52 protein-coding genes and 2 tRNA genes (1 of these 54 running past the window's edge) are annotated in these 54358 nt (G+C 60.8%); 25 read left to right on the plus strand and 29 right to left on the minus strand.

Going from position 1 to position 54358, the window contains the following annotated elements:
* The 3 genes from IOD17_RS08330 to IOD17_RS08340 all read left to right on the plus strand — a co-directional run.
* Positions 1-770 carry the 3' portion of an alpha/beta hydrolase family protein gene (locus IOD17_RS08330; RefSeq protein WP_233684639.1) on the plus strand. Its footprint begins 1099 nt before the window's first position, so the window shows 770 of its 1869 coding nt (coding positions 1100-1869); the start codon falls outside the window, past its left edge; its stop codon occupies positions 768-770.
* 90 nt (positions 771-860) lie between these two features.
* Positions 861-2024, plus strand: coding sequence for an alcohol dehydrogenase-like regulatory protein ErcA (ercA, locus tag IOD17_RS08335; RefSeq protein WP_090252847.1), 1164 nt, complete (start codon positions 861-863; stop codon positions 2022-2024).
* Entirely contained in the window at positions 2008-3756 is a 1749-nt protein-coding gene (locus tag IOD17_RS08340; protein WP_233684640.1) for a NahK/ErcS family hybrid sensor histidine kinase/response regulator, read from the plus strand. The genes ercA and IOD17_RS08340 overlap by 17 nt, the downstream gene beginning before the upstream one ends.
* Before the next feature lie 18 nt (positions 3757-3774).
* Here the strand turns inward: IOD17_RS08340 and IOD17_RS08345 are convergent, their stop codons facing one another.
* Both IOD17_RS08345 and IOD17_RS08350 read right to left on the minus strand, forming a co-directional pair.
* A complete protein-coding gene (locus IOD17_RS08345) occupies positions 3775-5628 on the minus strand; it encodes a diguanylate cyclase (protein ID WP_233684641.1) in 1854 nt (617 codons plus the stop codon).
* Positions 5629-5765: 137 nt separating this feature from the next.
* A complete protein-coding gene (locus tag IOD17_RS08350; RefSeq protein ID WP_233685208.1) occupies positions 5766-6302 on the minus strand; it encodes a DUF3087 domain-containing protein in 537 nt (178 codons plus the stop codon).
* A gap of 106 nt (positions 6303-6408) precedes the next feature.
* Here IOD17_RS08350 and IOD17_RS08355 point away from each other — a divergent pair, with 106 nt between their 5' ends.
* On the plus strand, positions 6409-6978 hold the full coding sequence (locus IOD17_RS08355) for a hypothetical protein (RefSeq protein WP_233684642.1): 570 nt from the start codon (positions 6409-6411) through the stop codon (positions 6976-6978).
* A gap of 61 nt (positions 6979-7039) precedes the next feature.
* Here the strand turns inward: IOD17_RS08355 and IOD17_RS08360 are convergent, their stop codons facing one another.
* From IOD17_RS08360 to IOD17_RS08410, 11 genes are all read right to left on the minus strand, one after another.
* Complete coding sequence (locus IOD17_RS08360; protein ID WP_056842174.1) at positions 7040-7255, minus strand: TOBE domain-containing protein; 216 nt, start codon at positions 7253-7255, stop codon at positions 7040-7042.
* A gap of 94 nt (positions 7256-7349) precedes the next feature.
* Positions 7350-8150, minus strand: a complete 801-nt coding sequence (gene ssuB, locus IOD17_RS08365) for an aliphatic sulfonates ABC transporter ATP-binding protein (RefSeq protein ID WP_233684643.1) — start codon at positions 8148-8150, stop codon at positions 7350-7352.
* A complete protein-coding gene (gene ssuC, locus IOD17_RS08370) occupies positions 8147-8941 on the minus strand; it encodes an aliphatic sulfonate ABC transporter permease SsuC (protein WP_233684644.1) in 795 nt (264 codons plus the stop codon). The genes ssuB and ssuC overlap by 4 nt, the downstream gene beginning before the upstream one ends.
* 88 nt (positions 8942-9029) lie before the next feature.
* Positions 9030-10178: an FMNH2-dependent alkanesulfonate monooxygenase gene (gene ssuD, locus IOD17_RS08375; RefSeq protein WP_233684645.1), complete on the minus strand. Its 1149-nt coding sequence runs from the start codon at positions 10176-10178 to the stop codon at positions 9030-9032.
* 71 nt (positions 10179-10249) lie between these two features.
* The gene (locus IOD17_RS08380) at positions 10250-11215 is read right to left on the minus strand and encodes a sulfonate ABC transporter substrate-binding protein (protein ID WP_233684646.1); all 966 of its coding nucleotides are present in this window, start codon (positions 11213-11215) and stop codon (positions 10250-10252) included.
* Between the two features lie 90 nt (positions 11216-11305).
* Complete coding sequence (gene ssuE, locus IOD17_RS08385) at positions 11306-11899, minus strand: NADPH-dependent FMN reductase (protein ID WP_233684647.1); 594 nt, start codon at positions 11897-11899, stop codon at positions 11306-11308.
* Positions 11900-12063: 164 nt separating this feature from the next.
* Positions 12064-12702 (minus strand): peroxiredoxin, encoded by a 639-nt coding sequence (locus tag IOD17_RS08390; RefSeq protein WP_233684648.1) that lies wholly within the window; start codon positions 12700-12702, stop codon positions 12064-12066.
* Positions 12703-13079: 377 nt separating this feature from the next.
* Complete coding sequence (locus IOD17_RS08395) at positions 13080-13811, minus strand: ABC transporter ATP-binding protein (protein WP_233684649.1); 732 nt, start codon at positions 13809-13811, stop codon at positions 13080-13082.
* 2 nt (positions 13812-13813) lie between these two features.
* Complete coding sequence (locus IOD17_RS08400) at positions 13814-14638, minus strand: ABC transporter permease (RefSeq protein ID WP_233684650.1); 825 nt, start codon at positions 14636-14638, stop codon at positions 13814-13816.
* A gap of 3 nt (positions 14639-14641) precedes the next feature.
* Positions 14642-15634, minus strand: coding sequence for an aliphatic sulfonate ABC transporter substrate-binding protein (locus IOD17_RS08405; protein WP_233684651.1), 993 nt, complete (start codon positions 15632-15634; stop codon positions 14642-14644).
* Positions 15635-15757: 123 nt separating this feature from the next.
* Positions 15758-17089 (minus strand): OprD family porin, encoded by a 1332-nt coding sequence (locus IOD17_RS08410; RefSeq protein ID WP_233684652.1) that lies wholly within the window; start codon positions 17087-17089, stop codon positions 15758-15760.
* Between the two features lie 383 nt (positions 17090-17472).
* Here IOD17_RS08410 and IOD17_RS08415 point away from each other — a divergent pair, with 383 nt between their 5' ends.
* The 4 genes from IOD17_RS08415 to IOD17_RS08430 all read left to right on the plus strand — a co-directional run bounded on the left by IOD17_RS08415 (position 17473) and on the right by IOD17_RS08430 (position 21493).
* Complete coding sequence (locus IOD17_RS08415) at positions 17473-17787, plus strand: hypothetical protein (protein WP_233684653.1); 315 nt, start codon at positions 17473-17475, stop codon at positions 17785-17787.
* 3 nt (positions 17788-17790) lie between these two features.
* Positions 17791-19026 carry an acyl-CoA dehydrogenase family protein gene (locus IOD17_RS08420; RefSeq protein ID WP_233684654.1) on the plus strand — a complete coding sequence of 412 codons (1236 nt, stop codon included), beginning with the start codon at positions 17791-17793 and terminating at the stop codon, positions 19024-19026.
* Positions 19027-19130: 104 nt separating this feature from the next.
* Entirely contained in the window at positions 19131-20057 is a 927-nt protein-coding gene (locus tag IOD17_RS08425) for a sulfurtransferase (protein ID WP_233684655.1), read from the plus strand.
* Positions 20058-20308: 251 nt separating this feature from the next.
* Positions 20309-21493 carry a YeeE/YedE family protein gene (locus IOD17_RS08430; RefSeq protein WP_233684656.1) on the plus strand — a complete coding sequence of 395 codons (1185 nt, stop codon included), beginning with the start codon at positions 20309-20311 and terminating at the stop codon, positions 21491-21493.
* Positions 21494-21579: 86 nt separating this feature from the next.
* Here IOD17_RS08430 and cysW (IOD17_RS08435) read toward each other — a convergent pair whose 3' ends face one another.
* From cysW (IOD17_RS08435) to betC, 6 genes are all read right to left on the minus strand, one after another.
* Entirely contained in the window at positions 21580-22407 is an 828-nt protein-coding gene (gene cysW, locus IOD17_RS08435) for a sulfate ABC transporter permease subunit CysW (protein ID WP_233684657.1), read from the minus strand.
* Positions 22404-23252 carry a sulfate ABC transporter permease subunit CysT gene (cysT, locus tag IOD17_RS08440; protein WP_233684658.1) on the minus strand — a complete coding sequence of 283 codons (849 nt, stop codon included), beginning with the start codon at positions 23250-23252 and terminating at the stop codon, positions 22404-22406. Before cysT (IOD17_RS08440) ends, cysW (IOD17_RS08435) begins: the two co-directional genes overlap by 4 nt.
* Positions 23253-23579: 327 nt before the next feature.
* Entirely contained in the window at positions 23580-24593 is a 1014-nt protein-coding gene (cysP, locus tag IOD17_RS08445; RefSeq protein ID WP_233684659.1) for a thiosulfate ABC transporter substrate-binding protein CysP, read from the minus strand.
* A gap of 161 nt (positions 24594-24754) precedes the next feature.
* Positions 24755-26320, minus strand: coding sequence for a SulP family inorganic anion transporter (locus IOD17_RS08450; protein WP_233684660.1), 1566 nt, complete (start codon positions 26318-26320; stop codon positions 24755-24757).
* A gap of 85 nt (positions 26321-26405) precedes the next feature.
* Positions 26406-27329 carry a choline ABC transporter substrate-binding protein gene (gene choX, locus IOD17_RS08455; RefSeq protein WP_233684661.1) on the minus strand — a complete coding sequence of 308 codons (924 nt, stop codon included), beginning with the start codon at positions 27327-27329 and terminating at the stop codon, positions 26406-26408.
* Positions 27330-27380: 51 nt separating this feature from the next.
* Complete coding sequence (betC, locus tag IOD17_RS08460; protein WP_233684662.1) at positions 27381-28889, minus strand: choline-sulfatase; 1509 nt, start codon at positions 28887-28889, stop codon at positions 27381-27383.
* A gap of 112 nt (positions 28890-29001) precedes the next feature.
* On the opposite strand from betC, the gene IOD17_RS08465 reads away from it, so the two are divergent.
* The gene (locus IOD17_RS08465; RefSeq protein WP_233684663.1) at positions 29002-29919 is read left to right on the plus strand and encodes a choline sulfate utilization transcriptional regulator; all 918 of its coding nucleotides are present in this window, start codon (positions 29002-29004) and stop codon (positions 29917-29919) included.
* Here the strand turns inward: IOD17_RS08465 and IOD17_RS08470 are convergent.
* Together IOD17_RS08470 and IOD17_RS08475 are read right to left on the minus strand one after the other, a co-directional pair.
* Complete coding sequence (locus tag IOD17_RS08470; protein WP_233684664.1) at positions 29916-30866, minus strand: sigma 54-interacting transcriptional regulator; 951 nt, start codon at positions 30864-30866, stop codon at positions 29916-29918. The genes IOD17_RS08465 and IOD17_RS08470 overlap by 4 nt on opposite strands.
* 96 nt (positions 30867-30962) lie before the next feature.
* Positions 30963-31544 carry an alpha/beta hydrolase gene (locus IOD17_RS08475; protein ID WP_233684665.1) on the minus strand — a complete coding sequence of 194 codons (582 nt, stop codon included), beginning with the start codon at positions 31542-31544 and terminating at the stop codon, positions 30963-30965.
* A gap of 261 nt (positions 31545-31805) precedes the next feature.
* On the opposite strand from IOD17_RS08475, the gene oscA reads away from it, so the two are divergent.
* From oscA to IOD17_RS08500, 5 genes are all read left to right on the plus strand, one after another.
* Positions 31806-31988: a sulfur starvation response protein OscA gene (gene oscA, locus IOD17_RS08480; RefSeq protein WP_233684666.1), complete on the plus strand. Its 183-nt coding sequence runs from the start codon at positions 31806-31808 to the stop codon at positions 31986-31988.
* Positions 31989-32165: 177 nt separating this feature from the next.
* A complete protein-coding gene (locus IOD17_RS08485) occupies positions 32166-33164 on the plus strand; it encodes a sulfate ABC transporter substrate-binding protein (RefSeq protein ID WP_233684667.1) in 999 nt (332 codons plus the stop codon).
* A gap of 147 nt (positions 33165-33311) precedes the next feature.
* Entirely contained in the window at positions 33312-34130 is an 819-nt protein-coding gene (cysT, locus tag IOD17_RS08490; RefSeq protein ID WP_233684668.1) for a sulfate ABC transporter permease subunit CysT, read from the plus strand.
* A 10-nt stretch (positions 34131-34140) separates the two neighbouring features.
* Positions 34141-35013, plus strand: a complete 873-nt coding sequence (gene cysW, locus IOD17_RS08495) for a sulfate ABC transporter permease subunit CysW (protein ID WP_233684669.1) — start codon at positions 34141-34143, stop codon at positions 35011-35013.
* Positions 35014-35015: 2 nt separating this feature from the next.
* A complete protein-coding gene (locus IOD17_RS08500; protein ID WP_233684670.1) occupies positions 35016-36008 on the plus strand; it encodes a sulfate/molybdate ABC transporter ATP-binding protein in 993 nt (330 codons plus the stop codon).
* A 246-nt stretch (positions 36009-36254) separates the two neighbouring features.
* Here the strand turns inward: IOD17_RS08500 and IOD17_RS08505 are convergent, their stop codons facing one another.
* The 3 genes from IOD17_RS08505 to IOD17_RS08515 are packed head-to-tail and all read right to left on the minus strand — an operon-like array spanning position 36255 to position 39415.
* Entirely contained in the window at positions 36255-36599 is a 345-nt protein-coding gene (locus IOD17_RS08505; protein WP_233684671.1) for a YdbL family protein, read from the minus strand.
* A gap of 11 nt (positions 36600-36610) precedes the next feature.
* Positions 36611-36802 carry a YnbE family lipoprotein gene (locus IOD17_RS08510; RefSeq protein ID WP_233684672.1) on the minus strand — a complete coding sequence of 64 codons (192 nt, stop codon included), beginning with the start codon at positions 36800-36802 and terminating at the stop codon, positions 36611-36613.
* A gap of 15 nt (positions 36803-36817) precedes the next feature.
* Positions 36818-39415, minus strand: a complete 2598-nt coding sequence (locus IOD17_RS08515) for an intermembrane phospholipid transport protein YdbH family protein (RefSeq protein ID WP_233684673.1) — start codon at positions 39413-39415, stop codon at positions 36818-36820.
* 150 nt (positions 39416-39565) lie between these two features.
* Between IOD17_RS08515 and IOD17_RS08520 the strand changes: the two genes are divergently transcribed.
* The 4 genes from IOD17_RS08520 to rmuC all read left to right on the plus strand — a co-directional run bounded on the left by IOD17_RS08520 (position 39566) and on the right by rmuC (position 43058).
* Positions 39566-39934, plus strand: a complete 369-nt coding sequence (locus IOD17_RS08520) for an antitoxin Xre/MbcA/ParS toxin-binding domain-containing protein (RefSeq protein WP_233684674.1) — start codon at positions 39566-39568, stop codon at positions 39932-39934.
* 45 nt (positions 39935-39979) lie between these two features.
* Entirely contained in the window at positions 39980-40732 is a 753-nt protein-coding gene (locus tag IOD17_RS08525; RefSeq protein WP_233684675.1) for an RES family NAD+ phosphorylase, read from the plus strand.
* Between the two features lie 370 nt (positions 40733-41102).
* The gene (locus IOD17_RS08530) at positions 41103-41507 is read left to right on the plus strand and encodes a tetratricopeptide repeat protein (RefSeq protein ID WP_233684676.1); all 405 of its coding nucleotides are present in this window, start codon (positions 41103-41105) and stop codon (positions 41505-41507) included.
* Positions 41508-41696: 189 nt separating this feature from the next.
* The gene (rmuC, locus tag IOD17_RS08535) at positions 41697-43058 is read left to right on the plus strand and encodes a DNA recombination protein RmuC (RefSeq protein WP_233685209.1); all 1362 of its coding nucleotides are present in this window, start codon (positions 41697-41699) and stop codon (positions 43056-43058) included.
* Positions 43059-43142: 84 nt separating this feature from the next.
* Here the strand turns inward: rmuC and IOD17_RS08540 are convergent, their stop codons facing one another.
* Both IOD17_RS08540 and IOD17_RS08545 read right to left on the minus strand, forming a co-directional pair.
* Positions 43143-44033: a metal-dependent hydrolase gene (locus IOD17_RS08540; RefSeq protein WP_233684677.1), complete on the minus strand. Its 891-nt coding sequence runs from the start codon at positions 44031-44033 to the stop codon at positions 43143-43145.
* Positions 44034-44047: 14 nt separating this feature from the next.
* A complete protein-coding gene (locus tag IOD17_RS08545; RefSeq protein WP_233684678.1) occupies positions 44048-45826 on the minus strand; it encodes an SDR family oxidoreductase in 1779 nt (592 codons plus the stop codon).
* Between the two features lie 319 nt (positions 45827-46145).
* Here IOD17_RS08545 and IOD17_RS08550 point away from each other — a divergent pair, with 319 nt between their 5' ends.
* Positions 46146-46973: a MerR family transcriptional regulator gene (locus IOD17_RS08550; protein WP_233684679.1), complete on the plus strand. Its 828-nt coding sequence runs from the start codon at positions 46146-46148 to the stop codon at positions 46971-46973.
* Here IOD17_RS08550 and IOD17_RS08555 read toward each other — a convergent pair.
* On the minus strand, positions 46959-48215 hold the full coding sequence (locus tag IOD17_RS08555; protein WP_233684680.1) for an MgtC/SapB family protein: 1257 nt from the start codon (positions 48213-48215) through the stop codon (positions 46959-46961). The genes IOD17_RS08550 and IOD17_RS08555 overlap by 15 nt on opposite strands.
* 148 nt (positions 48216-48363) lie before the next feature.
* Here IOD17_RS08555 and IOD17_RS08560 point away from each other — a divergent pair, with 148 nt between their 5' ends.
* The 3 genes from IOD17_RS08560 (at position 48364) to IOD17_RS08570 (ending at position 51411) form a co-directional block, all read left to right on the plus strand.
* Complete coding sequence (locus IOD17_RS08560) at positions 48364-49077, plus strand: AzlC family ABC transporter permease (RefSeq protein ID WP_233684681.1); 714 nt, start codon at positions 48364-48366, stop codon at positions 49075-49077.
* Positions 49077-49406 (plus strand): AzlD domain-containing protein, encoded by a 330-nt coding sequence (locus IOD17_RS08565; RefSeq protein ID WP_233685210.1) that lies wholly within the window; start codon positions 49077-49079, stop codon positions 49404-49406. Before IOD17_RS08560 ends, IOD17_RS08565 begins: the two co-directional genes overlap by 1 nt.
* A gap of 130 nt (positions 49407-49536) precedes the next feature.
* Positions 49537-51411, plus strand: coding sequence for an MFS transporter (locus IOD17_RS08570; protein WP_233684682.1), 1875 nt, complete (start codon positions 49537-49539; stop codon positions 51409-51411).
* A gap of 57 nt (positions 51412-51468) precedes the next feature.
* On the opposite strand, the gene sugE is transcribed toward IOD17_RS08570, so the two are convergent.
* Positions 51469-51783, minus strand: coding sequence for a quaternary ammonium compound efflux SMR transporter SugE (gene sugE, locus IOD17_RS08575; RefSeq protein WP_233684683.1), 315 nt, complete (start codon positions 51781-51783; stop codon positions 51469-51471).
* Between the two features lie 156 nt (positions 51784-51939).
* Positions 51940-52860: a recombination-associated protein RdgC gene (rdgC, locus tag IOD17_RS08580; protein ID WP_233684684.1), complete on the minus strand. Its 921-nt coding sequence runs from the start codon at positions 52858-52860 to the stop codon at positions 51940-51942.
* Positions 52861-53126: 266 nt separating this feature from the next.
* Between rdgC and IOD17_RS08585 the strand changes: the two genes are divergently transcribed.
* From IOD17_RS08585 to IOD17_RS08595, 3 genes are all read left to right on the plus strand, one after another.
* A tRNA-Val gene (locus IOD17_RS08585) sits at positions 53127-53202 on the plus strand.
* A gap of 21 nt (positions 53203-53223) precedes the next feature.
* Positions 53224-53300: transfer RNA gene (locus IOD17_RS08590), tRNA-Asp, on the plus strand.
* 188 nt (positions 53301-53488) lie between these two features.
* A complete protein-coding gene (locus tag IOD17_RS08595; RefSeq protein ID WP_233684685.1) occupies positions 53489-54196 on the plus strand; it encodes an FKBP-type peptidyl-prolyl cis-trans isomerase in 708 nt (235 codons plus the stop codon).
* The last annotated feature ends 162 nt before the right edge of the window (positions 54197-54358 follow it).

Raw genomic sequence — 54358 nt, forward strand, 5'->3', positions numbered from 1 at the left:
AACAACTGTCCCGCCCCCAACCATTTAACTGCGAGGTGGGTGAAGGCGAACGCAGCCACGGTTTTTTCTACTCGCCGGTATCAACCGGGGAGCGCCCGCCGCTGGTGATCTTTCTGCATGGCGGCCCCACCTCGGCTTGCTACCCGGTGTTCGACCCGCGTATCGCCTTCTGGACCCTGCGCGGCTACGCCGTGCTCGACCTCAATTACCGTGGCAGCAGCGGCTATGGTCGCGCCTATCGTCTGCGTCTGGCTGCGCAGTGGGGCGAGCTGGAGGTCGAGGACATTCGCGGCTCTATCGATGCGCTGGCCGCTGCTGGTCGTATTGATCCGCAACGCGTGTTCGTACGCGGCGCCAGCGCGGGGGGCTTCAGCGCGCTGCGGGCTTTGGTCGAGCTGCCGCCGCTTCGTGGGGGTGCCAGCCTCTATGGCGTCAGTGACCCGCTGGCGCTGCGCAGGCAGACCCACAAGTTCGAGGCGGATTACCTCGACTGGCTGATTGGCCACCCGGAGCAGGATGCCGAACGCTACCGGGAGCGCACCCCCCTGGTGCAGGCCGAGCGGATCATGGCACCGGTTATTTTCTTCCAGGGCGCGCTGGATGCCGTGGTGGTACCGAGCCAGACCGAGGCCATGGTCGAAGCATTACGCCAGCGTGGGTTGCCGGTGGAATATCAGCTGTTCGCCGACGAACGCCACGGTTTCCGTCAGGCCGCCAATCTGGCCGCTGCGTTGCGTGCCGAATATGGGTTTTATCAGCAGTTGAGCTGAGCGCAGGTCGCATTGCATAAACCGAGCAATGCAGTAGGCTGGCGCATACCTCGCTTAACCTATTCCATAACAACAAGAACAGGCCGTTGTATGAGCCACACCCTCAGCCAGTTACGTAAATTCGTTTCACCGGAAATCATTTTTGGTGCCGGTTGCCGGCACAACGTTGCCAACTACGCCAGTACCTTTGGTGCGCGTAAGGTGCTGGTGGTGTCCGACCCCGGCGTGGTTGCCGCCGGCTGGGTCGCGGATGTTGAAGCCAGCCTGCAGGCGCAGAATATCGACTACTGCCTGTACACCGATGTATCGCCCAACCCACGGGTTGAAGAGGTGATGCTCGGCGCGGAAATCTACCGGGCCAACGCCTGCAACGTGATCGTTGCCATTGGTGGCGGCAGCCCGATGGACTGCGCCAAAGGCATCGGTATTGCCGTCGCTCACGGCCGCAGCATTCTCGAATTCGAAGGCGTGGACACCATCCGTGTGCCCAGCCCGCCGCTGATCCTGATTCCCACCACCGCCGGCACCTCGGCCGACGTGTCGCAGTTCGTGATCATCTCCAACCAGCAGGAACGGATGAAGTTCTCCATCGTCAGCAAGGCGGTAGTGCCGGATGTATCGCTGATCGACCCGGAAACCACCCTGAGCATGGATCCGTTCCTCAGCGCCTGTACCGGCATCGATGCACTGGTGCATGCCATCGAAGCCTTCGTTTCCACCGGCAGTGGCCCGCTCACCGATACCCATGCGCTGGAGGCCATGCGCCTGATCAATGGCAACCTGGTGCAGATGATTGCCACGCCGAACGACATCGCCCTGCGCGAGAAGATCATGCTCGGCAGTATGCAGGCCGGGTTGGCGTTCTCCAATGCGATTCTCGGCGCGGTGCATGCCATGAGCCACAGCCTCGGCGGCTTTCTCGATCTGCCCCATGGCATGTGCAATGCGGCGCTGGTCGAGCATGTGGTGGCGTTCAACTACAGCGCCGCACCCGAGCGTTTCAGCATGGTTGCGCAAACCCTTGGTATTGATGTGCGCGGGCTCAACCACAACCAGATCCGCCAGCGGCTGGTAGAGCATCTGGTGACCTTCAAGAAGTCCGTAGGCTTTCATGAAACCCTCAAGCTGCACGGGGTTTCCAGCTCCGATATTCCTTTCCTCTCGCGGCATGCCATGGAAGACCCGTGCATCCTGACCAACCCGCGTGAGTCCAGTCAGCGTGATGTCGAGGTCGTGTATGGCGAAGCCCTCTGATTTGCCGCAGTCGCAGAGCGAGGCCCTTGCCGGCCTGCTGGGGCTGGGCAGTCATTCGGCACGCAAAAGCCATTACCCCGAGCTATTGGCGCGCCTGGAGGAGCTGGAAACCGAGCGCAACCGCTACAAATGGTTGTTCGAGCATGCTGTGCACGGGATTTTCCAGGCCAGCCTGCAGGACGGCCTGCTCGCCGCCAATCCAGCCCTGGCGCGCATGCTGGGGTACGACGATCCGCAGCAGGTGCTCTGGTCGCTGACGGGCTTGGCCAACTATCTGTTTGTTGGCGGTGTCGCCGAGCTGGAGCATATACGCAGCGTGCTGGCCCATGAGCCTGGGCTGTTTGGCTATGAAACCCAGCTGCGCCGCCGTGACGGCAGCGTGATCGACGTGCTGATGAACCTGCTGCTCAAACCCGATGAGAACGGCCTGTTCGAAGGTTTTGTCGCTGATATCACCGAGCGCAAACAGGCCCAGCAACGCCTGCAACAACTCAATGACGAACTGGAACAACGGGTCGGTGCGCGCACCGGTGAGTTGCAGGAGGCCAACCGCAACCTGTTGCAGCAGATTGTCGAGCGCAAGCGGATCGAGAAGGCCCTGCGCGAGGCGCGTGATGCGGCCGAAGAGGCCAACCGCAGCAAGGACAAGTACCTGGCCGCCGCCAGCCATGACTTGCTACAGCCGTTGAATGCCGCGCGCCTGCTGATCTCGACCCTGCGCGAACGCCGCCTGCCGGCCAGTGAGCAGAACCTGGTGGAGCGCACTCACCAGGCATTGGAAGGCGCCGAAGACCTGCTTACCGATCTGCTGGACATTGCCCGCCTGGATCAGGCGGCGATCAAACCTGATCTGGACGTCTACAGCCTCGACGAGCTGCTCGCACCGCTGGCCTCGGAGTTTCAGCCGGTGGCAGCTGCAGCAGGGCTGCAACTGCGCGTACGCCATGGCGAGCACCTGCTCAATACTGACCTGCGCCTGCTCACGCGCATCCTGCGTAATTTTCTCAGCAACGCCTGCCGTTATACCGAGCAGGGTCGTGTGCTGCTTGGCGCGCGCAAGCGTGGCGCGTATGTCGAATTGCAGGTGTGGGACAGCGGCAGCGGGATTGCCGAAGACCAGTTGCAAAGCATCTTCCTTGAATTCAATCAGCTGAATGTTGGCCGCGCCGCCGAGCGCAAGGGCGTGGGCCTGGGCCTGGCGATTGTCGAGCGGATTGCACGCATCCTCGGTTACCCGATCAAGGTGCGTTCGCAACCAGGACGTGGCTCGGTGTTCAGCATTCAGGTGCCACTGGCCAGCGGCAGCCAGTCGCGCACATTGGCAGCGCCGATGCCGCCACAACAGCGTCTGGGGGATCCGCTGCCAGGGCGGCGATTGCTGGTGCTGGATAACGAGCTGAGCATTCTGCACAGCATGAAAGCACTGCTGGAGCAGTGGGGCTGCGAAGTACTGACCGCCACCGATCAGACCACTGCGTTGCAGGTGCTTGGCCGGCAGGCACCGGAGCTGATCCTGGCCGACTTCCACCTCGACCATGGGGTGGTCGGCAGCCAGGTGGTGGAGCACTTGCGTGAGCACTTCGGGGTGACGATTCCTGCGGTGATGATTACCGCTGATCGCAGCGATCAGTGCCGTCGTGAACTGCACGGCATGGGTGTGCCTCTGCTCAACAAACCAGTCAAACCCGGCAAGCTGCGCGCGGTGCTGAGCCAGATCCTGCAGGGTGTTTAAGCGCCGGCACGTGTTCGTTTACCCGTTGGCCAGCACTGCGCGGTTACGGCCCTGGGTCTTGGCTTGGTAGAGCGCGGCATCTGCCTGTTGCAGGAGCATGCTGGCGGTGTGCTCGGCACTGGGGATCACGGCCGCTACGCCCATGCTGACGCTCACGTAGCCGCTGGGGGCCTGGCTGTGTGGCAAGGCCAGCGCGGCAATTGCCTGGATTACTCGATTGGCAATCTCCAGTGCACCCTGGGCATCGGTCATCGGTGCGATAAATACAAATTCCTCGCCGCCGTAGCGCGCCACCCGATCACTGGCGCGGCTCACCGTGGCGGCCAGGGTTTGCGCAATCTGCCGCAGGCAGGCGTCACCTGCCGGGTGGCCGTAGTGGTCGTTGTAGCGTTTGAACCAGTCCACATCGAGTATGGCCAGGGCCAAGGGGTGGCCCTGGCGCACGGCGCGCTGCCATTCCTGTTGCAGGATGCTGTCGAAATGACGGCGGTTGGCGATACCGGTCAGGCTGTCGGTAAGGCTCAGGGTTTCCAGCTTGCTGTTGAGCAGCTGCAATTCATCGGTGCGCTGCGCCACCCGTTGTTCCAGCTCGCGCTCGGAGCTTTTCAAGGTGTCCACCAATTGCTGCTGTGCGTGCAGCAGCTGTTCCTGCACCCTGGCCTTGTCACGGCGCATGACGTTGAAGCGGTCGGCCAGGGCGAAGGCCAGCAGGAGCATTTCCATCGCCGAACCGAGTTGGATGCCATCCACGGTAAAGGCATTGGTAGGCACAATGCCCATGGCCCGCAGGGTGGTCATCGCGCCCCCGAGCATCAGCAGGGCAAAGGCTGCGAGAAAGAAATAGGCGCTGCGCTGACGCTTGATGGCGCAGGCCACCACCACCGCAAGAATCACCAGCACATTGCTCAGGTACAGCAGGATTGCCGCACGCGCCAGCATTGGCAGAGCCAGGGCATAGGCCAGTGGGGTGAGGGCAAAGAATACAATCAGACCGAGTAGCAGGCGGTCCACCCTGGGTAGCAACTGATCCGTGCGCAGCATGCGCCGCATAAACAGCATCAGTGCACTGACCGTCAGGGAGGCACCGGAGTAGTAGGCCGCGTTGGAGTCGAGGAACGTGCCACCTGGCAGAAACTCGCCCACCAGCCCGTTCTTGATGGCCAGTGTGCAGACCATGCAGGCGACAAAGGCCACATACAGCAGGTAGGTGCGATCGCGCAGGGCGACAAACAGCATCAGGTTGAACAGGATCATCGCGCTGGCAATACCGAAGTACCAGGCCTGAACCAGGTAGTCGTCACGCTCGTGCAGGTGGAACGCTGCTTCGGACCACAGCCGTAACGGTACCAGCAGGCCGACGCTGGAATGCACGCGCAGGTACACCACCTGCTCACTGTCAGGCGGCAGGCTCAGCGGGAATACGAAGTTGCGGCTGGGGTACAGGCGTGGGGTGGCAGTATCACAGCCCGTGGTGTAGCTCTGATAGTGGCCTTGGGCATCCGGCAGATAGGCCTGGACATGCGAGATACGCGGGTTTTCCACCACCAGCATATGCGCTAGCGACTGTCTGCTGCTGTTACGCAGAGTCAGCCGCAGCCAGTAGGCCGAACGGGTAAACCCCAGGGCCAGGGAGCTGCTGGCTGGCAGATCTCCACGAAAGCGCGCGGCCTGCTCGGGCGCCTGTACATCGGCCAGGCTTAGGCTGTGCTCAGGGTCTTCCAGCAGGGCGACATATTGGGTGAGTGACAGCGGCTCGCTCGGCATCACGCTGACGTCCACCACCTGCGCGCGAGCCCAAGCAGGAGCTGCCAGATAGATCAGACAGGTCAGCAACCAGGTGCTCAGCCACTGACGAACGCGTGGGGTGTGCATGTGAGCTACCGCTGAGTGGATAAAGGCAAACGCGGCGCTGGTAGAACCGGCCCATGGTTTTGCGCGGCGAGTTTACAAGAGTGGCCAGGCGTCGACCAAACGCCATTGATCCTGCGCATACCCACCGATAGCTAGGGTCAGCTGGGCAGGACCGGGATTTTTCTCACGGCAGCCAACCAGTCCGCCTGCAGCCGTGGCTGGTCGGTGTTCATGCCCAGGCTTTGCATGCGTTCCAGGTGTCGGTTGATCTCTGCAACAGCCTCGCTGAGGGCGCTGGAGTTGCCATCCAGTTGGTGCATCTGGGTCAGGCCCAGGTGATAAAACCGCAGCAGGTGCATGGCGTCGGGGTCATGGGCGCTAACCCCGGCTTTGACGTGGTGCATGACGTTGGTGACGCGCATCAGGCTGCGTTTGAGCCGCCAGCCGTAGACCGCCGCGGCCATCCACGGCTGCGACCACATAAAACTGCGCACCAGGGCGACGGTCAGCAGCAGGGCGATGAGCACTCCGCCCAGGTTCCAGCGAAAGTTGTCGCCGCCGGCCTGGCCGAACAGTGCAACGGCAGCAGTGGACAGCAGCAGGGCCAGAACGATGAAGGTCACGGCAATTATCAGGCTGCTGCGACGTGTCTGCTGGCGGTAATCTTCGGGGTTGAGCGGCTGGATTTCGAACATCGTGGCCACGGGGCTCTCTCTGCGGTGAATTAGCGTGTGCGCGATCAGCGGGTCAAGGGTATCTTGCCGATCCATCAGTGTTGTGGGTTAAGGAAATAACGGATTTATGAGGCGTAGTGTCTATCAGGCTGTAATTCTCTGTGCAGCGTTGCTGGGCTCCAGCCAGGTGCTGGCTAAGGTTGAAGTGCAGGCCGGGCAGCATAAGACCCTGGGACGGATTCTGGTGGCCAAGGTTTCCGAGGAAATTGTGCCGGGCGATTATGAAGCCTTGCTCAAGGGCATCAAGGCCAATCCAGGCAAGTTCTCCCGGAAAATCGTCATGCTCGACAGCATTGGCGGCAGTGTAAACGAGGCCATGCGCATTGGCCGGCTATTGCGTGAAACCGCGTTCGACAGCCTGGTGCCGTCCACCGGGGTGTGTCAGGGCAGCTGCGTGTACCTGCTGGCGGCGGGGCGCAACAAGACCGTGCGCGGCCATGTTGGCATTCACCGGCCCTATTACTCTGGCAGTGATTCAGTGCACTCGACGTCCAACAGCGTCAGTCGTGCCAGCCAGATCAGCTATTTCAAAGACATGCAGGTCGCCCCCGAGTTGCTTGAGGCAATCAACAGCACCGCGCCGCAGCGCATGCGGGTGCTCAGTGCCAGCGAACTGAAGCGTTATCGCTTGCAGTGAAGGATGGCAGCAGGAATAGATGAGCAGATCGGAGTATGCCGATCTGCTCGGGTGCTGCCGTTCACAGCTTGGCGATCGATACCTCGGTGGATTTTACGAAGGCGATCACTTCGCTGCCCACGCCCAGCTCCAGTTCTTTCACCGAACGGGTGGTGATCACTGAGGTAACGATGCCGGAGGCAGTCTGTACGTCGATTTCCGAGAGTACGTCGCCCAGCACGATCTCCTTGATGGTGCCTTTGAACTGGTTGCGTACGTTGATGGCTTTAATGGTCATGGTGATGCTCCTTTCAGGTCTTCAAGTAACCCGGCGGTGATCCGGGGGATAGTTGGCACCGCTCCCGGATGGCATCCGGGCTACGGGCAGGTTTTCAAAGTGTCCAGTGCAGTTGCGTGGGCAAGGGTGAAACGGGTTCGGGTTGTGCAGGCAGCTCGGGCAGCGACAGCACGCGGTTAAGCACCTGCTCCTCATAGGCCGCCAGCTTCGCCGAGGCACGCTGGCGGGGGCGGGGCAGGTCGACGTTGATGTCCAGGCCGACCTGGCCGTCTTCGATCAGGATCACCCGGTCGGCAATCGCCACCGCTTCGCTGACGTCGTGGGTCACCAGCAGCACGGTGAAACCATGCTGCTGCCACAGGCGTTCAATCAGTTGCTGCATCTCGATGCGGGTCAGGGCATCCAGGGCGCCCAGCGGCTCGTCGAGCAGCAACAGGCGTGGCTGGTGAATCAGGGCGCGAGCCAGGGCTACGCGCTGTTTCTGCCCGCCGGACAGGGACGCAGGCCATTCGTTGGCGCGATCCGCCAGGCCGACGGCTTCCAGCGCCTGTTGTGCTTGCGGACGCCAGTTGCCGGAAAGACCCAGACCAACGTTGTCGATCACCCGCTTCCAGGGCAGCAGGCGTGAGTCCTGAAACATCAGGCGAATGTCGTCGCGTGATGCCGCCAGCGGCGCATTGCCGGCCTGCAGCTCACCCTGGGTCGGTACGTCGAGGCCCGCCAGCAGGCGCAGCAGGGTGCTCTTGCCGCAACCACTGCGGCCGACCACGGCGACGAACTGTCCGGCAGGGATATTCAGCTGAATATCCTTGAGCACTTCGCGCTCGCCGAAGGCCTTGTGAATCGCGTTGATCGCCAGCGGCAGGCCGCGTTTCAATGTATGCAGCGCTGTCATTGTCCACCTGCCTTGACCTGATAGGCCGGGTGCCAGCGCAGCCAGATGCGTTCAAGCATGCGTGCTGCCACATCCGCCAGCTTGCCGAGTACGGCGTACAGCAGGATGGCTAGTACCACCACGTCGGTTTGCAGGAATTCGCGGGCGTTCATTGCCAGGTAGCCAATGCCGGAGCTAGCCGAAATGGTTTCCGCGACGATCAGGGTGAGCCACATAAAGCCCAGGGCGAAACGCACGCCGACCAGGATCGAGGGCAGGGCACCGGGCAGGATGACCTGGCGGAACAGGCTGAAGCCCGACAGGCCATAGCTACGCGCCATTTCCACCAGCGCCGGGTCAACGCTGCGGATGCCGTGGTAGGTGTTCAGGTAGATCGGGAACAGCGTGCCGAGGGCGACCAGAAAGATCTTCGCGCTCTCATCAATGCCGAACCAGAGGATGACCAGCGGGATCAGCGCAAGATGCGGCACGTTGCGGATCATCTGTACGGAGCTGTCGAGGAAGCGCTCGCCCCATTTCGATAGGCCGGTGATAAAGCCCAGCAGCAGACCCAGGCCGCCACCGATGGCAAAGCCGATCCCGGCGCGCCAGCCGCTGATGGCCAGGTGGGTCCAGATTTCACCGCTGCGCAGCAATTCCCAGCCGGCGCTGATCACCGCGCTTGGGGCCGGCAGAATGCGCGTGGACAGCAGGCCGCCAACCACCGCCAGTTGCCAGGCTGTCAGCAACGCCACCGGCAAGGCCCAGGGGGCCAGGCGCAGGGCTAGTTTGTTCAAGGTTGTGTTGCTCATTGCAAACCCCATCAGGTCTCTGTAGGAGCGGGCCATGCCCGCGAGGTCGTTACGGTTCGCGGGCATGGCCCGCTCCTACGGTATTGCATCAACTGGCCGAGGCCGCCTTGGGCAGAATGTCGCTGGAGATCATCTCGCCGAACGGGCTGACATAGCTGGCCCCGCTGGGTACCTCTGGACGGTTGACGTCCAGGTGCGGGAACAGCAGCTCGGCAACCCGGTACGACTCTTCCAGGTGCGGATAGCCGGAGAAGATGAAGGTGTCGATACCCAGGCCGGCGTATTCCTTGACCCGTGCGGCCACGGTCGGGCCATCGCCAACCAGTGCCGTGCCGGCACCGCCACGCACCAGGCCGACTCCGGCCCAGAGGTTGGGGCTGACTTCCAGGTTGTCCTTGCTGCCGCCGTGCAGGGCGGCCATGCGCTGTTGGCCGACCGAGTCGAAGCGCGCCAGGGAGGCCTGGGCGCGGGCGATGGTGTCGTCGTCGACATGGCTGATCAGCTTGTCAGCGGCGGCCCAGGCTTCGGCATTGGTTTCGCGCACGATCACATGCAGGCGTATACCGAAGCGCACTTCACGGCCTTGAGCGGCGGCTTTCTCACGCACCTGGGCAATCTTCTCGGCCACGGCAGCCGGTGGCTCGCCCCAGGTCAGGTACAGCTCGACCTGCTCAGCTGCCAGGTCCTGCGCGGCTTCTGACGAGCCGCCGAAATACAGCGGCGGACGCGGTTGTTGAATAGGGGGGTAGAGCAGTTTGGCGCCTTTGACTTGAATATGTTTGCCGTCGTAGTCGACCACTTCACCTTCCAGCACGCGGCGCCAGATGCGGGTGAATTCCACCGAGGCTTCGTAGCGTTCGGCGTGGGACAGGTTGAGGCCATCGCCGGCCAGCTCATCCGGGTCGCCACCGGTCACCAGGTTGAACAGCGCGCGGCCATTGGACAGGCGATCAAGGGTTGCTGCCTGACGCGCCGCCACCGTCGGGGAAATGATCCCGGGGCGCAGGGCGACAAGGAATTTCAGACGCTGTGTCACCGGAATCAAGGAGGCGGCTACCAGCCAGGAGTCCTCGCAGGAACGTCCAGTCGGGATCAGTACACCGCCAAAGCCAAGGCGGTCAGCTGCTTGGGCAATCTGCTGCAGGTAAGCGTGATCGACGGCGCGTGCACCCTCGGCGGTGCCCAGGTATTTGCCGTCGCCATGGGTGGGCAGGAACCAGAAAATATTCAGGCTCATGGAGTGGTCTCCTTTTACGAAATCGTTGGCGAAGCCCGGAATGCATCCGGGCTACGTTGGTGTGGCGAGCGTTACTGGGCAGCGGCGACTTTGGCTGGTGGCGTCCAGATCACGTCCTTGATTACCAGGCGCTTGGGGATCAGTTTCAGATCGGTAAAGGTGTCAGCGATCTTCTGCTGCGCCTCGACCACCTGCGGCGTGATGAACTGGGCACCGTAGCCCTGACGCTCGACAGCCTGACGGGTTATTTCCGGGGACAGGCCGATCAGCGGGGCAACCTGGGAAGTGGCTTCTTCGAGGTTGCCTTGGACCCACTCGCCGACGCCGCGGATTTCTTCCACCAGCGCGCCGATTACCTGTGGGTTCTTCTCGGCATAAGGTTTGGTCGCCAGGTAGAACTGGTGGTTGTCGACCAGGCCGGTACCGTCGCGCAGGGTGCGCGCCTGCAACTGATGCTCGGCGGCGGACTGGAAGGGGTCCCAGATGACCCAGGCGTCAACGCTACCGCGCTCGAACGCCGCACGGGCGTCGGCCGGTGGCAGGTACACAGGCTGGATATCGCTGTATTTCAGGCCGGCATCTTCCAGTGCGCGGACTAACAGGTAGTGCACGTTGGAGCCCTTGTTCAGGGCGACTTTCTTGCCCTTGAGTTCGGCCACCGATTGGATCGACGAGTCTTTCGGCACCAGGATCGCTTCACCGGTCGGGGCCGGTGGCTCGTGGGCCACATAAACCAGGTCGGCACCAGCGGCCTGGGCGAATACGGGCGGGGTTTCGCCGGTCACACCGAAGTCCACCGAACCGACGTTAAGGCCTTCGAGCAGCTGCGGGCCGCCGGGGAATTCGGTCCACTTGACCTCTACACCCTGTTCGGCCAGGCGCTTCTCCAGCGTGCCCTTGGCTTTGAGCAGCACCAGGGTGCCGTATTTCTGGTAGCCGATACGTAAGGTTTCAGCTTGTGCTTGGGTGATGGCGCCGAAGGAAATGGCCGCAGCAAACAGGGCGACCAGACTCCGACGCAAAGTGATAGTGCGCATAGCGCTCTCCTTTGCTGTTGGGGTTATTGGGTTGCGACCTGCTTGCCCGTTGGCGGGCGAGTAAGGTGAGGTAAAGCGTGTTGCGGTGTGTCAGATGCTCCAGCGGGCGTTGATCAACCGATCATTCAGCACGCCCGGATCAATCGGTGCCGGCCGGCGTGCCAGAGCCTGTTGGAAGTGCTGCAAGGCATCATCCAGACGCTGCTCCAGGGCCGGGGCCAGTTGCGCGGCAGCGCCGTTTTCGCCGTAGGCAATCTGGCTGTCGTCAGCAAAGATTGCGTGCAGCATTTCCTGGGCTTTCAGCGCCGCCAATACCGGCTTGAGCGCGTAGTCCACGGCGAGCATGTGGGCGCTGCTGCCGCCGGTGGCGATAGGCAGCACCACTTTGTGGTTCAGGGCCCGTTCGGGCAGTACGTCGAGCAGTGTCTTCAACGCGCCGGAGAACGACGCCTTGTAGACCGGCGTGGCGATGATCACGCCGTCGGCGCGCTCCACCTGCTCAATCAGTTGCCGCACGGCCGGGCTGCCGAAATCGGCAAACAGCAGGTCTTGCGCATCAAAATCACGCACCTGATAGCTGATCACTTCAACACCGCGCAGTTGCAGCCAGTGTTTGGCGCGATCAAGCAGGATATTGCTGCGTGATTTCAGGCTCGGGCTGCCGCCCAGGGATACGACCAGCATGCTGGCTCCTTAAAACAAGTGCTTAGAGCCTTTTCACGATCTCGCGAGCTAGAGTCCTGCAAGGCAAAAACTGGCGAGGAAGCGGAGTGTACTTTTGTACATGAGCATTCCGAGCCGGTTTTTAACGCCGCAGGGCCGACGCGCAGCAGATCGTAAACAGGTTCTTAACGGTTCGGTTGCGGGGTCAGGCGCAAGTAAGGTTTGACGGCGCGGTAACCCTTGGGGAAGCGCTGCTTGATTTCTTCTTCATCCTTGAGCGATGGCACGATCACCACCTCTTCACCGTCCACCCAGTTGGCCGGGGTGGCGACCTTGTGGTTGTCGGTCAGTTGCAGCGAATCAATCACCCGCAGGATCTCGTGGAAGTTGCGCCCGGTGCTGGCCGGGTAGGTGATGATCAGGCGCACTTTCTTGTTCGGATCGATGATGAACAGCGAACGCACGGTCAGGGTGTCGTTGGCGTTCGGGTGGATCAGGTCGTAGAGATCGGAGACCTTGCGGTCGGCGTCAGCCAGGATCGGGAAGTTGACCCGGGTGTTCTGGGTTTCGTTGATGTCGTCGATCCATTTCAGGTGCGAGTCCACCGGGTCTACCGACAGGGCGATGGCCTTGACGCCACGCTCGGCGAATTGCTCTTTCAGCTTGGCGGTAAAGCCCAGCTCGGTGGTGCACACCGGGGTGAAGTCGGCTGGGTGGGAGAACAGCACGCCCCAGCTAGTGCCCAGCCATTCGTGGAAGCGAATGCGGCCTTCACTGGAGTCCTGCTCGAAATCGGGGGCGATGTCGCCGAGGCGGATGGTCATGCTCGTGCTCCTTGGGTAAGTCGTTGCGTGGCGCTCACTATGCTTAGGCTTGATAGATTTTAAAAAGAATAAATAACAATTTATTTAGCACTTAAAGATATATAAAGCGGGGGGTTGACTGTGCAACGGCCGCTTCAAAAGGCTATGCCGCGGTGTGCTAACGGCTGTCCGTAGGGTGCGCTGTGCGCACCTGGATTTTTGGCCTGCACCGGCATTGTTTCCATACAGTCGAAATGCTGTGTGCGCATGGCGCACCCTACGAATCCGTTTCGCGTCAGTTGCGGATGACGACCGGCATCGCAGGCTATTGGCACGGGTAATAAAAAAACCGGGCCATGCGCCCGGTAAATATTCCACCTGAGGAATTCGTTGCTGCTTTACAAGGCGTGAGATTGGTACAGCTCGGTCAGGGCTTCGCCGCGCAGGTAGGCCAGCTCTGCCGAGCGGCGGTCGCGGGGGCGCGTCAGCGGCACTGCCAGTTCGCGTTGCAGACGGCTGGGTGTGCCACCGAGGATCAGTACGCGGTCGCTCAGGTAGAACGCTTCGTCCAGATCATGGGTGACCAGCAGTACGGCAATTTCATAGCGCTCGGCCAGCTCGCCGAGCAGGTCCTGCAGCTTCATGCGGGTAAAGGCATCCACCGCGCTGAATGGCTCATCGAGCAGCAGCACATGGGGTTTGCCATACAGGCCGCGGGCAATCGCCGCGCGTTGTGCCTGGCCGCCGGAAAGCTGCTTGGGCAGGGCGTCGGCATGGCCACTGAGGCCGACATCGCGCAGCAGTTGCTGCACCCATTTGTCATCGGCGATCCAGCCATCGGCAAAACTGACATTCTGCGCGACATTCAGCCAGGGCATCAGACGCGGTTCCTGAAACACCACGCCAATGCCGGTACCACGGCCAAATTGCAGCAATGGGTTGAACTCCAGCCCGCCACTGAAATCCTGATCGAGCCCGGCGGCGATGCGCAGCAGGGTGCTTTTGCCACAGCCGCTGGGGCCGAGCAGGCTGACGATTTCACCGGGGGCCAGGCTCAGGCTGACATCATCGAGCACGCGCAGGCCGTCGTAGGCTTTGTGAATGTTCTGCAGTTGCAGCAGTGCGCTCATCTTCAGTTCTCTCCGCCTTGGTAGCTGTCACGCCATTTGAGTGCGCGGGTTTCCCAGTACTTGAGCAGGCTGTCGCTGAGCTTGCCGAGCACCGCCAGCAGCAGGATGGCGGCAATCACCAGGTAGGGGCGTGAGGTTTCCCGGCCGTCGCTGAGCAGGTAGCCAAGGCCACGGGTGGCGGCAATCAGCTCCGCTGCGACGAGAAACATCCAGCTCAGGCTCAGCGCACCACGTAACCCGGTAAACAGGTTGGGCAGGGCGGCCGGCAGGAGAATCCGCCGCACCAGGGCGAAGCGACTGAGCTGATAAAGCTGGCCGACTTCGACCAGCTTGCGGTCGATATTGCGGATGCCGGCCAGCAGCGCCAGGTACACCGGAAAGAATGCGCCGAGGGCGATCAGCACCACCTTCGGCGTTTCATCAATGCCCAGCCAAAGCAGCAGCAAGGGCACCCAGGCCAGGCTGGGAATCGCCCGCAAGGCCTGGAAGGTCGGTTCCAGATAGGCCTCGGCACGCCGGCTGAGGCCGACCCAGGTGCCAATCACGATGGCCAGGCCTGCGCCAATCAGAAACCCGGCGGCAACTCGCAGCAGGCTGGCGTTGATATGCCGCAGCAACTCGCCACTGACCGCCAGGTTGAACAGGGTTTGCGCCACTTGAGTCGGCGCAGGCATCTGGTGCGCCGGCAGCACCGCGAAACGCACCAGGGCTTCCAGGCCCAGCAGCAGTGCCAGGGGCACCGCCCAACCGCGCAGATTGGCCAGACTTGGCCGCCAGCGTGGCAGGCGTTCGGCCCAGCGGCTGAGTGTGAGGTTGAGGGTGCCCATGACTCAGTTGCTCGCGTTGGCTACGGATTGCTTAATCACGCTGGCAGCCAGTTGTGGGCTGATCAGTTGATCCACCACCTTGGCCACGTCAGTGCCTGGGCGCACCAGTTGCTCATCCAGCAGGATCGGCGCGGCGGCTTTCAGCGCGGCGATATGCTCGGCGCCGGGCTGCGAGTTGCTGAAGTCGGTACGCGACAGTTGCAGCTTGGCCACTTCCAGCGGCAGCTTGGCTTCGTCGGCGAGCAGCTGGGCCAGGGCATCCGGGTTGGCAATGGCCCATTCGCGGGCCTGTTCGTAGGCGCCGATCACCTGCTTGATCAGCTCAGGCTGAGTGGCAGCGAATTTCTCGGTGACGCTGAGCACGCCATAGCTGTTGAAGTCGAGGTTGCGGTACAGCTGGCGCGAACCGGCTTGCAGTTGGCTGGAGGCCATCAGGGGATCAAGCCCGGCCCAGGCGTCGACATCGCCACGTTCGAGGGCGACACGGCCATCGGGGTGTTGCAGGTGGACGATTTCCACGGCGTTTTTGTCCAACCCGGCTTTCTGCAGGCTTTGCAGGAGGAACAGGAAGGGATCGGTGCCTTTGGTGGCGGCGATTTTCTTGCCTTTCAGATCGGCCAGGCTGTTGATCGGAGAGTTCTTGGGCACCACCAGCGCGGTCCACTCCGGGCGGCTGGCGACGTAGACGGTGTTGATCGGGCTGCCGTTGGCGCGGCTCAGTACGGCAGCCAGGCCGGCGGTGGAGGCGAAATCGGTACTACCGCCATTGAGGTATTCCAGCGAGCGGTTGCTGCCCTGACTGAATACCCATTTGACACTGATGCCTTGCGGCGCGAGGGCTTTTTCCAACAGTCCCTGTTGCTTCAGTACCAGGCTGGTGGGGGCGTAATAGGCGTAGTCTAAGCGGACTTCTTTTGGTGTTTCGGCATAGGCGCCGGCAGGCAGAATCGCCACAAACAGGGCGGTCAGCCCCCGACGCAGATTGAACAGACCCATGGTCGTTTCCTCTGGTTAGGGTTGTCGCCTGTCGACCCGTGGACGGGCACTTCAGGTCAGCGTAAAGCGAAGGTAAAACCGGCCTGTGGTCAGGCCGGTACACACTGGGCGTGTTGTTTGTACTTAGAGCAACGGCAGGCTGTAGCTGAGGATCAGACGGTTTTCGTCCTGATCGGCCGCAGTGGTGTTGCCACGGAAGGTGGCGTTACGCCAGGACACACCCAGGCCTTTCAGGGCACCTTCCTGCAGGGTGTAATCCAGGCGGAAGTCACGTTCCCATTCCTTGCGGTCGCTGTCGGCGGCGTCGATGTTGCTACCCGACAGGTAGGTCACGGTGGCTTTCAGGCCGGGAATGCCGGCACTGGCGAAGTCGTAGGCATACTCGGCCAGCCAGGTGCGCTCACCGGCGCTGGCGAACTTGCCGATCTGCCGGTCGGTGATCAGGTACGCGGTGGCACCGTCACCCTGGCTGACGAACGGGAAGGCGCTGTTGCCGGACACCTGCTGATAACCGGCGCTGAGGGCGTGGCCGCTCAGGCTGTAAGTGAACAGGGCACTCCAGGTGTTGTTATCCACTTCACCGTTCTTGCTGTCGCCTGCGCGCCAGAAACCGCTGCTTTTATAACCTTCGGTGCGGCCAGCCAGGCTGCCGTTCTTGCCGTCGGAGCCGCTGTTGAAGTAGCGCAGATCGGTTTTCAGTGCGCCCACTGGCAGCGCCAGGTTATGGGTCAGGCCAAGGAAGTGCTGTTTGTAGAAGTCTTCCAGGCTGCCGTAGTAGTACTGCGCGGTGAGGTCCTTGGTGACCTTGTAGTCGCCACCGGCGTAGATGAATTCGTTGGAGTCGGCGGCTTTGCCCTGGAAGCTACCCGCGCCACCAATGCGCAGGGCGATGTCATCAGTGGAGCTGCGGGTTTTGGTGCTTTCCAGCTGGCCGGCGGTGAGGGTCAGACCCTCGATTTCGGCGGAGGTGATCTGCGCGCCTTCAAAGGTTTGCGGCAGCAGGCGACCATCGTTGAAGTTGATCACCGGCAGTTTGGGCTGCAGGGTGCCGAGACGCAGTTCGGTCTTGGAAATACGCGCCTTGGCAGTCACGCCGGCCTTGCCGTAGCTGTCTACTGCGCTGCCATCGCTTTCCAGAGGGAACAGCGAGCCTGGAGCACGGCTGCGTGGCGTGCTGCTGTCACCGCCGGAGTCGAGCTTGATGCCGACCAGGCCGATGGCGTCCAGGCCGAAACCGACGGTGCCTTCGGTGTAGCCAGACTGGTAGTTGAAGATAAAGCCCTGGCCCCATTCGCTGGCTTCGTTGTTGCTGTTGGCGGTGTTCTTGTCGTTACGGTCGAAGTAGAAATTACGCAGGCCGAGGGTGGCTTTGCTGTCTTCGATAAAGCCGGCGGCAGTGGCCTGGTTGGCGAGGGCGGCCAGTGTAACGGCCAGGGCCAGTGTGGACTTATTCATGCTCGATGCTCCAAATGCAGGTCTGTGCTGTTGTGTGTGGCACTGCAGAGGGGCTCAGGCGGGATGGCGTGCGTTGCGCCGATCTCAGCGAAAACAAGGAGCCCCTGTTATGGGCCCGATGCGGTGGTCCGCTGTCGGCTTGAGCGCACTGTAGGGATTATTGTTAATCCCTAAAAAGAATTTATTTTCACTTTGTAGTAACTAAAAAGAATAAATGGTGCTTAGGTGCTAGACCCATAAGCTAATGCTTAAAAATTATTTGCTTCATATTTTTTAGATCATTTAGCTTGTGTCTACCGGATCACCGGACTTCCTGTTCAAACCTGAAGTTGCCAGTGATCCGGCCCGCATTGATGGCCGGCACGTCCTTGACGAGGTCTGCCATGCCCAAGTTGTCCGCCTTTAGCCGTCATCCCTTGCTCAGCACCAGCCTGGCCCTGGGTCTTGGTCTGTTCAGTGCGGTACCCGCCGATGCCACCGTGCAAGCGCGCAGTGGCTATCAACAGCCCGTCCCGACCAGCACCCAGCTATGGGGGCATCTGGATCGCGCCATCGTCGAGCAGCCTGGCGCTCAACACCGTGATCAGGCTCTGCAGCTGGTGCAATGGCAGCCCTCCGAACCGCGTCTCCAGCGGTCGGCTGGTGCACAGGGTAGGTGGGCGCAGAGACTTGAACGTGCTGCTGGTCGGGTGCAATAGCTTATGGCTGCCGAGTTTCGCGCCACTGCACAGGCCTTTGAAAGTGCCGAGCCGCTGTTTGATCCCAGGTTGTTTCCCAGTGACTTCGCCAACCGCAGTGGCAAGGTTGAACGCCTGGCGCGCAAGCTGGCGGCGACTGCCGTACAGCGTGATCGGCAGGGCGGTAGTGCCCAGGCTGAGCGTCAGTTACTGCGCGAAAGCGGTCTGTTGACCCTGGCCATTCCACAGCAGTTTGGTGGTCAGGGCCTGGTCTGGCCGGAGCTCTACCGGATCATCCGTTACCTGGCCGCCGTGGACAGCTCGCTGGCCCATCTGTTTGCCTTTCAACACTTGCAGGTGGCGACCATTTTGCTGTTCGGCAATGCCGATCAGCAGCGCCACTGGTTGAGCCGCACGGTGCATGAGCGCTGGTTCTGGGGCAACGCCACCAACGGCCGCGATACTCGTCTGAAACTCAGCCGCCGTGAGGAGCATTACGAGCTGAACGGTAGCAAATCATTCTGCTCCGGAGCGCTTGGTGCCGATGCCCTGGTGATCAATGTGCCGCGTAGCCATAACCCCGAAGACCGGGTGTTTATCGTGCTGCCCACGCAGCGTGAAGGGGTGGCGGTGAATGATGACTGGGATGGTTTTGGCCAGCGCCAGACCGACAGCGGCACGGTGCAGTTCGAGAATGTATTTGTCGACAGCAGTGAGCTGCTTGGCCCGACTGGCACCAGCCCGCGCACCACGCTGCGCAGCTGCCTGTCGCAACTGATTCTGACCCAGCTGTACCTGGGCAATGCCCAGGGCGCGCTGGACGCTGCGCTGCGTTACACCCGTGACAGCAGCCGCGCCTGGCCAGCTTCCGGGGTGGCCTTGGCCAGTGATGATCCCTTTATTCAACAGCGTTATGGCGAGCTGTGGCTGCTGTTTCGCAGTGCTCAGTTGCTGGCTGAAAACGCCGCCCAGCGCCTGCAGAGTGCCTGGGAAAAACCCGCACTGACCGCCGCTGAGCGCGCCGAGGTGGCTTTGGCCATCAGTGAAGCCAAGGTGGTATCGGCTCGCGCTGCATTGGAAATCACCGCGCGCATCTTTGAAAACATGGGTGCCAGTTCCACCAGCTCGAAATACGGCTTTGACCGGTTCTGGCGCAACGTACGGGTGCACAGCCTGCACGATCCACTGGATTACAAGGTGCGCGATCTCGGGCACTGGTTACTCAACGGCAAGGCACCTACGCCTTCGCTGTATGGCTGATATGACAGGGAGGGCAGAGCAGAAAAGACATGCCGTACATCGATAACTCACCAACCACGGATAGGCCTGCTGGCCTTGTTTGACAACCTTTTGAGGCAGTGCGAATGAACCTGAAAACCCTGTTTGGTGCCGGCCTGCTGGCCGCCGCCAGCCTGTTGCAAAGTGCCCAGGCACTGGCCGCCAGTGATGTGCTGGTGACCACCGAGTGGCTGGAAAAAAACCTGAACAATCCCAAGGTGCGGATCATCGAGGTGAGCGTCACGCCGGGCGTCTACGAGCGTGGGCATATTCCGGGTGCGGTGAATTTCGCCTGGCACCGCGATCTGGTCGACCCGGTACGCCGTGATATCGCCAGCCAGGAAAACTTCCAGGCGCTGCTGCGTAAATCCGGCATCTCTGCTGACACCACCACGGTGCTCTACGGCGATAACAACAACTGGTTCGCCGCCTGGGGCGCCTGGGTATTCGATGTGTATGGCGTGGATAACGTCAAACTGCTCGATGGCGGCCGGGTGAAGTGGGAAGCGGAAAAACGCGCCCTGGATAACCGGGCGAAAACCCCGGTAGCCGGCAATGTCACCGTCAAGGCGGCGAATAAACAGCTGCGCGCCTTCCTCCCGGATGTGATCGCTGCCGCAGAGAAACGCAGCGACGTACAACTGGTGGATATCCGCTCTGCTGATGAATACAACGGCAAGGTCTTTGCCCCGCAGGGTGTGCAGGAGCTGGCAGTGCGCGCCGGCCACGTACCGGGTGCCGTCAATGTGCCCTGGGGCCAGGCAGTGGCTGCCGACGGCACCTTCAAATCGGCTGAAGAGTTGAAAAAGGTCTACGGCGCGGTGGGCATCGATGGCAGCAAGCCGATCATCACCTACTGCCGCATTGGCGAGCGTTCCAGCCACACCTGGTTCGCTCTGAAAAAGATCCTTGGTTATGACGTGCGCAACTACGACGGTTCCTGGACCGAATACGGCAACGCTGTAGGTGTGCCGGTGGTCAATGTGGCCGGTACGGTCTGGGGCGGCAAATAATGGCTTGAAGCGGAAGGTGGATGACGCTTTGCCCATCCACCGTTCGCCGATCGCAGTAGCGGATGAAAACGTCATCCGCCCTACGGGCTACGGCATAAACATCTATCGGCACGGTGCTTAACCGCCTTGCCACTTTTTAAGGGTGAGCGTTCAGGCAGGGCGCTCGCTCTTCTTTTATTGGCGCCATCCTGCGGGCTGTGGTTACGCAAGATTAAAAATGACTCCGGTCATTTTTTTATTTGGGGGTTTATATGGTCACGACCTCTCTGCATACGCCCGGACGTTGGGCGAGCGGATTGGCTCTGGTAGTGAGCCTGACGCTGGGTTTTGCTGTCTGGCGTTTATCCGGGGCCGACAGCGGTAGCCAGGCGTTGAGTCTGTCGCTGCTCGGCGGCGCTGTGTTTGGCGTGCTGTTGCAGCGTTCGCGTTTCTGTTTTTTCTGCGTAATCCGCGACTTTATCGAGCAGCGCAAGCCAGACGGCTTGCTCGGCATTATCGCGGCGCTGGCCGTGGGTACTCTCGGCTATCACCTGGTGTTCGGTGCCTTTCTGCCGGATCCAAGCGGTGGGCGTTTGCCGCCGGATGCCCATGTGGGTCCATTGAGTTGGGTACTGGGGCTGAGTGCCACGGTGTTCGGTATCGGCATGGCACTGTCCGGCTCCTGCATCAGTGCGCATCTTTACCGCCTGGGTGAAGGGGCATTTGCTTCGCTGTTTGCACTGTTCGGTGCGCTGATCGGTTTCTATCTGGGTTTTCTCTGCTGGAACCCGCTGTATCTGCTGAGCATCCAGCAGGCATCGGTGGTCTGGTTGCCTGCCTGGCAGGGCTATGGCGTGTCGCTGCTGCTGCAGATTGCTCTGTTGGGTGGGCTGGCCAGCTGGCTGTTGTTGCATGTGCAACCAGGTACTGAGCCGCGCGCGCCTGCGCGCAACCTGTTGCAACTGCTGTTTGGTCAGCGCTGGCCGACCTGGGTGGGCGGGGTGTTGATCGGCTTTCTCGCCACCTTGAGTTATCTGCGCGTCGGCCCGCTGGGGGTGACTGCGGAACTGGGCAGTGTGGCGCGAACGGCTGCTGATGGTTTCGGCTGGTTGCCGGAGCGCCTGGAGGGGCTGGATGGTTTTTCCGGTTGCGCCACGGTGATCAAGGAGACGCTGCTGTCGAACAACGGCCTGTTTATTCTCGGGTTGGTTGTGGCCGCCTGGGTCAGTGCCCTGCTAGCAGGGGACTTCCAGCCCAAGCGTCCACGTGTCGGTGAACTGCTGCGTAATCTGCTGGGCGGCGTATTGCTGGGTTGGGGCAGCATGCTGGCACTGGGGTGCACCGTGGGTACGCTGTTGTCGGGGGTTATGGCCGGTGCGGTGTCTGGCTGGGTGTTCGGGGTGTTTTGCCTGCTGGGTGTGCTGATAGGCCTGCGCCTGCGGCGTTATTGGCCGTAAGTGCTAACGCGTGTAGGAGCCGGCCATGCCCGCGAATGCACTTCGCACGCATGGCGTGCTCCTACAGAAGCGTAACCCTCCGGGGTCTAGGCTTCAGCGCGTTGCATCAGCATGCGTTGGCGCCATTCCATAAAGGTTTTCAGCAGCAGGGTCAGCAGCGCTATGCAGGCCAGCAGCGCTGCGGCAGTAAAGGCGGCGGCGGGCTTGTAGTCGTTGTTCAACTGATCGACCAGCAAGGGCAGGGTCAAGGTCTGGTTGAGAATGGTGCCGGACACCACCGACACCGCACCAAACTCGCCAACTGCACGGGCGTTGGTCACCACCACGCCATACAGCAGCGCCCATTTGATCTTCGGTAGGGTGATATGGCGGAAGATCTGCCAGCCGCCGGCACCCAGGCACAAAGCAGCGGTTTCCTCATCCTGGCCCTGGGCCTGCATCACCGGAATCAGGATGCGTGCTACATAAGGCGCGGTAACGAAGATGGTGACCATGACGATGCCCGGCCAGGCAAACATCAATTGCATGCCGTTATCGTAGAACCAGCGCCCCAGGGCGTGCTCCAGGCCATACACCACCAGGTAGCAGAGCCCGGCGACGACGGGCGAAACGGCATAGGGAATGTCGATTATCGTGGTCAGCAGTTTGCGCCCACGGAAATCGTAATGGGTCACGCACCAGGCCAGCATGATGCCGAAGCACAGGTTGATCGGCACGGTCAGCCCGGCAACCAGCAGGGTCAGGCCGATGGCATGCAGCATGTAGTCTTCGCCCAGGTTGCTCCACAGCAACGCCAGGCCACCGGAGAACGCCTTGCTGAAGATCAACGCCAGTGGAATGAGCAGCAGCAGGGTGACCAGGCTCAACCCCAGGCCGATCAGCAACCATTGATGCCAATATTGTGGTTTTCTCATTTGCCTTGCCGTTGCCATTTGAACAGGCGGCCTTGCAGCACTTGCAGACTGAACAGCAGTACCAGTGAGGCCAGCAGAATGACTGAGGCAATCGCCGCAGCCGCGTTGTGGTTGAACTCCTGCAACCGCACGAAAATCATCAGCGAGGAGACTTCGGTTTTGAACGGGATATTGCCGGCAATCATGATCACCGCGCCGAACTCTCCGAGGCTGCGGATAAAGGATTGCGACGCGCCGGTGACCAGCGCCGGGGTCAGGGTCGGCAGCACCACGTAGAAGAAGGTCTGCAGGCGATTGGCGCCCAGCGTGCTGGCGGCTTCTTCGTAGTCGCGGCCCAAGTCCTGCAGCACCGGCTGCACGGTGCGCACCACAAAGGGCAGGCTGGTAAACACCATGGCGATCAGGATGCCGGGGTAGGCGTAGGCCACCTTGATGCCTAGCGGCTCAAGCCACTGGCCGAGCCAGCCGCCAGGGGCCAGCAGCGTCGCCAGGGTCAGCCCGGCCACCGAGGTGGGCAGGGCGAACGGCAGATCGACCAGGGCATCCACCAAGCGCCGGCCGGGGAAGTCGTAACGGGTGATGATCCAGGCCAGCAGCAGGCCGATCAGTAGCGCGGCAATCGTCGAATAAAAGGCACCACTCAAGGTCACCTTGTAACTCTGCACCACGCGGGGGTCGCTAATGGCCCGCCAGTACTGCGCCCAGCTCATGTCGCTGACATACAGCAGCAGCGCTGACAGCGGGAACAGGATAATCAGCGAGATGTAGAACGTACTGAAACCGAAGCTCAGACCAAAGCCTGGTAGCAGCGGGTTCTGCAGAAAAAAACGGGGAGTTTTAGGCACGCATTGATCCCTTAAAGCACAAGCCGCCGTAAGAACCTGTTCAATGTCTGCTGCGCGTCGGCCCTGCTGCGTTAAAAACAGGCTCGGTAAGCCGCTTGCGGCTAACGCGCTTTAGCGCGACCCGAAGGGCGAGTGAAACGAGTCATGCTCATGTACAAAAGTACACTTCACTTGATTCGCTGCGCTCACCCTACGGGCCAGCCGTTGGCTGTTACTACGCTGCGCTACGTTTCTCGCCTGTTTTTGCCTTGCAGGGCTCTAGCTCGCGAGACCTTGAATAGGTTCTAGGTACGGCGGCTTGCTTTGTTACTTAAAGCGCTGGGGGACTTAGCGGCCCTCAGCCAGAAGTTGATCAAGGATACCATCGGCGTCGAAGTGCTTGGCAGTGATCTCATCCCAGGTGCCGAGAACCTCGGTCGGGTTGATCAGGCGGATCTTGGGGAACTGATCCGCAGTGGCCGCCACGACTTCCGGGTGATGCACACGGTAGCTGTAGGTGGTCAGCAGTTGCTGGATGTCTTTGCTGTACTGGAAGTCCAGGTAGGCTTTGGACACTTCGCGGGTGCCTTTTTCATCGACCACTTTGTCGACCAGGGCAACCGGAAACTCGGCCAGTACGCTGACCGGCGGCACGACGATCTCGAACTCGCCGGACTTGAACTCTTCACCTTTGGCGATATTCACCACTTCCGATTCGAAGGTCAGCAGCACATCGCCCTGGCCATTCTGGGCAAAGGCGACAGTGGCGGCGCGGCCACCGGTGGGGAAGTTCTCGACGTTGTGCAGCACTTTGCCAACGAAGCCTTTGATCTTGGCTTCATCACCCTTGAACTGTTCATTGGCATGCAACCAGGCACCGAGGTAGCTGTAGCGCGCGTTGCCGGAGGTTTTCGGGTTGGGGAAGACCAGTTTCACGTCTTCACGGGCCAGGTCGTCCCAGCCTTTGATGTTTTTCGGGTTGCCTTTACGTACCAGAAATGCGGTGGTGCTGTAGTAGGGCGAGCTGTTATTGGGGAACTGCTTGGCCCAGTCTTCGCGCACCAGGCCGCGCTTGGCCAGGATGTCCACATCGGTGACCTGGTTGAAGGTCACGGTATCGACTTTCTTGCCCTGGATGATGTCTTGCGCCTGGCGCGAGGAACCGGCGAACGACTGGTCGATCTTCAGTTCCTTGCCGGTCTGGGCTTTCCAGTGGGCGACGAACTTGGGATTGATCTCGGCGAACAGTTCCCGGGCAATGTCGTAGGAGGCATTCAGGATTGGCTTGTCCTGGGCCAGGGCAGCGGCGCTGCTCAACAGGCTTGAGGTAATGGCGCTGGCCAGCAGAAGTTTCTTGAGCATGATGCAGACTTTCCTCGTCACTGAGCCCGTCTTGCAGGCGTTTGCTTGAATGCCTGACCACTGGGCCAGGAGTACGAGGGGATACTGCACAACTTTTTTATTCATAAAAAGTAATTTTTAACGCTATTTATATTCCTTTTATGTCTTAATGCAGGTGCTGTTCAGGCGAACTGCACCGGGCAGTGTTCACGGCCTTCCAGCTTGTAGATGTCGGCGATCACCTGGGGGCGTGCGTGGTGCACCACCAACAGGCGCTGCTGGTGGCGCAGGCGACGGGCTTCCTGGTGGAGCATGGCGACCCCGGCGTAATCGATAAAATTGATGTGCCGCGCATCGATCATTACTGAGCGTGCCGAGCTGCGTTGCAGCAACTGTTGCAGGTAATTGCAGGCCCCGAAGAAGATCGAACCTTCGATGCGCAGCCACTCCTGTTCACCGTCCTGCCACTGACGCACGCGCGGTTGAGAGGTGCGCTTGAGGTAGACGACCAGCGAAGCCAGCACGCCAGCGTAGATGGCGCTCTGTAATTCCAGCACCAGGGTTGCCAGCACGGTCAGCAGCATCACCAGAAACTCGCTGGGGCTGACGCGCTTAAGGGCCTTGACGGCGGCGAAGTCGAACAGCCCCCAGCAGATCAGCAGAATGCTCGCCGCCATGGCCGGGATCGGCACATAAGCGAACAGGCGGCTGCCATACAGGGCGAATAGTGCCACCAACAGGGCGGCGAATACCCCGGCCATCGGTGAGCAGGCACCGGCTTGCTGATTGAGCGCTGAGCGGGTGAAGGAGCCCGCCGACAGTGAACCGCCGAACCAGGGGCCGATGATACTTGACAGACCCTGGGCACGGACTTCCTGGTTGGCATCCAGCAGTTGTTGCGAACGGTCTGCCAGCGCGCGGGCAATCGACAGGCTGGTAACCAGGCCGAGCAGACCACAGGCCACGGCAGCAGGCAGCAGTTGCAGGATGTGCGTCAGGTTGAAGTCCAGCAGGGTGAAAGGCGGCAGGCGCCCTTCGAAACGACTGACCAGCGCAATCGCCCCAAGCTGCTCCGGCCAGGCCCATACCAATAAGCTGGCGGCGGCGATGCCGATCAACAGCGCCGGGCTGCGTGGCCACACATGCTTGCTCAGTAAACTGATGATCAGGGTAAACGCGGCCACGGCCAGGCTACGCCAATTGCTATCAACCAGGTGTTCGCCGAGGTTGAGCAGGCTGGTCAGTGCCGTGGCCTGGCTGGTGACAGTGAGACCGAGCAGGTTGGGTAACTGGCCGATGGCAATCACCAGTGCGGCGCCCAAGGTGAAGCCGAGCACCACCGAGTGCGAAACGAAATTCACCAGCGCGCCGAAGCGCAGCAGGCCGAGCAGCCACTGACACAGGCCCGCCAGCAGCGTCAGCAGCAGAATCAGGGCAATAAAGTCGTCGCTGCCCGGTGTTGCCAGCGGGCTGACACTGCTGAACAACACGATGGAAATCGCGGCGGTGGGGCCGCAGATCAGGTAGCTGGAGGAGCCCCACAGGCAGGCGATCAGTACCGGCACGATGGCCGCGTACAGGCCATATTGCGGCGGCAGCCCGGCGATCAGGGCGTAGGCGATGGACTGTGGCAGCGCCAGGATGGCCCCGTTCAGGCCTGCCAGCAGGTCTTTGCCAAGGCTGCGTTTCGTGCAATTGGGTAACCAACGCAGAAAAGGCAGCAGGGACTGCAAAACGGATGGCGGCATCAGTGTCGCTCGTGGCGGGAGTAGACCTATGCAAGCGAGCGGACAGGCCTTGCTCTGTCCGCTCGATTTAACCTTCAGGGGTGACTCAGAGCTTGGCGTTTACTGCCGCCAGCGCATCACCGCCGCTGCGGCTGGTGACGCCCTTGAGCCAGCCAGCAACCACCGCTGGATTGGCCTTGAGCCAGGCCTTGATCGCCTCATCGTTGCTGGCCTGTTTGCTGAGCACCTGATCCATGATGGCGTTCTCCATCTGCTGGGTGAAGGTCAGGTTGCTCAGCAGCTTGCCGACATTCGGGCACTGCGCGGCGTAGCCTTTGCGGGCCAGGGTGTTGACACTGCCGCTGGCACCGAAGTACTTCTCGCCACCCTTGAGGTAGCGCATGTCGTATTGCACGTTCATCGGGTGCGGAGTCCAGCCGAGGAACACTACAAACTGCTCGCGCTTCACTGCGCGACCGACCTGCACCAGCATGGCCTGTTCGCTGGACTCAACCAGGCTCCAGTCCTTCAGGTCGAACTCGTTGGCGGCAATCATCTTCTGGATCGACTCGTTGGCCGGTGCGCCGGAGCCGATGCCGTAGATCTTGCGGCTGAACTTGTCGGCGTGCTGGTTGAGGTCGGCAAAGGTCTTCACCCCGGCCTCGTAGGCGTAGGTGGGCACGGCCAGGGTGTACTCGGTGCCGCTGAGGTTTTCCACCAGTTGCTCGACTTCACCGCTGCTGACGAACTTGTCGTAGTTGCTCTGCTGCGCTGGCATCCAGTTGCCGAGGAACACATCCACCTGACCTTTCTGCAGCCCGGCGAAAATGATCGGCACGGCCAGGGTCTGCGGCTGCGCCTTGTAGCCCAGGCCGTCGAGCAGGAAGCTGGCGATGCCGTTGGTCACGGCAATATCACTCCAGCCCGGATCGCCGAGTTTTACCGTGGCGCAACTGGCGTCTTCGGCGAAGGTGTGGCTGCTGGCGGCCAGTAACAGGCCACCGATAAGTGCTGTGCTGAATATGTGCATGGCATGTCCCTCTCTTTAGTTATTAGTTTTCAACGCGGCATTGACTTGCAATCAGGGCTGCGGAAAGCGGGCGCGACGTTCGAGGTCGTCGAGATCAATGTGGTTGCGCATGTACTGCTGGCTGGCGTCGACCATCGGTTGATGGTCCCAGCTGGTCAATTGACCTTGAGTCAGGGCGCTGGCAACGAAACGCCGGCGGCGCTGACTGGCCAGGGTGGCCTGATGAATCGCCGGCATGTCCCAGCGCGCCTGTGCCTGGTTGATAAAGTCGGCGAGCAGGCTTTGGTGCTCTGCGGACTCTGCCAGGTTTTCGCGCTCTTGCGGGTCGTGGCGCAGGTTGAACAGCAGCAGGGGATCAATCTCGGAGTAGATAAATTTCCACTCACCCTGGCGGATCATCATCAGCGGGCTGATGCTGCCTTCGGCCATATATTCGCCAATCACTTCATCGTGGCCCTGGCGCCCTTCGAGGTTCGCCAAGAGCGAGCGGCCATCCAGCGGCAGGTCGGCTTGTAGCGTGCCGCCGGCCAGTTCTACCAGGGTCGGCAGCAGGTCCATGGTCGAGACATTCTGGCTTACCCGGCGCGCAGCAAACTGCTTGGGTGCATGCACCAGCAACGGCACGCGGGCGGCCATTTCAAACCAATGCATTTTGTACCAGAGGCCACGCTCACCCAGCATGTCGCCGTGGTCGCCGGAGAACAGGATGATGGTGTTGTCGCTCAGGTTGCAGTCCTTGAGGGTTTTCAGCAGCTTGCCGATGTTGCTGTCGATGTAGCTGCAGGCACCGAAGTAGGCGCGGCGCGCGTCCTTGATCTTCTGTTCGGGCAGCGGTTTGTCCCATAGGTCGATGACTTTCATCAGGCGTTGCGAGTGCGGGTCCTGCTCGGCCTGATCAATATGCTGGCGTGGCAGCGGGATGTCCTCGTCACGGTAGAGATCCCAGAACTCGGCCGGGATGGTGTAAGGGTCATGCGGGTGGGTCATCGACACAGTGAGGCAGAAGGGCTGATCGCCGTCGCGGCGCACGTGGTCATACAGATATTGCTGTGCCTTGAACACCACCTCTTCATCGAAATCCAGCTGGTTGGTGCGCACGCACGGCCCGGCCTGCAGCACCGACGACATGTTGTGATACCAGCTGGCGCGCACGTCCGGCTCATCCCAGTTCACCGCCCAACCGTAGTCGGCGGGGTAGATGTCGCTGGTCAGGCGCTCTTCATAGCCATGTAACTGATCCGGGCCGCAGAAATGCATCTTGCCCGACAGCGCGGTGCGATAGCCCAGGCGGCGCAGGTAATGGGCGTAGGTCGGTACATCGGCGGGGAAGTCGGCAGCGTTGTCGTAAGCGCCGATCTTCGAGGGCAACTGGCCGCTGACCAGGGTAAAGCGCGAGGGTGCGCACAGCGGGCTGTTGCAATAGGCGGCATCGAACACCACGGCTTCGGCGGCCAGGCGCATCAGGTTGGGCATCTGGATCGGTGAGGCGGCATCGTGCAACGGCAGAATCGGCGCGGCCATCTGATCGGCCATGATAAAGAGGATGTTCGGGCGTTTCATGGCAGCCGGTATTCCATATAAATGATTTATGCGAAAGTGCTGGCTTGATCATCCGGATTAGCAAAAGCTGGGTAAACCTGCTGTCAGCAGATGTATTGGATAACCTGAGCTTATGTTTGAACGCATCGATGGGGTGTCGCTGGATGTGCTGCGGGTGTTCGAGTCGGCCGCCCGCCAGCTGAGCTTTACCGCCGCCGCGAGTGAGCTGGGAACCAGCCAGCCGGCGATCAGCCAGCAGATCAAACGGCTGGAGCAGCAGCTGGCCACGCGCCTTTTCGACCGGGTGTATCGGGGCATTGCCCTCACCGATGCCGGCGAGTTGTTGCTGAGTTACGTGCAGGACGGCCTGCAGAGCCTGGATGCCGGGCTGCTGGCGGTCACCGCGCAACAGCAGCATGAAGTGCTGCAGGTGGCCACTGACTTTGCCTTTGCCGCCTACTGGCTGATGCCGCGCTTGCAGCGCTTTCACCAGCTGCATCCGGAGGTGGATGTCAGCCTGATCACCAGCGAGCGTGATCAGGGCACGCTGCCGGCGGAAATCGACGTGGCGATCAACTTCGGCGACGGGCGCTTCAAGCATGCCGAGGCGCAGCTGATGTTTCGCGAAGAGGTGTTCCCGGTGTGTAGTCCGCAGCTGCTCAGGGGGCGTGAGTTACCGCTGCCGGCTACTGCCCTGGCGAGCCTGCCGCTGCTGCACCTGCGCCCGGAAAACCGTTCGCGCTGGTTCGACTGGGCCGGGCTGTTTCGCGCCTTCGGCCTGCAGCAAACCCCAAGCCCCGGCAGCCTGCGTTTTGATAACTACACCCTGCTGATTCAGGCGGCGATTGCCGGGCAGGGTGTGGCCATCGGCTGGCGCCACCTGGTCGACGAACTGCTGACGCAGAACCTGCTGTGCCGCATGGGCGATGAAGTCGCGCATTCAACGATGGGCTATTACCTGGTGCTGCCGGAGCGCAAGCGCCGCCAACGCCTGACCCAGGTATTTGTCGAGTGGCTGCAAGCCGAGTTGGCCAAGGGGGCTGAGGTTTAACCGGCAAGCTGCTGCAGGCGCTGTTCGGCGTGCTGCAGCAGTTCACGCAGGTGGTTCAGTTGCTGGGGGGCAGCAGCATCGAAGAGCTGCGCAAGGCCATGCTGAATAGCTGTCAGGGGCGCCACGCTGCCGGCCAGGTTGAGGTGTTGGCTGAGAATCTCATCGCCACTGCTGACCAGCAGGGCGAAGTGGATGACGTTTTCCAGCTCGCGGGTATTGCCTGGCCAGCTGTGTGCTTCCAGGCGCTGCTGCGCCGACTCGCTGATGGCGGGCAGTGGCAGGCTCAGGCGCTGGGCGTAGATGCCGAGGAAGTATTCCGCCAGCGGCAGTATGTCGCCAATGCGTTCACGCAGCGGTGGCAGGTTGAGGCGGCCGTCGCTCAGGTAACCGTATAAGCGCTCATTGAATTTGCCCGCGGTCACCGCCTGGGCCAGGTTGATGCTGGTTGCTGCGAGCAAGCGGACATCCGCCGGGCTTGGCTGGCTGGCGCCGACGCGCAACGCTTCGCCGGTTTCCAGGGCGCTGAGCAGTTCGCCTTGCAGCGGCAGCGGCAGGTCGCCGATTTCATCCAGATACAAGGTGCCGTTGTTGGCGGAACCGAACCAGCCGGCCCGGCTGCTGGCCGTGCCTTGATGGGCGCCGGCGGCATAGCCGAACAGCTCGGCCTGGGCATGTTTGCTGCTCAGGCCGCTGCAACTGAGCGCGACAAACAATCCCGGCCGCTCGCTGGCGCGGTGGATATGCCGCGCCAGCAGTTCCTTGCCAGTGCCAGTCTCACCTTCGATCAACAGTGGCAGGGGTTGCGTGGCGAGTTGCTCGACCTGATCACGCAGCTGCTTGGAGCGTGGGTCGATAAACACCAGCGCCTTGGCGCGGATGCTCAGTGGGCTTTTTTCCGCATCGGGAAAGGTCAGCAGCGGCTGGCTGCTGAAATTGTTCTGGCTCATTAACAAGTCTCCAGCCCTGCTCGGGCGGCAGGGCAGGTTGCATGATCTTTCAGTAGGCAGGCACCTTGCGGCGTCTGGCTTATATGCCGGGGGCGCTCAGGCGCGGCGGCGTGCGTGCTGCTCTATGCGGCCTTGCAGGCGATAGAGGTAGGCAAAACCCTGCTCCCAGCGTTGATGCCCGGACCTCACATTGATATGCCCGGCACCGCTGAGGATGGCTACATCGCTGCCCCAGTCGCGGGCCAGTTCGATGGCCCGTGCGGCGCTGGCGGCGGCGTCGTTATCCGAGCCGACCAACTGGCTGGGGAACGGCAGCGGGTGCTGTGGAATCGGTGCAAAGTTCTGCAGGGCTGCGGGGCAGTTGGCGCGCTCCACGTCCGCCGGTGCGACCAGCAGTGCAGCGCGTACGCGCCGTAGTAGCTCGACCGGAGCCTGGTTGGCCCAATGGGCCACGGTAATGCAGCCCAGGCTATGGGCAATCAGGATGGTCGGGCGCGGGTCATTGGCGATACTGCGTTGCAGTTCGGCCACCCAGGCTGCGCGCTCGGGGTTCAGCCAGTCAGCCTGTTCGACCCGTGCACTGTTCGGCAGGCTGCGTTGCCAGTGGCTTTGCCAATGATCGTCGGCCGATCCTTGCCAGCCCGGCACTATCAGGTAGCGGATAGTTTCGTTGCGCATCGTGCGCCCTCCTGCACGTTTTAATGGCTGCAGTGTAGGCAGGGGTTTTGAATATCAAAAAGAATAAGAACTTATTTGCTTATTCCATATTTTGATTTTCTTGAGCGCTTCTTAATAGTGGTCTTCATATTTCTAAAAATTATATAAATGTTCTTAAATAATATTTTTAAGAATATTCGATGCTCTCTACTATCCGCTCCACACCCACTGACTACGGCCAGTTTTCGCCAGTCGCATGGGGCTATTTCAAGGAGCAATACCATGACCGCAACCCTCCGTAACCTTGAAGGCCAGGACGACGCCAGCATCCTGCGCGAGATCCAGGCTGCGCTGAATGGCCTGAAGTTCGGCTCGGTGGAAATCACCGTGCACAACGGCCAAGTCGTGCAGATCGAACGTAAAGAGAAATTCCGCTTGCAGGCTCCGGCCGGCAAGAACGCCTGATTCGCTACACCAACACCGAGCCTCAAAACCCGACTGGACCACCGGAGGGTGTGAGCATGAACCGAGCAGAAGCCATGAGCACACACCGGTATTGCGCTGGTCATTCGCGAATGCGCTGTTGACCTTCAACCCCTAAGAAAAAACCAACACACAATCGAAGAATTTAGGAGTCGCACCATGTCCATTCGCCGTTTTGCCCTCGCTGCCCTTGCCAGCGCCCTGATCGCAGGCCCGGTGGCCGCCGCAGAAACCCTGCTCAACGTGTCCTATGACCCGACCCGTGAGCTGTATGTTGATTTCAACAAGGCTTTCAACAAGTACTGGCAAGACCAGGGCAACGAAGCTGTGACCGTCCAGCAATCCCATGGTGGCTCGGGCAAACAGGCCCGTGCGGTAATCGATGGTCTGCGCGCTGACGTGGTGACCCTGGCCCTGGCCGGTGACATCGACGAGCTGTACAAACTCGGCAAGCTGATCCCGGAAAACTGGCAGGAGCGCCTGCCGCAATCGAGCACGCCGTATACCTCGACCATCGTGTTCCTGGTGCGCAAAGGCAACCCGGAAGGCATCAAGGATTGGGATGACCTGGTCAAGCCGGGCGTTGAAGTGATCACCCCGAACCCGAAAACCTCTGGCGGTGCGCGCTGGAATTTCCTCGCCGCCTGGGCCTACGCCCAGCAGAAGTACGGCAGCGAAGAGAAAGCCCAAGAGTTCGTCGAGAAGCTCTACAAGAACGTGCCGGTACTCGACACTGGCGCGCGTGGTTCGACCATCACCTTCGTTAACAACCAGATCGGTGACGTGCTGCTGGCCTGGGAAAACGAAGCTTTCCTGGCGCTGAAGGAAGAGGGCGGTGACAACTTCGAGATCGTTGCACCGTCGCTGTCGATCCTCGCCGAGCCGCCGGTAGCTGTGGTTGATCAGAACGTCGACAAGAAGGGCACCCGCAAAGTAGCCGAGGCTTACCTCAACTACCTGTACAGCGATGAAGGTCAGCGTCTGGCCGGCAAGCACTTCTACCGTCCACGTAACGAGGCGATTGCTGCCGAGTTCACCAAGCAGTTCCCTGCGCTGAAGCTGGTCACCATCGACAAGGACTTCAACGGTTGGAAAACCGCGCAGCCGAAGTTCTTCAACGACGGTGGTGTATTCGATCAAATCTATCAGGCGCAGTAAGCCAGGTAGGCCAGGGGTGGGTTAGCCGTGCGCTGCCCACCCTTTGTTGTGTAAGCGTCGGCCTTGTTGCAGGTCAGCCGGAAAGGGCGACACCGGCGGCAGGGCTGATTTGAGCGTTCCAACGCAGAAGCAGATTAAGGACAGATAATGTCTCGTCGTACTTCCCCGGTCATACCCGGCTTCGGGCTGACGCTGGGCTACACCCTGGTGTACCTCAGCCTGTTGGTGCTGATTCCCCTGGGTGCCATGTTCGTTCACGCCGCTCAGCTCACCTGTGCTGAATTCTGGGCCATCATTTCTGCACCGCGCGTGCTGGCAGCGCTGAAACTGAGCTTTGCCACTGCCTTCGCCGCGGCCATTATCAACGGCATTATCGGCACATTGCTGGCTTGGGCGCTGGTGCGTTACACCTTCCCGGGGCGCAAGATTATCGAAGCGATGATCGACCTGCCGTTTGCCTTGCCCACTGCCGTTGCCGGTATTGCCCTGACTGCCCTGTATGCCCCAAGCGGCCTGGTCGGTCAGTTCGCCACGGACCTGGGTTTCAAAATTGCTTACACCCCGTTGGGTATCACCCTGGCGCTGACCTTTGTCACGTTGCCGTTTGTGGTGCGCACCATTCAGCCGGTGTTGGCCGATATCCCTCGTGAGGTCGAAGAAGCCGCAGCTTGCCTGGGTGCCAAGCCGCTGCAGGTGTTTCGCTATGTGCTGCTGCCGGCCTTGTTGCCCGCCTGGCTGACCGGCTTCTCGCTGGCCTTTGCGCGTGGCGTGGGTGAGTACGGCTCAGTGATCTTTATCGCCGGCAATATGCCGATGAAGACCGAGATCCTGCCGCTGCTGATCATGGTCAAGCTCGACCAGTACGACTATCACGGCGCCACGGCTATTGGTGTGCTGATGCTGGTGGTCTCCTTCATTTTGCTGCTGCTGATCAACCTGCTGCAGCGCCAGATCGCCAAGTCCTGAGGAGGTCGCCATGTCTTCTACATCTCTGACAGCGGCCTCTTCGGCCAATGCCGCTCGTCGCGGTAACGTACTCGGTCGCCGGCTGCTGATCATCAGCGCCTGGTTGGTGTTTGCGCTGTTTTTGCTGTTGCCGCTGTTTATCGTGCTGAGCGAAGCGCTAAAGCAGGGTGTTGGCACGTTCTTCGGTGCCATCTTCGAGCCAGATGCCATTTCCGCCTTGAAGTTGACCCTGCTCGCGGTGGGCATTTCGGTGCCACTCAACCTGGTGTTCGGCGTGGCCGCCGCCTGGTGCGTGAGCAAGTACGAGTTTCGCGGCAAGAGCATTCTGGTCACCCTGATCGACCTGCCGTTCTCCGTTTCGCCGGTCATCGCCGGTCTGATCTATGTGCTGTTGTTCGGTGCCCAGGGCTTCTTCGGCCCATGGCTGCGTGAGCACGATATCCAGATCATTTTCGCCTTGCCGGGTATCGTTCTGGCCACGGTGTTCGTTACTGTACCTTTCGTGGCCCGTGAGCTGATTCCGCTGATGCAGGAGCAAGGCACCCAGGAAGAGGAGGCCGCGCGCCTGCTCGGTGCCAATGGCTGGCAGATGTTCTGGCACGTCACCCTGCCGAATATCAAATGGGGTCTGATCTATGGCGTGGTGCTCTGTACGGCACGGGCCATGGGCGAGTTCGGCGCGGTGTCGGTAGTGTCTGGGCACATTCGCGGTTACACCAATACGCTGCCGCTGCATGTCGAGATTCTTTATAACGAATACAATCACGTCGCCGCCTTCAGCGTCGCCAGTCTGCTGTTGCTTCTGGCGCTGTTTATCCTGCTGCTCAAGCAGTGGAGCGAGTCACGCATTAACCGCCTGCGCCACAAGGCTGAGGACGAATAACCATGTCGATCGTAATTTCCAACGTCAGCAAGAACTTCAATGCGTTCAAAGCGCTGAACGATATCAACCTGAATATCCAGAGCGGCGAACTGGTTGCGTTGCTTGGCCCGTCTGGCTGCGGCAAGACCACTTTGCTGCGCATCATCGCCGGTCTGGAAACCCCGGACAGCGGCAATATCGAGTTCCACGGCGAAGACGTCTCCAACCATGACGTGCGCGACCGTAACGTCGGTTTCGTGTTTCAGCATTACGCGTTGTTCCGCCACATGACCGTGTTCGATAACGTCGCCTTCGGCCTGCGCATGAAGCCCAAGAATCAGCGCCCGAACGAAAACGTGATCAAGAAGAAGGTCCACGACCTGCTCGATCTGGTACAGCTTGACTGGTTGGCAGATCGCTACCCTGAGCAGCTGTCCGGTGGCCAGCGTCAGCGTATTGCCCTGGCCCGCGCTCTGGCGGTGGAACCGAAAGTGCTGCTGCTCGACGAACCCTTCGGCGCCCTCGACGCCAAGGTGCGCAAGGAGCTGCGCCGTTGGCTGGCACGTCTGCACGAAGAAGTGCATCTGACCTCGGTGTTCGTGACCCATGACCAGGAAGAGGCCATGGAAGTGGCTGATCGCATCGTGGTGATGAACAAGGGTGTGGTCGAGCAGATCGGCTCGCCGGGCGAGGTGTATGAGAACCCAGCCAGTGATTTCGTCTACCACTTCCTTGGTGATGCCAACCGCCTGTATGTCGGCGATGATCACCATGTGCTGTTCCGCCCGCACGAGATTCACCTCTCGCGTCAGGCTGAAGAAGGCCAGCAGGCCGGTGAAGTGCGCGATATTCGCCCGCTTGGCGCGATCACCCGGGTGACCCTCAAGGTTGCCGGGCAGGCTGAGCCCATCGAAGCGGAAGTGGCCAAGGATCACCTCAGCCTGACTAACCTCACTCGCGGTGAAACCCTGTACTTCAAACCGAAAGCGGGGCAGCCGGTGATTCAGCAGCGCTGAGCGCCTGCATACGATCTGCTGCGCGTCGGCCCTGCGGCGTTAAAAACAGGCTCGGCAAGCCGCTTGCGGCTAACGCGCTTTAGCGCGAACCGAAGGGCGAGTAAAACGAGTAATGCTCATGTACAAAAGTACACTCCGCTTCCTCGCCTGTTTTTGCCTTGCAGGACTCTAGCTCGCGAGATCGTAAGTAGGCTCTGGTAAAACCAACAAGGAGCGCAATGCGCTCCTTGTTTTTTGCGGTTCAGACTATTTGCGTTGCCACTTGCCCTGCAGCTGGATGTATTGCCCGGCCGGAGTCTTGTCGATGGCCTTCTGCCCGGCGATGGCTTCCACATCGCTCAGCTGAATACCGTTTTGCGCGGCCAGCTTCTGGTATTCGGCACGGCGTGCCTGGTTGATCAGCTTGGCGATTTCCGCGGCCTGGCCACCCGCACTGACAACCCCGAGGTAGCCGTTGGGCATCTCGCCCAACTGGCCACTGGCTTTGGCATCGCCCAGGGCCGACATGGCTTCATTGAGGTTCAGGGCTACGGCCGGCAGGCTAAGGCTGAGCAGCAGTAACAGGCTGGCAAGGCGTTTATAGATATTCATGCTCGGGCTCCTTAGAACAATCCGCTGGATTCGCTGAACATGCTGTCCAGGGCTTTATCCACCTTGATATAGATTTCGTGCTCGATCTTCACGTTGAGGTTGATGTTGATCGGTTCATTGGGCATCGCCAGCTGTACGGTTGGGGTGCAGGCCGTGCTGAGCGGGCCTAGCAGCAGGGCGGCGAAATAACTACGCAAGCGCATGGCGCTTCTCCTTGATCATGGCTCTGTCGGGGCCGTCTTGGCATTACGTTCCAGCATACGCTGTTGCACGCGTTGCTTGATGATATCGCTGACCTTGTCGGTCAGTTGCAGGCTGGCCAGCAGGGTCGGTATGTCTTCTTCCAGGTTGATGTTGAAGTGGATCGGTCGGCCCTGTTCGATGGCCGGATTCTGTCCTTCCAGGCGCATGGTCAGGGCCAGCTTGCCTTGCTGGTTGTAGTCGACCTGACTGCTCAGGGTGGTGAAGCGAAAGTCCTCGAGTGATTGGGTGACCAGTTGCATGGCCGGGTTGCTGCGGCCCAGGGCGCGAATGCGCTCGGAGTGAAACTGCAATTGCCCGCCCGGTGCGCGGGCGCTCAGCTGCCCCTGTGTGATGGTCACGCCCTGGCTGCTGATCTGCAGCGGTAAGTTGCCGTCCAGGGTGCCCGTGCCGGATAAACCTTCTGTGGGATAGAGGATAAACAGCTGCTCAAGTTCCAGGCCCTGCACCTCGATGGGAAACTGCAGCGATTCTGCTGCCAGGTCCCAGCGTCCGGCGGTCAGTCGTAGCCGACCGCCCATCAATGCCGTTTGCGCGTGCTCAAGCTGCAATTGGCCTTTGTCGGGGGCATGCAGGTCGGCGTTGTAGCGGCCTTTGAGCTGCAGCGGACCCAGTGGAATACCTGGGTTGGCCTGTTCCAGGCGCAATTCACTGACATTCAGCTCGAGCCGGCGCGGGTCAAGACGCAGCGCCATTTGACTGTCCAGGCCCTCCAGTGCCGTGCGGTCATAAATCCCACCAAGACCTTTGCCCGTGAGTGTGACGTTGACTGTGGGCTGTTGCTGGTCGCTGGCCAGGTTCAGCGTCGCGTCGGCATTCAGTCGGCCATTGTTCAACTCCAGCAAGGCTGGCCAGGCGCTGAAGCTGCCTTGCAGCGGGTTGCCGCTGCGCAAAAACAGCTCTGCCAGCTGGGCGTGCAGATTCAGCCCCTTGGCTTGGCTGTGTTGCAGCTGCAGTTTGAGTTGCAAGGCGGCATCGTTACGCAGTGTGCCATCGAGCTGCACCTGTTCCTGAGAGGCCACCAGCGGACCCTGCCAATACCAACGCTGCGGGCGCAGTTGAGCATGCTGCAGCTGTGCGCTGAGCTCGATTGGGCCTTGCAATTGCCAATCATGCAGCGTGCCATCGGTTAGCCGGCCCTGCAGTTGCAACCCGCTGCTGCTGAGCTTGAGTTGCTCAGCCTGCAGCTCGGTATTGCCGACGCGCTGCAGGCTGAGTTGCGTGCCTTTTTCCAGCTTGAGCATCAACTGTTCCGGATCGAGGTATGCGTTGATCAGCAGTTGTGCCTGGCCGGCGCCGAGTTGCACCTGTTCCAGCTGCAGCGCCGGGCTACTGGCCGTCAGCTTGCCTTCCAGTACTTGCAAGCCCCAGGGCAGGCCGTTGGCCAGTGCCAATGTGCCTTCCAGGTTGAATGGGCTGCGTCCTTGCCCACGCAATTGCAGCTGCAAGGGCAGGGCGCGTCCGCGCAACTGTTCGACCAGGTTGTCCGGCATCTGTGTAGGCTGAATTGTCAGCTGCAAGGCGTCGGGCCTGAGTGCTACCGGCAGGTCGCTGGTCAGCTCGCCGGGGATCTGCGTGAGGTTGAGGTCGGCAATTAGGCTATCGGCCAGCCATTGCCCATGCAGCGTGTGAGCGGAGAGGCCGAGCTGGCCTTGCACCAGGCCGATGTTTGGAATTGGCCAGGGTGCTGGCAGGTTGGCACTGGCTTGCAATTGGCCGCTGGCCTGTTGCAGTTGTTTCAGGTCAAGTGGCCCCGGGGGCAGTTGCAGTTGCCAACTGGCCTGCAGTTGCGCCGCTGCTGACGCCTCAGCTAACTGGCTGCTGTCAGGCAGCCACTGGTGGAGCCAGCTGTGCAACACATGGCCCTGGGCCAATTCGCCGTCGAGTTCTCCCTGCCAGAGCTGACCACTGGCTGTGTGCTGTAAGCGACTGCTGAGCCGCAATTGCGGTTGCTGGTTGATGGCCAGACTCAACTGCAAGGCTGCGCTTGTGGCTTCGCCTTGCAGCTGGGCGTGCCAGCGCAGTTGATCTTGCTGGTGTTGCAAGTTGAGCTGCAGGTCAAGTTGCTGTGTGGCTGTACGTGCCTGTTTACGCAGCTGCAGATCGCCCAGCAGCTGGCAGCGCATTTCGGCACAGGGCAGCTCGATCTGCAGGGTGGCGATTTCTAGTTGTTGCGGTAGCAGGCCGATCAGCTTGGTCAGTTGTTCGGGGTGCAGCGTTGGGGCAGCGGCCTCAGTGGGCGTGGTTTCACTGCGTGTCGGCAGCTGTAGTTGCAGGCGTGCAAGCGCAATCTGCTGCCAGAACGGCGGTGCCAGGCTGAAGCCGCGCCAGGCCAGCTGTAAATGGTGCAGCTGCACGGTGGCGGCTGGGTGTTCCAGGCTGAGCTGCTCAAGCTGGATGCCTTGGGTGGAGATGCCCAGCCCCTGCCAGTTGAGGTGGCTGACCTGTGCACGTTCAAGCGTGCGGCTCAGGCTCAGGTAGCCTGCTGCGCCAAGCAGCAGGAGCAGTAAAACCAGGTAAGCAAGCAGTCGCAGCCAGGTGCGCCGGCCGGGCATAAGCACTGATCCAGAGTGGTGAGTTGTGTGGCTGGACGTTAACCCATGTCTGCCAGGCTGCCAATGAATGCTTAAATGGCGCTGTGTAAATGCAGCATTTAGTGATATTTTTGTTTGAAACAGACATTGATTGGCAGAGGGGGAATCGTGATGAGTGCGTTGATTCGACCGGTCGCCGATGCAGATGCGGTACTGGCCAAGGCGCTGCTCAATACCCGTGAGCAACTGGGGCTGACCCAGCAGGAGCTGGCAGACATCGTGGGTGTACACCGCACAGCCATCTCGCGCTGGGCGGAGGGCGGCCTGCGGGTGCAGAGTAAAACCGGCGAACTGGCCTTGCTGCTGATTCGGGTATACCGCTCACTGTTTGCCCTGTTCGGCGGCAACCTGGCGGATATGCAGCATTTTCTGCGTACCGATAACCGCCATCTGGATGCACCGCCACTGGCGCTGATGTTGCAGGTACAAGGGTTGGTGCGGGTGGTGGAATATCTCGATGCGATTCGTGGCAAAGCCTAGAGCGCGTAGCGCGCAACAATAATAAAAGTTAAGGACAACGCCATTATGGAAATCTGGCAACACTGCCAAGGCCCGCAGCAGATCAAGCCATTGCGCGGCCGCCTGGTGCGTCTGGTGGAAAGTCAGGCCCAGGTCGCGACCCTGCAACTGGTCGATACCCTCGCTGAACAGGCGTTGCTTGAGGAGCTGCTGGAAACCAGCAAACCACCGCTGCCGCAGAGTGCCGAGCCACTGCATTACCTGCTGAAAACCCCGTTCCGTTATCCACCGCTGCGCTGGGGCTCGCGCTTTGGTTCGGTGCATGAGCCGAGCCTGTTTTACGGCGCACTGCGTATCGACACCGCCATGGCTGAGGCCGCGTATTACCGCTTTCTGCTGTGGGACGGCATGAGCATCGCGCCGCCCAGTGGGCGCATCCTTTCCGAGCATTGCACCTTCGAGGCGCGCTATCAGGTTGCCCGCGGCATTCAGTTGCAGCATCCGCCGTTTAGCGATTTCCAGGCCGAACTTTGTCACGCCAGCGCTTATCAACCTTGCCAGGTATTGGGTGCAGCCATGCGTGGGGCAGGGGTGGAAGCGTTTGAGTACCGTTCAGCGCGCTGCCCGCAGCAGGGTAACAACGTGGCGCTGTTTGTCCCGAGCGCGCTGGCAGAAAAGCGCCCGCGCAATCTGCTGAGCTGGTTGTGCGAAACCACGGCGGAGTATGTGGCATTCAAGAATGCCCAGGTTCCCGATACCCCCAGGGTCTTCCACCTGGTCGCCTACCAGCGCGACGGCCGCCTGCCACGCCCGGCCTAGACAGGCGCGCAATCTGCCCTGAAAAAGGGCAGTGCGACGGCATGACGCAGCGACTTGTGCACAATTGCGATGCGCCTTGTCAAGCAAGATGCAGTGCTTGACGTAAACCCTTGATTCTTTTTGTTGATTCTATAAGTCAATGAAAAATATAGATTTTTTGCGTTGGTGAAAAAACCACCAGTTTGACTCTGAGGCCCATGCCATAGGCGCTCAAGGCGCTTGCTCCCATGTTATCCACGAAGTTATCCACAGCTTCTGTGGATTAACCCGAGCGCTTGCTCTAGGTCGCCTTCTCAGGCTTTTTTGCAAGGCTTTACCTTGGCGAAAAAAGGAGTAGAGTTGCGCGCCTTTCCGGCTACCGCTGCTTTTTATGCCTCGCGCAATTACTCGTCTGTCTGCTGTACCTGTTAATGCTCCACGCCTGCCAACTCGTGTTGCGCTCTGGCTACTGGACAGCCCCCGTCTCGGTGATGCCCCCAGCATCAAACGTTTTGCCGGTCGACTGCTTAAGCAACCCGCTTTGCAGGGCGTGGTGCCGGCGCAGACTCGCCTCGGGCAATTACTCTGCCGTGATTGTGGCAACCCGCGTGATCGGCGCATGGGCTTTGAGTTGCTGCGTCAGGCCGCGCGTGCCGGCGATGTGAGTGCTCAACTCGAACTCGGCCAACTGTATAGCCAGCCTCGTCATAATGAACCGCAGCAGGCTCGGCACTGGCTGGAGCTAGCCGCGGGGCAGGGTTCGCTAGAGGCGCAGCAACTGCTTAAACAGCTCTGACGCAAGGGGCCGCTCTGCAAGAATACTGGTTATACTGCCAGTACTTTTCTGCGGAGCTGCTCAATGCCCATCGATCTCTCCACCGCGCTGGCGCCAGCTGTGCTCGGTTTTGCCGCCGCTGCATTGCCTCTTCTTTACCTGGCTTGGTCACAGCAACGCCGCCTCAACGTCCAGCAGCTGGATTTCAGCCTGCTACAGGAACGCCTGAATAATGCGCAGCTAGCGCAGACCGGCCTGGCTGCGCAGCTGGATGATTGCCGCGAGGAAGTTGCTGCGATCAGCGAGATCAAGGCTGATCAGCAGGCCGAACTGGCCGCACTGCGCCGTGAGGCCGACTTGCTGCAACAAGAACGGCAGATCGCCCGCGAAGCCGCTCAGGGCTGGGTCAGTCAGCGTGAACAGCAGGAAGCTGAAATCCGCCGCCTGGATGCCCAGCGCGCTGCCCTCAGCGCCGAACTTAGAGAACAGCAAGACAGCCACCAACAGCGTCTGAGCGACCTGCAAGGCTCGCGCGATGAATTGCGTGCGCAGTTCGCCGAGTTGGCCGGGAAAATCTTTGATGAGCGCGAGCAGCGCTTTGCCGAAACCAGCCAGCAACAGCTTTGCCAGTTGCTTGATCCGCTCAAGGAGCGCATCCAATCCTTCGAAAAGCGTGTGGAAGAGAGCTATCAGCAGGAAGCCCGTGAGCGTTTTTCCCTGGGCAAGGAGCTGGAGCGTCTGCAGCAGCTCAACCAGCGTCTGGGCGATGAGGCGACCAATCTGACTCGCGCCCTTAAGGGGCAGAAGACCCAGGGTAACTGGGGTGAACTGGTGCTGGAGCGGGTGCTGGAGCATGCCGGGCTGGAGAAGGGGCGCGAGTACCAGACCCAGGTTAGCCTGAAGAGCGCCGATGGCGAACGCTTCCAGCCCGATGTGCTGATCCAGTTGCCCGGTGACAAACAGGTGGTGGTGGATGCCAAAGTCAGCCTGACCGCCTACCAGCAGCTTGTTGCCGCCGAAGATGAGACCAGTCGGCAGCAGGCGCTCAAGCAGCATGTGCTGTCGCTGCGCAGCCATTTGAAGGGCTTGTCGCTCAAGGATTACCAGCGCCTGGAAGGCCTGCACAGCCTGGATTTCGTGTTGCTGTTTGTGCCAATCGAAGCGGCCTTCGCCGCCGCCTTGCAGGCCGATCCCGGTCTGTTTCAGGAGGCCTTCGATCAGCATATCGTCATCGTCAGCCCGACCACGCTGCTCGCTACCCTGCGGGTGATCGACAGCCTGTGGCGGCAGGAGCGCCAAAGCCAGAATGCCCGCGAGATAGCCGAGCGCGCCGGCGCGTTATACGACAAGTTCGTCGCCTTTATCCAGGATCTGGATGAAATGGGCGCACGCCTGCAGCAGCTGGACAAGGTCTATGCCGGCGCGCGCAACAAGCTCTGCGAGGGCCGCGGCAATATCATCAGCCGGGTGGAAAACCTCAAACTGCTAGGCGCTCGCGCCAGCAAGAGCCTGCCTGTCGAGCTGCTCGAACAGGCGGCCGGGGTGATGGTGCTGGATGAGGTTGGCGAATAAGGTATGCGCCGCGTCTGTAGGAGCGGGCCATGCCCGCGAACCTGAACAGACGGGTCATTCGCGGCCACGGGCCGCTCCAGCGGATTAGGCGCTGACAGCGCCTTTCTCGGCGGCCGCCCGTTGTGCCGCCGGGGAGTTGGCCAGGTAATCCAGCGCCACGCGAATATCACCTTCGGTGCGCGGGTGATAACCGGGGTTGAAGTAGCGCAATACCGAGCGGCCGATGCTGCCCATACGCGGCAGCAGGCCACGCTTACCCAGTTGATACCAGAGGTAGAGGAAACCGGGACGGTAACGGGTTACCGGGTCCTGGCGCATCATGGTTCTCATCCCCATGCTGAACAGGAAGATCAGCGCGGGCGTGGCAATCAACATATACACCCAGCGCATCAGCACACTGCCGCCGATATGCACGTGCAGGTCGTGAGCCACGCTGCGGTGTTCGACTTCTTCGGCGCCGTGCCAACGCAGCAGGTCGAGCATCACCGGGTCGGCGTGGTCGAGGCTGCGGGTGGTGATGATCCAGTCACCCAGCACGCAGGTGAAATGCTCCACTGCGGCGATCAGGCCGACTCGCTGACGCAGCCACCAGGGCTGCAGCCAGCGGCTGATGGCGTTGTCGCCCAGGGGGAAGTCGCACAACACGCGATCGAACAGCCAGTGGATCGGTCTGGTGAAGGGCGTTGGGTCGATACCGTGGCGCAGCAGGTAGGGCGTGAGCGCGCTGTCGTGGGCGCGGGCATGCTGCGCTTCCTGTTTGACGAAACCTTGCACGTCGTCGCGCAACTGCGGATCGGTGACCAGCGGCAGGGCCTTGTTGTAGACCCGGCAGAACCAGAACTCGCCGGCCGGCAGGATCAGGTGCAGGCTGTTCATGATATGCGAGGCTTCCGGCTCGTTCGGCACCCAGTGCAGCGGGGTATCGGCGAAATCGAAGCGCACTTTGCGTTGTTCCAGGCGGTGCTGTTCGGTCATTCTGATTCTCCTTGTCAACCGGCCAGGTTCAGGCGGGCGAGGGCACGCGACAGCCAGGGCGCGAAGCGCCATTGGGCGATGCTCAGGTGCGCTTCGGCACCCACGGCGACTACTGCCTGGTTGCGTTCGATGCCGCGCAGCAGGCGGCTGGCTACGGTTTCCGCGCTGAGGTTGCGTTTGCTGTACAGGCGCTGGGTTTTGGCTTGCTGCTTAGCTTCGGCCTCGACACTGAGGCCATTGAAGCGGGTGGCCTGGATGATGGCGGTGTTGACCAGACCCGGGCACAGCGCGGTAACGCCGATGCCGTGAGCTGCCATTTCTGCGCGCAGGCATTCACTGAGCATGAGTACCGCAGCCTTGCTGGTGGCGTAGGCCGGGTAGTTGCGCGACGGCACAAAGGCCGCTGCCGAGGCGGTGTTGACGATATGCCCGCGTTTTCCGGCCTTGATCATCTGCTGGGCAAACAGCCGGCTGCCGTCGATCACGCTCCACAGGTTGATGCGCAGCAGGCGCTCCCAGTCGGCATTGCTGGTGTCGAGCATGCTTCCGGCCATGCCGATGCCGGCATTATTGATGACGATATCGGGGCTGCCGAACTCGCTTTCCACCCAGCTGGCGAACGCCGCCATGGCGTTGCTGTCACCCACATCCAGTTGATAGACAAAGGCTTCGCTACCCAGGCTTCTCGCCTGTGCGGCGCTGGCTTCGGCTGCTGCCAGGTTGATGTCGGCAGCCAGCACGTTGGCACCCTGCCTGGCGAACTCCAGCAGGGTAGCGCGGCCGATTCCGGAGCCGGCTCCGGTGACGATCACCAGTTTGCCGCTGTAGTTCCCGGTATTGGCTTTGACCTGTGCCTGCTGCAGCGCGCGGCTGCTGCCATCGCCTTGCAGGTGCTGGATAAATTCACGCAGCCACAGGGCCAGTTGCTGGGGTTCGGCCAGTAGCTGCCAGTGCCCGGCGCGCACTTCGCGACGCCATAACTTGGGGGCCCAGTGCTGCAACCGGTCAAACAGTTGCGGGCGCACAAAGCGGTCTTCAGTTGGCACGATCAGCTGCACCGGGACGTCGGTGTGGCGCAGGCGAGGTTTGAACAGGCTGCGGATAAAGTTGGCGCGGTACAGCTTGACCCCGTGTACACCGTCGGAGCGCTGGCTGCTGCTGACCGCGACATTGCGCAGGCCTTCGACTTTACGCAGCAGGCCAGGCCAGGCGCGATCAAGGCCCAGGCGCCAGGTCAGCTCGGGTAGCCATGGCGTGTGAAACAGGGCGATGTACCAGGAGCTGAGCAGTTGACCGAGCACCTGCAGCAGTGCGCGCGGGCGTTTCTGTTTGAGCTTGTCGCGCATCCAGTGGCCTACATGGTCTAGGCAGGGGCCGGAGATACTGGTGTAAGAGGCCAGCAGAGGTTGAATACGCGGTTCGGTCACCGCTTCCCAGGCCTGGATCGAACCCCAGTCGTGGGCCACCAGGTGCACGGGCTGGTTGGGGCTGAGAGCCTTGATCACCGCTTCCAGATCGTTGGCCAGCTTTGCCAGGTGATAGTCCAGGCGCTTGCGTGGAATATCCGAGGCACCGAAGCCGCGTACGTCGTAGGCAATGATCTGGTAGTCGGCGGCCAGTTCACGTACCAGCGGCAGCCAGACTTCGTGGCTGTCCGGGTAGCCATGCACCAGCAGCAGGGTCGGGCCATCTGTTTTGCCCCAGCGGTAAGCGGCCAGTTCCACCCCATCGCCCTGAATGCGCAGGTGTTCGCCCTGCAAGGGCTCGTGTGGCAACACGACAGGCGCGTTCATGCGCGCACCTGCTGTACGTTTGCAGGGCGAACCGGCCGAGTGAGGAGGGCGAGGTCGAGGGGCATGCGGCGTCTCCATGGGTTATGACTGTTACATCATTTGATGTCATGGTTATTGTTGGACGCTCCGCAGGTGTCTGCCTAGCCATTGCGCAGACTCAATCCAGCCTCTGTTACGGTGTTACTGATATGGCTGCACGCCTTGTGCCATGGGGCTTTGCCTGGGGTTGGCAGGGTTGCGCGCGACCAAGGGTTGGGCAAGTCCAGCCCTTGGTTGGGGCGGTTGTTGGCTGGTTACTCGTGCGGCTATGATCGCCGCCATGCAAACAGCCTCCGCTTTTCTCCAGCGTTTATTAGGCAGCGCCGCCCCTGTGGTGGAAGCGGTGTCTGTAGAGTATCGCGTCGATGATCTGGCCCAGGCCGCGCAGACCAGCGTGCGCAATGTGCGTGCCTATCAGGATCAGGGGCTATTGCCGCCGCCTGAGCGGCGTGGTCGGCTGGGGATCTACAACGGTGAGCACCTGGCGCGGCTGAAGCTGATCGGCCAGCTGCTGGAGCGTGGTTACAGCATCGCCAGCATTCGTGAGCTGTTCGAGGCCTGGGCGCAGGGGCGAGATCTGGCCCATGTGCTGGGTTTGGAGCAGGCCATTCAAGGGCCGGGGCAACCGGAGCAGGCCGAGCAGCTGTCCTTTGCCCAGCTGCAGGCGCTGTTTGGCGAGGTGCTGGATGATCAGGTGATCGAGCGGGCTCTGGCTCTCGGCCTGCTGGAGTTCGCCGGTGACCATCTGCGTGTGCCCAGCCCCAAGCTGTTTGCGGCCGGGCTTGAGTTGTACCGCGCGGGTATTCCTTTGCCGGCGTTACTTGATGAGCTGGCAGCCATTCGCGGGCATGTGCAACAGGTGGCCACGGGCATTGTCACGATGATTACCCAGCAGCTGGTCAACCCGCTGCTGCACAGTGAGCTGCCGCATGCTGCTGACCTTGAAGGGCTCAGTGTGCAGTTGTTGCAACTGCGGCCCCTGGTGGAACAGGTTGTCGTCGCCGAACTGGCGCGCAGTCTGCCCGAGGCGGCCAATCGCGAATTGAGCGAGCGGGTGCATAAGTTGCTGGAAGGTTTTTTGCGCGCCGATCCTTCAAAGCAGCAGTAAGACCGCCGCCCCCGCCAGCAGGCCGACTGCCATGACCGGCAATGTCATCAGTGCCAGCTGGCGGCCGCCAATCAATGCCACGAGAAAGCCCTTGACCAGACTGTTGCTCAGCGCGGCGAGAAAGATCCCCTGCACGGCGACCTGTGCATCCAGTTCACCCTTGGCGCTGCGCGCCAGTGACAGGGTGATGGCATCCACATCGGCCAGCCCCGAAAGCAGCGCCACCAGATAAACGCCGACATCGCCAAGCCAGTGTTGGGCGGCTTCGACCATCAATAAAATCAACGCCAGTAACGCGGCAAAGCGCAGTGCGGGGCCCAACTCAAATGGGTTTTTCAGCGGCGGTTCGGCCTGTTCTTCGCTCTCCGTGCCGGCGCGACGGAAGTAGAGCAACGCGCCGGCGGCATACACCAGGGTGGCGATGCCCAGCGGCCAGACCAGTTGCGGTAACAGGCTGGCGTTGACCAGGCCGACCTCCAGCAATACCCGTGGAAACATCAACGCCGAGGTGGCGAGCAGGCCGCAGGCCAGAATCGCCTGCAGGCTGCGCCCCGGCGCCAGACGCGCCAGGGTTACGGTCATCGCCGTGGATGACACCATGCCGCCGAGCAATGCGGTGATCAGCAGGCCATGACGCATGCCGATCAGGCGAATGGCCACATAGGCGGCAAAGCCGATGCTGGCGATCAGCACCACCATCCACCAGATGGCGTAGGGGTTGAAAGCCTGCCAGGGGCCGTAGCCCTGGTTGGGCAGCGCCGGCAACAACACCAGGGAGATGAACAGCAGCTTCAGTGCGCCGGACAGCTCCGTTTCACTGAGGCGTTGCAGGGCACCATGCAGCGATTGCTTGAGGCTCAGCAGCAGCGCCACGGCCACCGCACCGGCCGCCGCCAGCCCGGCATAACCGGCCATGGCCAGGCTGCCGAGCAAAAAGGTGATCAGCAGCGCCACCTCGCTGGTCAGGCCCATATCACCCACGCGTTGCAGTTCGCCAAAGTAGGACGCCACCACCAGCAAGGCAAAACCGCTGAAGATCACCGCCCAGGCGATGACCCCGAAGTGCTCGCCGAGCAGCATGGCAAAGGCGCCGAGCAGGCTGCTCAGGGCGAAGGTGCGAATCCCCGCGACCAGCTGCGCGTCCTCGGTATTGCGCCCCTGCCAGCCGCGTTCGGCACCAATCAGCAGGCCAGCGGCCAAGGCGCTGGCGAAGTTCAGCAGGGTGTCGAGGGCTTCCGGCATGGGCAGATCCTGAGTGGGCGATGTGGGCAGTCTAGCCAGTGCGTGTTGGGCTGTATTGCGGCAGGTCAGCCAGCGGCGTTATAGCTGCGCAAGATTGTTCAAGACGCCGCGGCTGCGATGCGCCAGGCTATGCAGCAAAGGAGGGCGCATGAGCCGTTTGCAGCAGTTTCTCTATGGGGTGCGTGACAGTATTGCGATGATCGTCGGCATTCTGCCGTTTGGCTTGATCTATGGTGCGCTGGCCAGCCTGGCCGGGCTTAGCCTGGGGCAAGCTTTGGGTATGTCGATGTTGGTGTATGCCGGCTCGGCGCAGTTTATTGCCATCAGCCTACTGACCCTGGGCAGTGGTGCGGTGGTGATTCTGCTCACCACCCTGGTGGTCAATCTGCGCCATGTGCTCTACAGCGCGGCGCTGCAGCCCTATGTGGGTGGGCTGCCGCAGCGTTGGCGGGTGCCGCTGGCGTTCGGCCTGACTGATGAAACCTTTGCGGTGGTGCAGCGCCGCTATCTGGCGCGCGGCATGACCGAGCACGGCCAGTGGTATCACGCCGGTGTTGCGCTGGCCTTGTACCTGTCCTGGGTATCGAGTTCGCTGGTCGGTGCACTGTTTGGCCAGAGCGTGCCGAACCTGGCGGGCTGGGGGCTGGACTTCGCCATGCTGGCGACCTTTATCGGTATCGTCGTTCCGGCGCTGCGCAATCGCCCGCAAATTGCCGCAGCCCTGGTGGCTGGTGCGGCTGCGCTGCTCTGTCATGCCTGGCCGTATAAGCTGGAGTTGATGGCCGCAGCCCTCAGCGGTATTGCCGTCGGTGTATGGTTGGAGCGCCGTAACACGCCGGCTGTCGCTGGGGAGGGCGCATGATGGAAACCTGGCTGCTGATCCTCGGCATGGCGCTGATCACCTTTGTGATTCGCTACAGCCTGTTTGCTTTTCCCGATCTGCGCTTTCCGCCGCTGGTTCGCCAAGGCTTGCATTACGTACCGACGGCAGTGCTGAGTGCTATTGTGCTGCCCGGCATGCTGATACCCGATGGTCAGCACTGGGCGTTCGGCCTGGACAATGCCTACCTGTTGGCGGGGCTGGCGACCATTGCTATCGCCGCATTGACTCGGCATCTGCTGGCCACTATCGGCGGCGGCCTGCTGGTGTTCTTCGTGCTGCGTGCTGTGCTGGGGCAGTTACCGCTGTAAGCGCAAGGTTCTTGCACCTGATTTGATAGAAAATGCAGCAAAAAACGCGCATGGCTGTGGCTTTGTCGGGTGTTCTTGCAGTCAAATGCCTGAAAACACCCGCTGGCCACTGCACACAGGTACACGGACGATGACCGAACACTCCCAATTCGCGTTGCTGGGTAAAAAGCGCTTCCTGCCATTCTTCCTGACCCAGTTACTGGGTGCCTTCAACGACAACATCTTCAAGCAGTCACTGATACTCGCCATCCTGTTCAAAATCAGCTCCGGGGCGGACAAGTCCTTGCTGGTCAATCTCTGTGCTTTGCTGTTTATCCTGCCGTTCTTCCTGTTCTCGGCCCTGGGTGGACAGTTGGGCGAGAAGTTCACCAAAGACTCGTTGATCCGCAAGATCAAGTTCGCTGAAATCCTCATTATGCTGCTCGGCGCCGTTGGCGTGCTGCTCGGCAACCTGCCACTGATGCTTGCGGTGCTGTTTGCCATGGGCACTCAGTCGGCGCTGTTTGGCCCGGTGAAGTACTCGATCCTGCCGCAGCACCTGGAAGAGCAGGAACTGGTGGGCGGCAACGCGCTGGTGGAGATGGGTACATTCCTGGCTATCCTTGCCGGCACCATCGGTGCAGGCATCATCATGGCCAGCAGCGCCTATGCGCATATCGTCGCAGTAGCCGTGGTGCTGGTCGCGGTGCTGGGTTATCTGGCCAGTCGCGGTATTCCTGCAGCCTCGGCGGCCATGCCGCAGCTCAAGCTGGACTGGAACATCGTGCGCCAGTCCTGGGCGACCATGAAGCTGGGCCTGGGCCAGCGCCCGGCCGTATCACGCTCACTGGTGGGTAACTCCTGGTTCTGGTTTCTCGGTGCGGTGTACCTGACGCAGATTCCGGCCTATGCCAAGGAATGGTTGTACGGCGATGAAAGCGTGGTGACACTGATTCTCACAGTGTTCTCGGTGGGCATTGCGCTGGGTTCGATGCTTTGTGAGCGCATGAGCGGGCACAAAGTGGAAATCGGTCTGGTGCCGTTCGGTTCGATTGGCCTGACCCTGTTCGGCATTCTGCTCTGGTGGTTCTCCGGTGGCTTCCCCGAGGCAGCAGTGGCCCACGACTGGCTGTCGGTCATGAGCTATAGCCAGGCCTGGTGGATTCTTGGCTCGATTCTCGGCATTGGTCTGTTTGGCGGCTTCTACATCGTGCCGCTGTATGCGCTGATCCAGTCGCGCACTGTGGAGCATGAGCGGGCGCGAGTGATCGCTGCCAATAACATCCTCAATGCCTTGTTCATGGTGATCTCGGCGATTGTTTCGATCCTGTTTTTGAGCATCGCTGATCTGTCGATTCCGCAGCTGTTCCTGACCATTTCGCTGATGAACATCGCGGTCAACAGCTACATCTTCAAGATCGTCCCCGAATTCACCATGCGCTTTATGATCTGGCTGCTCAGTCACTCGATGTACCGGGTTGAGCACAAGGGGCTGGACGCGATTCCCGACGAGGGCGCGGCGGTATTGGTGTGCAACCACGTGTCGTTTGTTGATGCGCTGCTGATTGGCGGTGCGGTGCGCCGGCCGGTGCGTTTTGTCATGTACTACAAAATCTACAACCTGCCGGTGCTCAATTTTATCTTCCGCACCGCCGGTACTGTGCCGATTGCCGGGCGCAGTGAAGACCTGCTGATCTACGACGCCGCGTTCAAGAAAATCGCCGAATACCTGCGCAATGGCGAGGTGGTGTGCATCTTCCCAGAAGGCAAGTTGACCAGCGATGGCGAACTCAATGAGTTCAAGAATGGCATCGAACGTATCGTCTCGGAAAACCCGGTGCCGGTGATTCCAATGGCATTGCAGGGGCTGTGGGGCAGCTTTTTCAGCCGTGACCCGCACAAGGGTTTCTTCAAGCGCCTATGGTCGCGTATCACCCTGGTGGCGGGCGAGCCGGTGGCGGCAGAAGCGGTCAAGTGCGAGTTGCTGCAGGCTCAGGTAAGCGCCTTGCGTGGTGAACGGCGCTAGCCTGCCGGATAAAAAAAGCCCGCCAATCGGCGGGCTTTTTTATGGTGTGTCACTTACTCAGTGGCTGAGTTTCAGGCCGAGCAAGCCACAAACAATCAGCGCCACACTGGCCAGGCGCATGAGTGTCACGGCCTCGCCAAACAGGATGATGCCGGCGATAACCGTGCCGACTGCGCCGACTCCGGTCCAGATGGCATAGGCGGTGCCCAGTGGCAATTCCTTCATGGCCAGGCCGAGGAGTCCCAGGCTGATGAGCATGGCGGTCACGGTGAGCAGGGTAGGGAGCGGGCGGGTAAAACCGTCGGTGTACTTCAGGCCTACGGCCCAGCCGACTTCGAACAGGCCAGCCAGCAGCAGAATAATCCAGGACATAAAAACCTCCATCAACAGTACAGATGGGCCGTCCCGAAATGGTCACTCGTGGAGTGGCGAGGTCGTCCTCACGCTGTGCAGTATTTTGCACATTAGCTGGTTTGTGGCAAGCGCAGAGGATCAATGGTCACATCCTCTGCGCTTACACGCAGGTGTTTAGATGCCTTGCGGAATCTCTTCGCCGCCCAGGGCTTCGAATAGCGCCGGGAGGAAGTCCACCAGGGTCAGCATCATCAGGGTGAAGCTGGCGTCCTGCTGGCCGAGGTCGTCGTCACCACCGTCCTGTTCGGCCTGATCTTGCAGCAGGTCTTCGAAGCGCAGGCGCTTGACCACCAGTTTGTCGTCGAGCACAAAGGACAGCTTGTCCTGCCAGGCCAGGGACAGTTGCGTGACCTGCTTGCCCGCGCTCATGTGCAGCTGGATCTCGTCGCTGGTCAGGTCCTGACGCTTGCAGCGCACCACACCGCCGTCTTCATGGGTGTCGCGCAGTTCGCATTCGTCCAGTACGTGGAAGTCCGGAGCCGCCTGCTGCACCTTGACCCAGTCGGTGAGGGTGGCACTGGGGGCGATCTTCACGGTCAGCGGGCGTACCGGCAGCGAGCCGATGGCTTCGCGCAGGGTCGACAGCAGGTCTTCGGCGCGCTTGGCGCTGGCCGAGTCCACCAGGATCAGGCCCTGCTTGGGAGCGATGGCCGCGAAGGTGGCAGACTTGCGGATAAAGGCCCGTGGCAGGAAGGTCTGCACGATGTCGTCCTTGAGCTGGTCGCGCTCCTTCTTGTAGACCTTGCGCATCTGCTCGGCTTCGATCTCGTCAACCTTGTCCTTCAACGCATCACGCACCACGCTGCCGGGCAGGATGCGTTCTTCCTTGCGTGCAGCAATCAGCAGGAAATCACCGCTGGCATGCACCAGTTGCGCATCAGGACCTTTGCCGAAAGGCGCAATAAAGCCATAGGTGCTGAGTTCCTGGCTGGCGCACGAGCGGGCCGGTTTGGCCAGAAGCGCCGTTTCGAGGGCCTCGGCATCAAACGGGATGTCCTGGGTGAGGCGATAAACCAGCAGGTTACGAAACCACATAAGGGGGTGAATCTCCATTAACAGACCTGCCGGCAGCAGCAGGTATCACAAGTCGTCAGCACCTTGCGCAGATGCTGTTTCAGGTTGGCCGCTGCGCTATGACCGCTTGGCGAACCTATGCGTTGCATTCGGGGCGCATTATTCCCCCGAGTAATGCTCAAGGCCAAGTCTGCGCTAAGCCTTTGCTGCATCAATAAAAAATTTTTAAAACAGGGCTTGCCAAGGTGCAGTTGGCTCTCTAAAATGCGCCCCACTTCGAGAGTGAAGGGTGATTAGCTCAGCCGGGAGAGCATCTGCCTTACAAGCAGAGGGTCGGCGGTTCGATCCCGTCATCACCCACCAACTCGCTTTTCGAGGTTACGCGCAGCGGTAGTTCAGTCGGTTAGAATACCGGCCTGTCACGCCGGGGGTCGCGGGTTCGAGTCCCGTCCGCTGCGCCATTTTTTCCTCGCTTCATCCCCTCTGTGACACTTCGCTTCAATCCGCAAAACTCTCTCAGTAAATTCAGCTAAACATCTGAACTTATACGCATTTTCTGTCTCCTATCACGGTAGCCAGTGATCGCGGCAGCCTGCTAAGCTCGCGCTTTCACACCATTGCCCTAGGGCGCACCGAACAAGGAACAAGCATGAAACAGCATCGTTTAGCAGCGGCGGTCGCCCTGGTTGGTCTGGTTCTCGCAGGCTGTGATTCGCAAACCAGCGAAATCACCCTGGAAACCCCAGCGCAGAAAGCGTCCTATGGTATCGGCCTGAACATGGGCAAAAGCCTGGCTCAGGAAGGCATGGATGACCTGGATTCCAACGCTGTTGCGCAAGGCATCGAAGACGCCATTGGCAAGAAAGAGCAGCGTCTGAAAGACGAAGAGTTGATCGAAGCCTTTGCCTTCCTGCAAAAGCGTGCCGAAGAGCGCATGGTGGCGCTGAATGCCGAGTCGGCCAAAGCCGGCAAGAAATTCCTTGAAGACAACGCCAAGCGTGAAGGCGTAACCACCACTGCTTCCGGCCTGCAGTACGAGGTGGTGAAAAAGACTGACGGCGCCCAGCCGAAAGCCACTGATGTGGTAACCGTGCACTATGAAGGCAAGTTGACTGATGGCAGCGTCTTCGATAGCTCGGTTGAGCGTGGCAGCCCGATCGACCTGCCGGTCAACGGTGTGATCCCAGGTTGGGTCGAAGGTCTGCAGCTGATGCACGTTGGCGAGAAGTACAAACTGTACATTCCGAGCGAGCTGGCTTATGGCGAGCAGAGCCCGACTCCGGCCATTCCGGCTAACTCGGTACTGGTGTTTGATCTGGAGCTGATCGCGATCAAAGACGCCGCCGCTCAAGAGTAATTCCAGGCTGTTTCAGACAACGCCCCGTTTCGACGGGGCGTTGTCGTTTACGGCGTATAAATTCGGCACTTTTTGCTTGACTGGCAGGTCTCAAAAGGCCTGTGTGGTTGTATTGGTGTTACGGTTATGCACATTTCTCAGACGGCCTGTGGCAGTTATCGG

Origin of the sequence: Pseudomonas anguilliseptica, from assembly GCF_021375795.1 — a bacterium.
GTDB classification, from domain to species: domain Bacteria; phylum Pseudomonadota; class Gammaproteobacteria; order Pseudomonadales; family Pseudomonadaceae; genus Aquipseudomonas; species Aquipseudomonas anguilliseptica_A.

What these genes read in the sequence shown, in the direction of transcription:
- IOD17_RS08570 (WP_233684682.1), top strand. Translation starts at nt 49,537, where the DNA reads ATGACCGAACACTCCCAATTCGCGTTGCTGGGTAAAAAGCGCTTCCTG.
- IOD17_RS08465 (WP_233684663.1), top strand. Translation starts at nt 29,002, where the DNA reads ATGTTTGAACGCATCGATGGGGTGTCGCTGGATGTGCTGCGGGTGTTC.
- IOD17_RS08345 (WP_233684641.1), bottom strand. Translation starts at nt 5,628, where the DNA reads ATGCACACCCCACGCGTTCGTCAGTGGCTGAGCACCTGGTTGCTGACC.
- IOD17_RS08485 (WP_233684667.1), top strand. Translation starts at nt 32,166, where the DNA reads ATGTCCATTCGCCGTTTTGCCCTCGCTGCCCTTGCCAGCGCCCTGATC.
- IOD17_RS08430 (WP_233684656.1), top strand. Translation starts at nt 20,309, where the DNA reads ATGGTCACGACCTCTCTGCATACGCCCGGACGTTGGGCGAGCGGATTG.
- IOD17_RS08525 (WP_233684675.1), top strand. Translation starts at nt 39,980, where the DNA reads ATGGAAATCTGGCAACACTGCCAAGGCCCGCAGCAGATCAAGCCATTG.
- ssuC (WP_233684644.1), bottom strand. Translation starts at nt 8,941, where the DNA reads ATGAGCAACACAACCTTGAACAAACTAGCCCTGCGCCTGGCCCCCTGG.
- IOD17_RS08530 (WP_233684676.1), top strand. Translation starts at nt 41,103, where the DNA reads ATGCCTCGCGCAATTACTCGTCTGTCTGCTGTACCTGTTAATGCTCCA.
- oscA (WP_233684666.1), top strand. Translation starts at nt 31,806, where the DNA reads ATGACCGCAACCCTCCGTAACCTTGAAGGCCAGGACGACGCCAGCATC.
- IOD17_RS08415 (WP_233684653.1), top strand. Translation starts at nt 17,473, where the DNA reads ATGCCCAAGTTGTCCGCCTTTAGCCGTCATCCCTTGCTCAGCACCAGC.
- cysW (WP_233684669.1), top strand. Translation starts at nt 34,141, where the DNA reads ATGTCTTCTACATCTCTGACAGCGGCCTCTTCGGCCAATGCCGCTCGT.
- IOD17_RS08470 (WP_233684664.1), bottom strand. Translation starts at nt 30,866, where the DNA reads ATGAGCCAGAACAATTTCAGCAGCCAGCCGCTGCTGACCTTTCCCGAT.
- IOD17_RS08420 (WP_233684654.1), top strand. Translation starts at nt 17,791, where the DNA reads ATGGCTGCCGAGTTTCGCGCCACTGCACAGGCCTTTGAAAGTGCCGAG.
- IOD17_RS08395 (WP_233684649.1), bottom strand. Translation starts at nt 13,811, where the DNA reads ATGAGCGCACTGCTGCAACTGCAGAACATTCACAAAGCCTACGACGGC.
- ssuE (WP_233684647.1), bottom strand. Translation starts at nt 11,899, where the DNA reads ATGCTGGTCGTATCCCTGGGCGGCAGCCCGAGCCTGAAATCACGCAGC.
- IOD17_RS08355 (WP_233684642.1), top strand. Translation starts at nt 6,409, where the DNA reads ATGAGGCGTAGTGTCTATCAGGCTGTAATTCTCTGTGCAGCGTTGCTG.
- IOD17_RS08510 (WP_233684672.1), bottom strand. Translation starts at nt 36,802, where the DNA reads ATGCGCTTGCGTAGTTATTTCGCCGCCCTGCTGCTAGGCCCGCTCAGC.
- IOD17_RS08380 (WP_233684646.1), bottom strand. Translation starts at nt 11,215, where the DNA reads ATGCGCACTATCACTTTGCGTCGGAGTCTGGTCGCCCTGTTTGCTGCG.
- betC (WP_233684662.1), bottom strand. Translation starts at nt 28,889, where the DNA reads ATGAAACGCCCGAACATCCTCTTTATCATGGCCGATCAGATGGCCGCG.
- IOD17_RS08450 (WP_233684660.1), bottom strand. Translation starts at nt 26,320, where the DNA reads ATGCCGCCATCCGTTTTGCAGTCCCTGCTGCCTTTTCTGCGTTGGTTA.
- IOD17_RS08475 (WP_233684665.1), bottom strand. Translation starts at nt 31,544, where the DNA reads ATGCGCAACGAAACTATCCGCTACCTGATAGTGCCGGGCTGGCAAGGA.
- IOD17_RS08425 (WP_233684655.1), top strand. Translation starts at nt 19,131, where the DNA reads ATGAACCTGAAAACCCTGTTTGGTGCCGGCCTGCTGGCCGCCGCCAGC.
- IOD17_RS08520 (WP_233684674.1), top strand. Translation starts at nt 39,566, where the DNA reads ATGAGTGCGTTGATTCGACCGGTCGCCGATGCAGATGCGGTACTGGCC.
- ercA (WP_090252847.1), top strand. Translation starts at nt 861, where the DNA reads ATGAGCCACACCCTCAGCCAGTTACGTAAATTCGTTTCACCGGAAATC.
- IOD17_RS08500 (WP_233684670.1), top strand. Translation starts at nt 35,016, where the DNA reads ATGTCGATCGTAATTTCCAACGTCAGCAAGAACTTCAATGCGTTCAAA.
- rdgC (WP_233684684.1), bottom strand. Translation starts at nt 52,860, where the DNA reads ATGTGGTTTCGTAACCTGCTGGTTTATCGCCTCACCCAGGACATCCCG.
- IOD17_RS08505 (WP_233684671.1), bottom strand. Translation starts at nt 36,599, where the DNA reads ATGAATATCTATAAACGCCTTGCCAGCCTGTTACTGCTGCTCAGCCTT.
- IOD17_RS08515 (WP_233684673.1), bottom strand. Translation starts at nt 39,415, where the DNA reads ATGCCCGGCCGGCGCACCTGGCTGCGACTGCTTGCTTACCTGGTTTTA.
- IOD17_RS08565 (WP_233685210.1), top strand. Translation starts at nt 49,077, where the DNA reads ATGGAAACCTGGCTGCTGATCCTCGGCATGGCGCTGATCACCTTTGTG.
- IOD17_RS08545 (WP_233684678.1), bottom strand. Translation starts at nt 45,826, where the DNA reads ATGAACGCGCCTGTCGTGTTGCCACACGAGCCCTTGCAGGGCGAACAC.
- IOD17_RS08360 (WP_056842174.1), bottom strand. Translation starts at nt 7,255, where the DNA reads ATGACCATTAAAGCCATCAACGTACGCAACCAGTTCAAAGGCACCATC.
- ssuD (WP_233684645.1), bottom strand. Translation starts at nt 10,178, where the DNA reads ATGAGCCTGAATATTTTCTGGTTCCTGCCCACCCATGGCGACGGCAAA.
- IOD17_RS08340 (WP_233684640.1), top strand. Translation starts at nt 2,008, where the DNA reads ATGGCGAAGCCCTCTGATTTGCCGCAGTCGCAGAGCGAGGCCCTTGCC.
- IOD17_RS08550 (WP_233684679.1), top strand. Translation starts at nt 46,146, where the DNA reads ATGCAAACAGCCTCCGCTTTTCTCCAGCGTTTATTAGGCAGCGCCGCC.
- IOD17_RS08540 (WP_233684677.1), bottom strand. Translation starts at nt 44,033, where the DNA reads ATGACCGAACAGCACCGCCTGGAACAACGCAAAGTGCGCTTCGATTTC.
- IOD17_RS08595 (WP_233684685.1), top strand. Translation starts at nt 53,489, where the DNA reads ATGAAACAGCATCGTTTAGCAGCGGCGGTCGCCCTGGTTGGTCTGGTT.
- cysT (WP_233684668.1), top strand. Translation starts at nt 33,312, where the DNA reads ATGTCTCGTCGTACTTCCCCGGTCATACCCGGCTTCGGGCTGACGCTG.
- IOD17_RS08555 (WP_233684680.1), bottom strand. Translation starts at nt 48,215, where the DNA reads ATGCCGGAAGCCCTCGACACCCTGCTGAACTTCGCCAGCGCCTTGGCC.
- IOD17_RS08410 (WP_233684652.1), bottom strand. Translation starts at nt 17,089, where the DNA reads ATGAATAAGTCCACACTGGCCCTGGCCGTTACACTGGCCGCCCTCGCC.
- choX (WP_233684661.1), bottom strand. Translation starts at nt 27,329, where the DNA reads ATGCACATATTCAGCACAGCACTTATCGGTGGCCTGTTACTGGCCGCC.
- IOD17_RS08560 (WP_233684681.1), top strand. Translation starts at nt 48,364, where the DNA reads ATGAGCCGTTTGCAGCAGTTTCTCTATGGGGTGCGTGACAGTATTGCG.
- sugE (WP_233684683.1), bottom strand. Translation starts at nt 51,783, where the DNA reads ATGTCCTGGATTATTCTGCTGCTGGCTGGCCTGTTCGAAGTCGGCTGG.
- cysP (WP_233684659.1), bottom strand. Translation starts at nt 24,593, where the DNA reads ATGCTCAAGAAACTTCTGCTGGCCAGCGCCATTACCTCAAGCCTGTTG.
- IOD17_RS08350 (WP_233685208.1), bottom strand. Translation starts at nt 6,302, where the DNA reads ATGTTCGAAATCCAGCCGCTCAACCCCGAAGATTACCGCCAGCAGACA.
- IOD17_RS08405 (WP_233684651.1), bottom strand. Translation starts at nt 15,634, where the DNA reads ATGGGTCTGTTCAATCTGCGTCGGGGGCTGACCGCCCTGTTTGTGGCG.
- cysW (WP_233684657.1), bottom strand. Translation starts at nt 22,407, where the DNA reads ATGAGAAAACCACAATATTGGCATCAATGGTTGCTGATCGGCCTGGGG.
- ssuB (WP_233684643.1), bottom strand. Translation starts at nt 8,150, where the DNA reads ATGACAGCGCTGCATACATTGAAACGCGGCCTGCCGCTGGCGATCAAC.
- IOD17_RS08390 (WP_233684648.1), bottom strand. Translation starts at nt 12,702, where the DNA reads ATGACCATCCGCCTCGGCGACATCGCCCCCGATTTCGAGCAGGACTCC.
- IOD17_RS08400 (WP_233684650.1), bottom strand. Translation starts at nt 14,638, where the DNA reads ATGGGCACCCTCAACCTCACACTCAGCCGCTGGGCCGAACGCCTGCCA.